Annotated in this window: 52 protein-coding genes, 1 tRNA gene and 1 riboswitch (2 of these 54 only partly in view); of the genes, 36 read left to right on the forward strand and 17 right to left on the reverse strand. The window is 64.0% G+C overall.

Features of this window, described 5'->3' with window-relative positions; translation table 11 throughout:
- Positions 1-683, forward strand: the 3' portion of a protein-coding gene (locus LB566_RS23705) for a lipoprotein-releasing ABC transporter permease subunit (RefSeq protein ID WP_224627756.1). Its footprint begins 604 nt before the window's first position; 683 of the gene's 1,287 nt are visible here — the last part of the coding sequence; its start codon lies beyond the left edge, outside the window; the stop codon is at positions 681-683.
- Positions 683-1,363: an ABC transporter ATP-binding protein gene (locus tag LB566_RS23710; RefSeq protein ID WP_140553648.1), complete on the forward strand. Its 681-nt coding sequence runs from the start codon at positions 683-685 to the stop codon at positions 1,361-1,363. Before LB566_RS23705 ends, LB566_RS23710 begins: the two co-directional genes overlap by 1 nt.
- A 113-nt stretch (positions 1,364-1,476) precedes the next feature.
- Here the strand turns inward: LB566_RS23710 and LB566_RS23715 are convergent, their stop codons facing one another.
- Positions 1,477-1,674 (reverse strand): hypothetical protein, encoded by a 198-nt coding sequence (locus tag LB566_RS23715; RefSeq protein ID WP_224627757.1) that lies wholly within the window; start codon positions 1,672-1,674, stop codon positions 1,477-1,479.
- A gap of 421 nt (positions 1,675-2,095) precedes the next feature.
- On the opposite strand from LB566_RS23715, the gene LB566_RS23720 reads away from it, so the two are divergent.
- Complete coding sequence (locus LB566_RS23720; RefSeq protein ID WP_224627759.1) at positions 2,096-3,343, forward strand: site-2 protease family protein; 1,248 nt, start codon at positions 2,096-2,098, stop codon at positions 3,341-3,343.
- A 16-nt stretch (positions 3,344-3,359) separates the two neighbouring features.
- On the opposite strand, the gene lipB is transcribed toward LB566_RS23720, so the two are convergent.
- Positions 3,360-4,103, reverse strand: a complete 744-nt coding sequence (lipB, locus tag LB566_RS23725) for a lipoyl(octanoyl) transferase LipB (RefSeq protein ID WP_140896111.1) — start codon at positions 4,101-4,103, stop codon at positions 3,360-3,362.
- A 180-nt stretch (positions 4,104-4,283) separates the two neighbouring features.
- On the opposite strand from lipB, the gene LB566_RS23730 reads away from it, so the two are divergent.
- The 3 genes from LB566_RS23730 (at position 4,284) to LB566_RS23740 (ending at position 6,495) form a co-directional block, all read left to right on the forward strand.
- Positions 4,284-4,368: transfer RNA gene (locus LB566_RS23730), tRNA-Leu, on the forward strand.
- A gap of 196 nt (positions 4,369-4,564) precedes the next feature.
- A complete protein-coding gene (gene mgtE, locus LB566_RS23735) occupies positions 4,565-5,983 on the forward strand; it encodes a magnesium transporter (RefSeq protein ID WP_224627761.1) in 1,419 nt (472 codons plus the stop codon).
- A gap of 125 nt (positions 5,984-6,108) precedes the next feature.
- Complete coding sequence (locus LB566_RS23740; RefSeq protein ID WP_006203215.1) at positions 6,109-6,495, forward strand: MerR family transcriptional regulator; 387 nt, start codon at positions 6,109-6,111, stop codon at positions 6,493-6,495.
- A 174-nt stretch (positions 6,496-6,669) separates the two neighbouring features.
- Here the strand turns inward: LB566_RS23740 and LB566_RS23745 are convergent, their stop codons facing one another.
- Both LB566_RS23745 and LB566_RS23750 read right to left on the reverse strand, forming a co-directional pair.
- Positions 6,670-7,146, reverse strand: a complete 477-nt coding sequence (locus tag LB566_RS23745; protein ID WP_224627763.1) for a methyltransferase family protein — start codon at positions 7,144-7,146, stop codon at positions 6,670-6,672.
- A complete protein-coding gene (locus tag LB566_RS23750) occupies positions 7,143-8,147 on the reverse strand; it encodes a DUF1624 domain-containing protein (protein ID WP_224627765.1) in 1,005 nt (334 codons plus the stop codon). Before LB566_RS23750 ends, LB566_RS23745 begins: the two co-directional genes overlap by 4 nt.
- A 231-nt stretch (positions 8,148-8,378) precedes the next feature.
- Between LB566_RS23750 and LB566_RS23755 the strand changes: the two genes are divergently transcribed.
- Positions 8,379-9,578: an MFS transporter gene (locus tag LB566_RS23755; protein ID WP_140639084.1), complete on the forward strand. Its 1,200-nt coding sequence runs from the start codon at positions 8,379-8,381 to the stop codon at positions 9,576-9,578.
- A gap of 3 nt (positions 9,579-9,581) precedes the next feature.
- On the opposite strand, the gene LB566_RS23760 is transcribed toward LB566_RS23755, so the two are convergent.
- On the reverse strand, positions 9,582-10,751 hold the full coding sequence (locus LB566_RS23760) for an aromatic ring-hydroxylating oxygenase subunit alpha (protein WP_224627767.1): 1,170 nt from the start codon (positions 10,749-10,751) through the stop codon (positions 9,582-9,584).
- 133 nt (positions 10,752-10,884) lie between these two features.
- Positions 10,885-11,081: riboswitch (cobalamin riboswitch) on the forward strand.
- Between the two features lie 35 nt (positions 11,082-11,116).
- Between LB566_RS23760 and LB566_RS23765 the strand changes: the two genes are divergently transcribed.
- Genes LB566_RS23765 through cobO form a run of 4 tightly spaced genes read left to right on the forward strand, consistent with a single transcriptional unit; the run spans position 11,117 to position 13,203 of the window.
- A complete protein-coding gene (locus LB566_RS23765) occupies positions 11,117-11,296 on the forward strand; it encodes a CbtB domain-containing protein (protein ID WP_140495602.1) in 180 nt (59 codons plus the stop codon).
- A gap of 15 nt (positions 11,297-11,311) precedes the next feature.
- Positions 11,312-12,079 (forward strand): CbtA family protein, encoded by a 768-nt coding sequence (locus LB566_RS23770; protein WP_224627769.1) that lies wholly within the window; start codon positions 11,312-11,314, stop codon positions 12,077-12,079.
- The gene (gene cobU / locus LB566_RS23775) at positions 12,072-12,587 is read left to right on the forward strand and encodes a bifunctional adenosylcobinamide kinase/adenosylcobinamide-phosphate guanylyltransferase (RefSeq protein ID WP_224627771.1); all 516 of its coding nucleotides are present in this window, start codon (positions 12,072-12,074) and stop codon (positions 12,585-12,587) included. The genes LB566_RS23770 and cobU overlap by 8 nt, the downstream gene beginning before the upstream one ends.
- Position 12,588: 1 nt before the next feature.
- Positions 12,589-13,203, forward strand: a complete 615-nt coding sequence (gene cobO / locus LB566_RS23780) for a cob(I)yrinic acid a,c-diamide adenosyltransferase (RefSeq protein WP_224627774.1) — start codon at positions 12,589-12,591, stop codon at positions 13,201-13,203.
- Here cobO and cbiB read toward each other — a convergent pair.
- A complete protein-coding gene (gene cbiB / locus LB566_RS23785) occupies positions 13,200-14,171 on the reverse strand; it encodes an adenosylcobinamide-phosphate synthase CbiB (RefSeq protein WP_224627776.1) in 972 nt (323 codons plus the stop codon). The two genes, cobO and cbiB, sit on opposite strands and share 4 nt — an antisense overlap.
- On the opposite strand from cbiB, the gene cobD reads away from it, so the two are divergent.
- Positions 14,170-15,216: a threonine-phosphate decarboxylase CobD gene (cobD, locus tag LB566_RS23790; protein WP_224627778.1), complete on the forward strand. Its 1,047-nt coding sequence runs from the start codon at positions 14,170-14,172 to the stop codon at positions 15,214-15,216. The two genes, cbiB and cobD, sit on opposite strands and share 2 nt — an antisense overlap.
- Positions 15,213-15,722: a tyrosine phosphatase family protein gene (locus LB566_RS23795; protein ID WP_224627787.1), complete on the forward strand. Its 510-nt coding sequence runs from the start codon at positions 15,213-15,215 to the stop codon at positions 15,720-15,722. The genes cobD and LB566_RS23795 overlap by 4 nt, the downstream gene beginning before the upstream one ends.
- Before the next feature lie 4 nt (positions 15,723-15,726).
- On the opposite strand, the gene LB566_RS23800 is transcribed toward LB566_RS23795, so the two are convergent.
- Both LB566_RS23800 and LB566_RS23805 read right to left on the reverse strand, forming a co-directional pair.
- The gene (locus LB566_RS23800; protein WP_224627789.1) at positions 15,727-16,527 is read right to left on the reverse strand and encodes a creatininase family protein; all 801 of its coding nucleotides are present in this window, start codon (positions 16,525-16,527) and stop codon (positions 15,727-15,729) included.
- A gap of 55 nt (positions 16,528-16,582) precedes the next feature.
- Positions 16,583-16,966: a RidA family protein gene (locus LB566_RS23805; RefSeq protein WP_140639074.1), complete on the reverse strand. Its 384-nt coding sequence runs from the start codon at positions 16,964-16,966 to the stop codon at positions 16,583-16,585.
- A 269-nt stretch (positions 16,967-17,235) separates the two neighbouring features.
- Between LB566_RS23805 and LB566_RS23810 the strand changes: the two genes are divergently transcribed.
- From LB566_RS23810 to LB566_RS23840, 7 genes are all read left to right on the forward strand, one after another.
- Positions 17,236-18,240 (forward strand): ABC transporter substrate-binding protein, encoded by a 1,005-nt coding sequence (locus LB566_RS23810; protein WP_224627791.1) that lies wholly within the window; start codon positions 17,236-17,238, stop codon positions 18,238-18,240.
- Between the two features lie 11 nt (positions 18,241-18,251).
- Positions 18,252-19,073 carry an ABC transporter ATP-binding protein gene (locus tag LB566_RS23815; protein ID WP_224627801.1) on the forward strand — a complete coding sequence of 274 codons (822 nt, stop codon included), beginning with the start codon at positions 18,252-18,254 and terminating at the stop codon, positions 19,071-19,073.
- Complete coding sequence (locus tag LB566_RS23820; protein ID WP_140495613.1) at positions 19,060-19,908, forward strand: ABC transporter permease; 849 nt, start codon at positions 19,060-19,062, stop codon at positions 19,906-19,908. Before LB566_RS23815 ends, LB566_RS23820 begins: the two co-directional genes overlap by 14 nt.
- Before the next feature lie 91 nt (positions 19,909-19,999).
- On the forward strand, positions 20,000-21,301 hold the full coding sequence (locus LB566_RS23825) for a cytosine deaminase (protein ID WP_224627803.1): 1,302 nt from the start codon (positions 20,000-20,002) through the stop codon (positions 21,299-21,301).
- Entirely contained in the window at positions 21,301-22,704 is a 1,404-nt protein-coding gene (locus LB566_RS23830; protein WP_224628031.1) for an FAD-binding oxidoreductase, read from the forward strand. Before LB566_RS23825 ends, LB566_RS23830 begins: the two co-directional genes overlap by 1 nt.
- 205 nt (positions 22,705-22,909) lie before the next feature.
- A complete protein-coding gene (locus LB566_RS23835) occupies positions 22,910-23,491 on the forward strand; it encodes an NAD(P)H-dependent oxidoreductase (protein WP_140639068.1) in 582 nt (193 codons plus the stop codon).
- Positions 23,491-24,078 carry an NAD(P)H-dependent oxidoreductase gene (locus tag LB566_RS23840; protein WP_140639067.1) on the forward strand — a complete coding sequence of 196 codons (588 nt, stop codon included), beginning with the start codon at positions 23,491-23,493 and terminating at the stop codon, positions 24,076-24,078. The genes LB566_RS23835 and LB566_RS23840 overlap by 1 nt, the downstream gene beginning before the upstream one ends.
- 170 nt (positions 24,079-24,248) lie before the next feature.
- Here LB566_RS23840 and LB566_RS23845 read toward each other — a convergent pair whose 3' ends face one another.
- Genes LB566_RS23845 through LB566_RS23860 form a run of 4 tightly spaced genes read right to left on the reverse strand, consistent with a single transcriptional unit; the run spans position 24,249 to position 30,913 of the window.
- Positions 24,249-26,708: an FAD-dependent oxidoreductase gene (locus tag LB566_RS23845; RefSeq protein WP_224627806.1), complete on the reverse strand. Its 2,460-nt coding sequence runs from the start codon at positions 26,706-26,708 to the stop codon at positions 24,249-24,251.
- Positions 26,705-27,886 (reverse strand): pyridoxal phosphate-dependent aminotransferase, encoded by a 1,182-nt coding sequence (locus LB566_RS23850; RefSeq protein WP_224627808.1) that lies wholly within the window; start codon positions 27,884-27,886, stop codon positions 26,705-26,707. The genes LB566_RS23845 and LB566_RS23850 overlap by 4 nt, the downstream gene beginning before the upstream one ends.
- Positions 27,886-30,339, reverse strand: coding sequence for an FAD-dependent oxidoreductase (locus LB566_RS23855; RefSeq protein WP_224627811.1), 2,454 nt, complete (start codon positions 30,337-30,339; stop codon positions 27,886-27,888). Before LB566_RS23855 ends, LB566_RS23850 begins: the two co-directional genes overlap by 1 nt.
- A 31-nt stretch (positions 30,340-30,370) precedes the next feature.
- Complete coding sequence (locus tag LB566_RS23860) at positions 30,371-30,913, reverse strand: helix-turn-helix domain-containing protein (protein ID WP_181172510.1); 543 nt, start codon at positions 30,911-30,913, stop codon at positions 30,371-30,373.
- 224 nt (positions 30,914-31,137) lie between these two features.
- Here LB566_RS23860 and LB566_RS23865 point away from each other — a divergent pair, with 224 nt between their 5' ends.
- On the forward strand, positions 31,138-31,842 hold the full coding sequence (locus tag LB566_RS23865) for a nitroreductase (protein WP_181172497.1): 705 nt from the start codon (positions 31,138-31,140) through the stop codon (positions 31,840-31,842).
- Between the two features lie 28 nt (positions 31,843-31,870).
- Here LB566_RS23865 and LB566_RS23870 read toward each other — a convergent pair whose 3' ends face one another.
- The 5 genes from LB566_RS23870 to LB566_RS23890 all read right to left on the reverse strand — a co-directional run bounded on the left by LB566_RS23870 (position 31,871) and on the right by LB566_RS23890 (position 38,649).
- Positions 31,871-33,313 (reverse strand): MFS transporter, encoded by a 1,443-nt coding sequence (locus tag LB566_RS23870; protein ID WP_224627813.1) that lies wholly within the window; start codon positions 33,311-33,313, stop codon positions 31,871-31,873.
- A 159-nt stretch (positions 33,314-33,472) separates the two neighbouring features.
- Positions 33,473-34,060, reverse strand: coding sequence for a sarcosine oxidase subunit gamma family protein (gene soxG / locus LB566_RS23875; RefSeq protein ID WP_224627816.1), 588 nt, complete (start codon positions 34,058-34,060; stop codon positions 33,473-33,475).
- Entirely contained in the window at positions 34,053-37,046 is a 2,994-nt protein-coding gene (locus LB566_RS23880; RefSeq protein ID WP_224627825.1) for a sarcosine oxidase subunit alpha, read from the reverse strand. The genes soxG and LB566_RS23880 overlap by 8 nt, the downstream gene beginning before the upstream one ends.
- Positions 37,043-37,339, reverse strand: coding sequence for a sarcosine oxidase subunit delta (locus tag LB566_RS23885; RefSeq protein WP_140551334.1), 297 nt, complete (start codon positions 37,337-37,339; stop codon positions 37,043-37,045). Before LB566_RS23885 ends, LB566_RS23880 begins: the two co-directional genes overlap by 4 nt.
- A gap of 50 nt (positions 37,340-37,389) precedes the next feature.
- Positions 37,390-38,649 (reverse strand): sarcosine oxidase subunit beta, encoded by a 1,260-nt coding sequence (locus tag LB566_RS23890; protein WP_224627827.1) that lies wholly within the window; start codon positions 38,647-38,649, stop codon positions 37,390-37,392.
- 440 nt (positions 38,650-39,089) lie between these two features.
- On the opposite strand from LB566_RS23890, the gene LB566_RS23895 reads away from it, so the two are divergent.
- The 15 genes from LB566_RS23895 to LB566_RS23965 form a co-directional block, all read left to right on the forward strand.
- Positions 39,090-41,579, forward strand: coding sequence for a mechanosensitive ion channel family protein (locus tag LB566_RS23895; protein WP_224627829.1), 2,490 nt, complete (start codon positions 39,090-39,092; stop codon positions 41,577-41,579).
- Between the two features lie 153 nt (positions 41,580-41,732).
- Positions 41,733-41,996, forward strand: coding sequence for a hypothetical protein (locus LB566_RS23900; protein WP_140551337.1), 264 nt, complete (start codon positions 41,733-41,735; stop codon positions 41,994-41,996).
- 205 nt (positions 41,997-42,201) lie between these two features.
- On the forward strand, positions 42,202-43,635 hold the full coding sequence (locus LB566_RS23905) for a UbiA family prenyltransferase (protein ID WP_224627833.1): 1,434 nt from the start codon (positions 42,202-42,204) through the stop codon (positions 43,633-43,635).
- A gap of 2 nt (positions 43,636-43,637) precedes the next feature.
- Complete coding sequence (locus LB566_RS23910; protein ID WP_224627835.1) at positions 43,638-44,990, forward strand: FAD-dependent oxidoreductase; 1,353 nt, start codon at positions 43,638-43,640, stop codon at positions 44,988-44,990.
- A 123-nt stretch (positions 44,991-45,113) separates the two neighbouring features.
- Positions 45,114-45,563 carry an EamA family transporter gene (locus LB566_RS23915; RefSeq protein ID WP_224627837.1) on the forward strand — a complete coding sequence of 150 codons (450 nt, stop codon included), beginning with the start codon at positions 45,114-45,116 and terminating at the stop codon, positions 45,561-45,563.
- Positions 45,560-46,567 carry an NAD-dependent epimerase/dehydratase family protein gene (locus LB566_RS23920; protein WP_224627840.1) on the forward strand — a complete coding sequence of 336 codons (1,008 nt, stop codon included), beginning with the start codon at positions 45,560-45,562 and terminating at the stop codon, positions 46,565-46,567. The genes LB566_RS23915 and LB566_RS23920 overlap by 4 nt, the downstream gene beginning before the upstream one ends.
- Positions 46,568-46,672: 105 nt before the next feature.
- A complete protein-coding gene (locus LB566_RS23925; protein ID WP_224628033.1) occupies positions 46,673-48,103 on the forward strand; it encodes an aspartate aminotransferase family protein in 1,431 nt (476 codons plus the stop codon).
- 11 nt (positions 48,104-48,114) lie between these two features.
- A complete protein-coding gene (locus LB566_RS23930; RefSeq protein ID WP_224628035.1) occupies positions 48,115-49,347 on the forward strand; it encodes a hypothetical protein in 1,233 nt (410 codons plus the stop codon).
- Positions 49,344-50,102 carry an FkbM family methyltransferase gene (locus tag LB566_RS23935; RefSeq protein ID WP_224627842.1) on the forward strand — a complete coding sequence of 253 codons (759 nt, stop codon included), beginning with the start codon at positions 49,344-49,346 and terminating at the stop codon, positions 50,100-50,102. Before LB566_RS23930 ends, LB566_RS23935 begins: the two co-directional genes overlap by 4 nt.
- A 148-nt stretch (positions 50,103-50,250) precedes the next feature.
- Complete coding sequence (locus tag LB566_RS23940; protein ID WP_224627844.1) at positions 50,251-52,812, forward strand: FAD-dependent oxidoreductase; 2,562 nt, start codon at positions 50,251-50,253, stop codon at positions 52,810-52,812.
- A gap of 101 nt (positions 52,813-52,913) precedes the next feature.
- A complete protein-coding gene (locus LB566_RS23945; protein ID WP_224627845.1) occupies positions 52,914-53,759 on the forward strand; it encodes a DUF1194 domain-containing protein in 846 nt (281 codons plus the stop codon).
- Between the two features lie 210 nt (positions 53,760-53,969).
- Positions 53,970-54,314: a peptidase inhibitor family I36 protein gene (locus LB566_RS23950; protein ID WP_140551346.1), complete on the forward strand. Its 345-nt coding sequence runs from the start codon at positions 53,970-53,972 to the stop codon at positions 54,312-54,314.
- A gap of 144 nt (positions 54,315-54,458) precedes the next feature.
- Positions 54,459-55,403, forward strand: a complete 945-nt coding sequence (locus LB566_RS23955; RefSeq protein WP_140516347.1) for an ABC transporter substrate-binding protein — start codon at positions 54,459-54,461, stop codon at positions 55,401-55,403.
- A gap of 62 nt (positions 55,404-55,465) precedes the next feature.
- Positions 55,466-56,242, forward strand: coding sequence for an ABC transporter permease (locus tag LB566_RS23960; RefSeq protein ID WP_140495640.1), 777 nt, complete (start codon positions 55,466-55,468; stop codon positions 56,240-56,242).
- A protein-coding gene (locus tag LB566_RS23965) for an ABC transporter ATP-binding protein (RefSeq protein ID WP_140551347.1) crosses the window boundary here: on the forward strand, positions 56,239-56,347 show its start. It continues 677 nt past the right edge of the window; the window shows 109 of its 786 coding nt (coding positions 1-109); its start codon is at positions 56,239-56,241; the stop codon falls past the right edge of the window. Before LB566_RS23960 ends, LB566_RS23965 begins: the two co-directional genes overlap by 4 nt.

Genomic DNA, 56,347 nt, shown 5'->3' on the forward strand with positions numbered 1-56,347 from the left:
TCGCGGCAATCTTCGAAGTCGGCATGTCGGAATATGACGCCTCCATCGTCTACATGCCTTTTTCGGAGGCGCAGCTCTATTTCAACATGGATGGGCGAGCCCAGACGATCGAGATCTATGTCGACAATCCCGATGACGTCGACGCGCTGAAACCGAAGGTGGAAGAGGCGGCGCAGCGACCCATCGACCTCGTCGACTGGCGGCAGCGCAACGAGACCTTCTTTTCCGCCCTGCAGGTGGAGCGCAACGTCATGTTCATGATCCTGACCCTGATCGTTCTGGTGGCGGCGCTCAACATCATCTCCGGGCTGGTCATGCTGGTGAAGGACAAGGGGCACGACATCGCCATCCTGCGCACCATGGGCGCCTCGCGCGGCGCCATCCTGCGCATCTTCCTCATGACGGGCGCGGCGATCGGCGTCACCGGCACCATCGCCGGCGTGCTGCTCGGCGTGGTCATCTGCCTCAACATCGAATCGATCCGCGAGTTCTTCTCCTGGATGACCGGCAAGGTGCTGTTCAATCCGGAGCTCTATTTCCTCAGCCAGTTGCCGGCGAAAATGGATCCGCGCGAGACGACCTATGTCGTCATCATGGCGCTCGGCCTGTCCTTCCTGGCGACGTTGTTTCCAGCATGGCGGGCGGCCCGCCTCGATCCGGTCGAAGCGCTGAGGTACGAGTGATGGCGCAGGCCATTATCGAGTTGAAGAGCGTCGAGCGGCACTATGTCCAGGGGCCGCGCAAGCTCACCATCCTGAACGGCGCGGACTTCTCGCTGAAGCGCGGCGAGATGGTGGCGCTGGTGGCGCCGTCCGGCACCGGCAAATCGACGCTGCTGCATACGGCAGGGCTCCTGGAACGGCCCGATGCCGGCGACGTGATTCTCTCCGGCCGGGCCTGCGGCCGGCTATCGGACGACGAGCGCACCTCGATCCGCCGCAACGATGTCGGCTTCGTCTACCAGTTCCACCATCTGCTGCCGGAGTTTTCGGCGCTGGAAAACATCATGATGCCGCAGCTCATCAAAGGGCTGCCGCGCAAGGAGGCGGCCGAGCGCGCGGCGCAGCTGCTCGACTACATGCAGATCGGCAAGCGCGCATCGCATCGGCCGTCCGAACTGTCGGGCGGCGAGCAGCAGCGCGTGGCAATCGCACGCGCGGTCGCCAATGCGCCGCTGGTGCTGCTGGCGGACGAGCCCACCGGCAATCTCGACCCGGTGACCGCTTCCTATGTGTTCGAGGCGCTGGAGGCATTGGTGCGGCAATCGGGCCTCGCGGCGCTGATCGCCACCCATAATCACCAGCTGGCAGAGCGCATGGACCGGCGCGTCACCCTGGCAGAGGGCAAAGTGGTGCCGCTCTAAGGGCACCTCGATGTCCGCTGCGAGATTGCGTCCAACCTTAACAACGTCCAGCGAGATTTCCGCGAGTTTGGTTTACCGTCAGGGATACTGATCTCTCCGGGAGTCCCTCAGGATCAGAACCGCCAATGAGCCTTCAGTGCGATCAGGGTGGATGAGATCGCGATCATCACCAGGATGAGCAGCCAGGTTACAAAGTTGCGCGAGAGGCGCCACCGGCGGCCTTGTCTCATGCGCTTTCGCCAGCGATCAGCTTGATTGGCGCCTTCGTGTTGCCCCACGTCCATCACTCGGTAGCCGGACAGCTTACCCACTATTGTCTCGACTAGGATTGAGTGCAAGCAGGCGCTCATCCCATACGCCAAGGGACGATAGCGTCGCCGACATCTTCCTGACCTGTTGATGGTCCCGCGCCGTCAACCTTTTCTTAACCGTGCCGGTTTGATCGCTCGAAAATTCCGGCTGCGGGCGGATTCTGCTCGTTGACTTTGAAACAAAATTAGAACAAATTGCGAACATATCAACAACAGGAGAGAGTTATGACCGATCTGGTTCAGGATGTCGTCTCGCTGGTTTGCATGAGCACCTTCCTCATTTCCATGGCGATCTGGATCGGAGCCATGTGAGGTGACGGTGTCTGCCGTCGCTGTTACGGCGGGCGAAAGTCCGCTTTGCCGTTAAGCCTTTCTTGCCGCCATGGCGCTAGGGTATCGCTCCTGAAAGCAGGAGCGCCGCGTGTCGCCCATCGTCACCGCCTTCCTCGTGGCCAGCAATCTCGGGCTGATTTTTCTTCTGATGAGCGTGCCGCTTGGTTTGCGCACCATCAGGCTCAGCCGCACGGTCGCGGCCGACCGGCAGCGCCTGTGGCAGGCGCTGTGGCCGCTCGGGAGCAATGCCGGCTGGTCCGGCGAAATCCTCTCGGCAGAGATGCTGGGTGAGGGACTGGTCCGCACCAGGATGTCCTGGGAGGGCCGGGACGGCCAGCCGATCGAACGCAAGGCCCTGCTCGAGAATGTCGTGCACGGCAGGTGCTTTTCGATGCGCGTCATCGAGGACACGGCGCTCGATCCGTCTTTCTGGGCGCATTATCGGGAAACCGCGCAGTTGGTCTCGATTGGCGATGCCACCCGGGTGACGCTCACCCAGACCGACCGTTACCGCGGCGTGGCATTCCTGGTGTTCCGCTATTTCGCCATGCGCCGCGAACTCGCCAAGCTGGATGGCTGGGCCAGGACAGGGCGGTATCGCAAGGGCGGCTGGTTCGAACATCCGCTGAGCCAGCTCGGCTTCGCCGCTCTCTCGGCATTCATCCTGTGGCCGTTCTTCGGGCTTCACCGCGGCGGGCTCGCGCTGGCCGCGATCCTGACTTCCGTTGTCGCCCTGCACGAACTCGGCCACATGGCGGCATTCCGCCTGATGGGCCATCGCAGGGCGCGCATGATCTTCATCCCGCTCCTCGGCGGCGTCGCCATTGGCGGCCGGCCCTATGACAGCCGTTTCGAAGTCGCGTTCGTGGCGCTGATGGGCGCCGGGTTCTCTGCTTTCCTGGTGCCGTTGGCGATGATGGGCAGTACGTTTGCAAGCGCGGAAGGGCACTGGCTAACCGCGACATTGCTGGCGACACTGGCGGGCTGTGCTGCCTTGTTCAACATCGCCAATCTGGTGCCGGTGTGGAAATTCGATGGCGGCCAGGTGCTGCGCCAGATCTGCCCGGGGCCGGTCGCGCTGGCGCTGGCCTCCTTCTTCCTGTTCTCGGCTTTTTTGGCGCTTGGCTGGCAGGCCGGCTTTTCCATTGGCTTTCTGCTCGCGGCCGGCGCGGTCTTTGCAATCCTCAGCCTTCTGACAGCGGGCAGCGGGGTGAAGCCGCGCCACGAACTGAAGCCGATCCGGACAGCCGACCGTTTCGTCATCGCCGGCGCGCTGCTGGCGGTGTTCGTCATCCACGGCTATGGAGTGCTCTGGGCGTCGGCACGGCTGATCTGAGCTGTCCGGGAAGCGTTCAGCCGGCCTCGCGGACTGTTTCCAACGGTAAGGCCGTAGCCGGGCCGAAGACGTCCTCGAACGCTGATTTCAGCGCCAGATCGAGATCGGCCATCGTCACCGGCAGCCCGAGATCGACGAGGCTGGTGACGCCGTGGTCCTGCACGCCGCACGGCACGATACCGCTGAAATGGCCGAGGTCCGGCTCGACATTGATGGCGATGCCGTGAAAACTTACCCAGCGCCTGAGCCGAATACCGATGGCGGCGATCTTGTCTTCGGCGGCAGAGCCGTCCGGCAGGGCAGGGCGATCGGGCCGCACCACCCAGACGCCGACGCGATCCTCACGGCGCTCGCCATTGACGTTGAAGGCGGCGAGCGTGCCGATGATCCATTGTTCGAGGGCGGCGACGAAGGCGCGCACATCCTCGCGGCGGCGTTTCAGGTCGAGCATGACGTAGGCGACGCGCTGGCCCGGCCCATGATAGGTGTATTCGCCGCCGCGGCCGGCCGAAAACACCGGGAACCGGTTGGCGTCGATCAGGTCCTCGCTGCGCGCACTGGTACCGGCGGTATAGAGGGGCGGATGCTCGACCAGCCAGACCATTTCGCCGGCGGCCCCGCTGCGGATCGCTTCGGCGCGCGCCTCCATGAAGGCGAGCGCCTCGGGGTAGGCGGTGAGGCCGGGCTCGATCGCCCATTCGACGGGCGCCGAACCGGGCAAAGGCAGGAACGACGTGGCGATCTGGCTGCGTTCTGGCATGGGGTGTCTCTTGTTGTACTCCATATGGCGATATCGGGCCGAAACGTCCAGTTCGCGGTGCATTTTGGCGCTTTGATCCGTTATGGCAATTCCCAGCGATTAAATGCTCGGGGCGCACTTGTTTCGCCGGAAACGATTTGCTACACGCCGCGAGCCGGTCGGTTCCGGCTCCTACCACGTGCGGTCGTGGCGGAATTGGTAGACGCGCAGCGTTGAGGTCGCTGTGGGGCAACCCGTGGAAGTTCGAGTCTTCTCGACCGCACCATTCTCTCTTCCCAGAATCTCATTTTGTAGCGGCACCTCCAGCCCTAGGGGCACCGCGCATTTCGTTTGATATTCCCGCGCGTTACGCCAGTTTCTTTTTGAGCGTCGGATTTTCCCGAAACCGGTTTCCACTTTCGGGTCCGATGTTCTAGACCTGAGACGCACCTTTTCCAGGATTGCAATGGCGGGAGGCGCTGGTGGAAGGCCAGGACGAACGGACGACCGGCGCTGGGGTCGCTGACGAACACCACGCCGACATCTACGGTGAGGACGGCGCTGTCCTTTCGTCCTTTCTCGCCCAGATCGGCGCGGCGATCGCCGACCGCGATACGCTCACGCTCAAGCGTGAGGTCGACGACCTGCACCAATCGGAAATGGGCGACCTGATCGAGGCGCTGCATCCCGACCAGCGGCGCGCCCTTGTCGAGCTTTTGGGGGCCGACTTCGATTTTTCCGCGCTGACCGAGGTCGACGAGGCGATCCGCATGGACATCGTCGACAATCTGCCCAACGCGCAGATTGCCCAGGCGGTGCAGGAACTCGATTCCGACGACGCGGTCTACATCCTCGAGGACCTCGAACCGGAGGACCAGGACGAGATCCTGTCGCAGCTGCCGTTTACCGAGCGCATCAGGCTCCGTCGCTCGCTCGACTACCCCGAGGAGACCGCCGGGCGGCGCATGCAGACGGAGTTCGTCGCGGTGCCGCCGTTCTGGACGGTCGGCCAGACTATCGACTACATGCGCGAGGACAAGAACCTTCCCGACCGCTTCAGCCAGATCTTCGTCATCGACCCGAGCTTCAAGCTGCTTGGCGCCATAGACCTCGACCAGATCCTGCGCACCAAGCGCTCGGTCAAGGTCGAGGAGGTCATGCATGAGACGCGGCATGCCATTCCGGCCACGATGGACCAGGAAGAGGCCGCGCGGGAGTTCGAGCAATATGACCTTCTGTCGGCCGCCGTCGTCGACGAGAACGAGCGGCTGGTCGGCGTGCTGACCATCGACGACGTCGTCGACGTCATCCAGCAGGAAGCCGAGGAAGATCTCCTGCGCATGGGCGGCGTCGGCGACGAAGAGCTTTCCGACAGCATCTTTTCGACCTCGCGTTCGCGTGTTCCATGGCTGCTTGTCAATCTCCTGACCGCCTTCCTCGCGGCATCGGTGATCGGCCTGTTCGACCACACGATCGAGCGCATCGTGGCGCTTGCCGTGCTGATGCCGATCGTGGCCGGCATGGGCGGCAATGCCGGCTCGCAGACCATGACCGTTACCGTGCGGGCGCTGGCGACAAGGGATCTCGACATCTACAATGCCGGTCGCATTATCCGTCGCGAGATGGGCGTCGGTTTCATCAACGGCATCGTTTTCGCCATACTGATCGGCATCGTCGCCGCCGTCTGGTTCCGCGATGCCAATCTCGGAGGCATCATCGCCGCGGCCATGATCATCAACATGTTCGTTGCGGCTCTTGCCGGCATCCTGATCCCGCTGCTGCTCGACCGCTTCAAGGTCGATCCTGCGGTCGCTTCGGCGGTCTTCGTCACCACGGTCACCGACGTCGTTGGCTTCTTCGCTTTTCTCGGCCTTGCCACGTGGTGGTTCGGCGTCCGTTGATCCGGCTCAATTGACTTTTACGTAAATGCCGTGCGAGGCTCGGCGACAGGCAGACTGCGGCCGATTCCGGCAGGTCTGCGGCGGACGGAGAGCAGCAATCGCCAATCTCCGGCTATGGGGTGAGAATGCGGGAATATTATTCGATCACCGAGCTGACGCGCGAATTCGACGTGTCGACGCGGACCTTGCGCTTCTACGAGGACGAGGGGCTGGTGCAGCCGGTGCGGCGGGGCCGCACGCGGCTGTTTCGTCCATCCGACCGACACCTGATCCGGCAGATCATGCGCGGAAAACGGCTCGGCTTCTCGATCAACGAGATCCGCGAAATCATCCAGATGTACAAGGAGCCGCCCGGCGAGGTCGGCCAGCTGAAGCTGATGATCAAGCGCATCGAGGAAAAGCGCGAGGATCTGAGGCAAAAGCGTCGCGACCTCGAGGAGACATTGGCCGAACTCGATCAGGCCGAGGAATCCTGCGTCGAGCGGCTGGTCGAGCTGGGCGTGAACACGTAGCGGACCGCGTTTGAGCGGCCATGGCAAACATTCGAGATTAGCCGAGCCTTCCGAACTTCGTCATCCTAGGGCGAAGCAGGAGCGAAGCTCCGTCGTGGAGACCCTAGGAGACGACGGAATGGACGTTTCGGCTAATGGCCGAAGTGCGATTCACGGCGGAAACCATGGCGTGCCTCAAATCCAGCGCCGCACTCGTTTGGCGTAGTCGCGGTATTTCTTGCCGAACTTTGCCGCCAGCATCTTTTCTTCCTTTTCCACCGCGACCTTCTGCGTGACGAAGGCGGCGATGAAGGCGAGCGGCAGGAACCAGACGATCCCGGAGATGAAGGCAACGCCGATCAACAGCAGCGTGTTGGCGAGATACATCGGGTTGCGGCTGACGCCGAATGGGCCCGAGGTGACGAGATGATCCGGCACAGCGTTGGGGTTGAGCGTGGTCTTGGCCCGCGTCATGGTACGGATGGCGGTGAACCAGAGTGCGGCGACGCCGAACAGCGCCACCCAGCCGGCCGCATAGAGGAGGTCGCCCAGGAGGTCGCCGATCCAGGGCAGGGGAAAGAGCAGGCCGAGCGCGATGCTGATGGCGATGGCGGCGATGTAGATCAGCGGCGGCCATGGTATCAGCCCAGGTTTGGGCGGGGTCTCGGTCATTCGACACCTTCCTCCGTCATCTTGCTATCGGTCTGGGCCGTGCAGGTGCCGGCGAGATCCGCCAGATGCGCTCTCCATTCGGCGGTCTGGTCGTTCTTGTAGAGCCGATCAAGCGTGGCCTCGCCCTCCAGCGTGTCCAGCATGCACCCACAATAGCTCGAACAGAACTTGCTGTCGCGCTGCTGTTCGCACGAGATCTGGCAGGTCTTGAGAAAGTTCACCTGCGGGGTTTCGACCTTGGCCGGCATTACTTGCGAGAACAACCAGACACTGCCGATCAGCAGCGGCTGATGGATCAGGTAGAAGGCCAGGCTGTGCCGGCCGATGAAGACCAAAGGATTGGACCAGCGCCCGGGCGCCACGTCCGCCAGGCGCGCCAAGGCGCCGAAGCCGGAGGCGAGCTTGGTCGCTCCGAGACCCACAAGCACCGCACCGAACCACGGGAACAACGGGACATAGTCGTTGGAGTGTGGGTTGACCGCGGAAAGGCCGACCCACCACAGCCAGGGGTGATCGAACGATTCCAGCCGAAAATAGAAGGGAATGGCGATGACCGCCGCGGCGATCAGCAGTGTGAGCAGCGCCGGCAGACGCAGGAATGCCAGCCCAAGCAGGCTCGCCAGCGCGATCTGGTGCAGGATGCCAAAGAAGATCCACCCGTCCGGCGTGGCGATACGGGTGGCGACCGAAATGGCGATCGCCGCCCCGGCGACCATGGCAAAGCGTCTCCAGAAGCCGTTCCAGCGGATCTCTTTGCCATGGGCGAGATACAGGCTGACGCCGACCAGGAACAGGAAGGTCGAGGCGATGCAGCGAGCATAGAACTTCCACCAGCCGAAGGCGGTCAGGCCGGGATCGGTGTAGCCGAAGAATTCCAGGTCCCAGGTGAAATGGTAGCTCGCCATGGCGATCAGCGCGATGCCGCGCAGCATGTCGATGGCGACGATGCGCTTGGTCTTCGGCAACTCCGCGGCGGGCATGGTCGGCGTCTGGATGCTCATGGTCTCGCGATCTGATTCAGCCCCGCACGAGGACTATCACGGTTACGCCGGACAAAAGAAGGCCGTGAGCTTCGATACGGACGGTCAGCCGGCGCTGTGTCAGGCACGCCTTTAGGCCAGCACGGGAAAGCCTTTGACCGGCTTCGTTTTAACCGGGGCACGTCGGTTTCCTGTTACCGGTCGCGAACTGATGGCCGCAGATTTGGCTGGTGATTCTGCTTTGGGGAAGCAATGTCCACGCATGTGCGCCATCCGATCTGGCTACCGGCCCTCAAGGCCGCGGATGCCCGCACCTTCGCCTCGCTCTACGCGGTCGAATCCTTCGCTCGCGCCACGGTGTCGAGCGTCATCCCGATCCAGGCCTACGAGATCCTCCACAACGAGCAGATCGTCTCGATCCTCTACACCATCGTGGCGATGCTCGGCCTGTCGGTAACCTTGTTCATGCCGATGCTGATCCAGCGCTTCGCGCGGCGCTGGGTCTACACGGCAGGCGCCTGCCTGCTGGCGATCGGCTCGTTGTTCTTCGTCACGCATACGCTCGCCGGGCAACTGGCCGGCATGCTGTGCCGTGTCATGGGCGCCAGCGCGCTGTCGATCACGCTCAACCTCTATATCATGGACCACATCCGCAAGACCGATTTCATGCAGGCCGAATCGCTGCGCATGGCGTGGTCGATGTTTGCCTGGACGGGTGGGCCGACGCTCGGCATCTTTCTCTACACGCGCTTCGGCATCTATGCCGCGCATGGCGCGGTCGCCGTATTCGCCTTGGCCCTGCTGGCGTTGTTCTGGACCTACCGGCTCGGCGACAATCCTTCCATCCGGCCGGGCAAGACGCGCCCGGTCAATCCGCTCGCCAATATCGGTCGCTTCGTCGCGCAGCCGAGGCTGAGGCTGGCCTGGCTGATCGCCTTCGGCCGCTCCTGCTTCTGGACGACCTTCTTCGTCTACGGACCGCTGTTCATGGTCATCACCGGTGAGGGCGAACTGGCCGGCGGCATTCTGGTTTCGGCGGGCAACGCGCTTTTGTTCATGGCGATTTTCTGGGGCAAGGCGGGCAAGCGTTTCGGCGGCCGCAGGACCATGACATTTGCCTATTTCGCCATGTCGGCGATGCTGCTGGCAGCGGGTGCCGTCGGCGAAAGCGCGCCGCTCATCACCGGCGCCTTCCTGCTCTGCGGCGCCTTCTTCACCATCGCGCTCGACGCGCTGGGCTCGACCGCCTTCATGCGCTCGGTGCGCTCTTACGAGCGGGCGCAGATGGCTGCGGTCTACCGCACCTATCTCGATTTTTCCGAACTGACGCCGCCGCTGGTCTATTCGGTGGTGCTGGCCTTTTTCGGACTCGGCTCGGTTTTCGTCACGCTCGGCCTGCTTGCGGCGGTCTGCGGCTATGTCACCTGGCGTTATCTGCCGAAGTCGCTGTGAAGCTTACGGCACAAGCGCAGCGTGCCGTTCGCGTACCCAGTCGTGGAAGCGGTGGAGGTCGTACTCCTCCGGCATCAGCACGCCGGCCTTGTGGCGCATGGAGCGCAGCCCTTTCTGGTTGACCTCGCAGATCGCGGCATCCTCCTCCAGAACCTGGGTGCCGAAACCGACGATATTGTCGATGTCGGTGGCGGCGAGCGCGTCGGGCGCGAACAGCCATTCGGCGGTCAACTCGGTCTGTTCGGGGCCAAGCGGCACCAGCCGAACGGACCTGACATAGTCGACGTGGCCGACGATGAACATCGAGGGCAGGCTGGTGGCATAGGTCTGGCCGGCGGCGCGCTCGGCCGGTGTCAGGCCCGAAAAGACCGGCCCATGAGCCTGACCGTCACGCGACCATGTTTCGGCACCCGCCCGCAGCCCGCCGGAAAACTCCGGCGCGTCATTATCGGCGTGGCGCGTCCATTCAGGATCGTCGTGCCGGCCCATCAGGCCTCGGCCATAGATCGGCACCAGTCGCGACAGGTCCTTGTGGACGCCCGGGCAGTGCAGGCATTCGTTGAAGTTTTCCCAGAAGATCTTCCAGTTGCAATCCATCACCTTGCGCAGCACATGGCCTGATGCCAGCGATTCCAGCGGCCAGTTGCCGAGATCGCCGGAGGCCGGGTCGAAGGATGAGTGCGCCGAGCCGGCGGCATCTTCCGCGAGATTGACGAAGACGAAGCCGCGCCAGACCGACAGCGCGACGCGATAGAGCGGATGGTCCGCCTTGTCGAAACCGTCGGGCAGCGTTTTCGACGGCACGCGTACGAGATCGCCGCGCAGCGAATAGGACCATGCGTGATAGGGGCAGGTGATCAGCCGCGCCTTCAACCGGCCAGCACTTTCCTGGCAAAGCTGCGAGCCGCGATGCCGGCAGGTGTTGTGGAAGGCGCGCAGTTCGCCGGTGTCGTCGCGCAGCACGACGATCTCCTGAGTGCCGACACGGAAGGTGCGGAAAGCCAGCGGTTGGGCGAGATCAGCTTCACGGCAGACGAGCAGCCAGTTCCTGTACCAGATGGCGTCGAGGTCGCGCTGGTAGCTCTCCACGTCCCAATAGGCCGACGACGGCAATGTCGGCTCGGCCCGGGTGAGGCCGTTATAGGGGGCGTGCTGGCTCTGGACGGGCTGCATGGCTGGCCTCCTGTGAGGATGGCAGCCGACACCCGCCCACGGAAATTGTCAATTGCAGCGGAGCAGGCGGCCGACGGCGCTAAAGCGCTTGTCGTCGTCGGAATTTGGTTTGCCGGATGCGGCGATTTTCCCTATAGTCACCTTCGTCGTCGGTTCCGATTGGAGCCAAGAGGGAATGCGGTGCGGGCAGATTTGCTGCCCAATGCCGTGGCTGCCCCCGCAACTGTGTGCGGTAGTCCTCTCCATATGCCACTGAAGATTTTCTTCGGGAAGGTGGGGAAGGGCGCTGATCCGCGAGCCAGGAGACCTGCCGGCGACAGGAAACTGACTTCGATGCCCTCGGGTGGAGGGCGAAAGGACAAGACATGAATACCGCTTCCGTCTCCCTCGGCGCCTCCATCTCCTCGCAGTCGCGCCTCCTGCAGCTCGCGCTCGCGGCGCTGCTCGGCGTTTTCGTCGTCGGCTTTGTCGGTTTCTCGCATATAGACGCGGTCCACAATGCCGCGCACGACTATCGCCACTCGATGGCGTTTCCCTGCCACTGATAGGGATTTGACATCATGAACCTGTTTCGCAACGTCGTGTTCGTCGCGGCGATCGCAGGGCTCGTGGCCGGCGTCGTTCTCGCCTGCATGCAGGCCTATGCCACCGTGCCGCTGATCCTGAAGGCGGAAGTCTACGAACAGGCGGGCGGCGGCCATCACCACGACCATGCCGCACCGGCCGCGACCGACAACAACGCCATGAGCTCCGCGGCGCCGGCAGCCGCTGAAGCTGCTCCGGCGGAAGAGGAAGGCTGGGCGCCGGCCGACGGCTTCGAGCGCTTCGCCTTCAGCGTGCTTGCCAACATCGTCACCGGCATCGGCTTCGCGCTGGTCCTGGTCGCGGTTTCGGAATTCGCCGGCGGCATTGGCAACTGGCGCCAGGGCGTGTTCTGGGGACTGGCCGGCTTTGCCGTGTTCACGCTGGCGCCGGGTCTCGGGCTGCCGCCGGAACTGCCTGCCATGCCCGCCGCCGAGCTTCTGCCGCGCCAGATCTGGTGGACGGCAACGGTGGCGGCAACGGCGATCGGCCTTGCCCTGATCGCCTTCCGCAAATCACTGCCGCTGGCGATTCTGGGCGTGGTGTTGATCGTCGCGCCGCATATTGTCGGCGCGCCGCAGCCGGACAGTTTCGAGACGCCGATTCCGGAAGGCCTGCACCATCAGTTCGTGGTGGCGGTGACAGTGACCAACCTGGTGTTCTGGCTCGTGCTCGGCGCTGCCGTCGGCGTGGTGCGTGGACGCTTCACCGGCCGCGCGACGAGCCTGTGCGACAGCTTTGCCTGATCGCGGAAGACTGACCTTCATCATCGGGGGTGCGCGCTCCGGCAAGAGCGCCCACGCCGAAACGCTGATGACGGCCTTGCCTTCGCCATGGGCCTACATCGCCACGGCGCAAGCCTATGACGACGAGATGCGGCAGCGTATCGCGCTGCATCGGTCGCGACGCGGTGAAGGCTGGATGACGATCGATGCACCGCTCGACCTTGTCGGTGCGCTTGAGGCCTTGCCCGACAACCAGCCGGTGCTTGTTGATTGCCTGACGCTCTGGCTGACCAATCACATGCTGGCCGATCATGATGTAGAGGCCGAATGCCGGCGGCTGGCTGACATGCTGTCGCGGCCGCGCGGGCCCTGGTTCGTGGTATCCAACGAGGTCGGGCAAGGCATCGTGCCCGACAATGCGCTGGGACGCCGGTTCCGCGACGCCGCCGGCCGGCTCAACCAGCAGGTCGCCGCGATTGCCGATACCGTGCTTTTGATGGTGGCGGGGCTGCCGCTCAAGGTGAAGTGACATGACCGACATCGACGAAAAGGACGAAGAGCGCCACCGCGCCAAGATGGCCAAGCGCAAGGCGGTGCAGGATGCCGAGGTGGCGAGCAAGACGGTTGAAAAGGGTCTGCTGATCGTCAACACCGGGCCTGGCAAAGGCAAGACGACGGCTGCCTTCGGTCTGGCGTTGCGGATGCTCGGCTACGGCAAGCGCGTCGGCGTCGTCCAGTTCATCAAGGGCAAATGGCATACGGGTGAGAAGGAGGCCTTCGCCGCGTTTGGCGACCGCGTCGTCTGGCACGCGATGGGCGAGGGCTTCACCTGGGAGACGCAGGATCTGAAGCGCGACATCGCGGCGGCCGAGGCCGCGTGGGCCAAGGCGCTGGAGCTGATGGCCGATCCGTCGATCAGTCTTGTCGTGCTCGACGAGCTCAACATCGCGCTGCGCTACGAGTATCTCGATCTCGACAAGGTGGTCGCCGCGCTGAAAGCGCGCCGCGAGGGCCTGCACGTCGTCGTCACCGGCCGCAACGCCAAGCCGGCGCTGGTCGAGGCGGCCGATCTGGTCACCGAGATGGGGCTGACCAAGCACCATTTTGCGGCCGGCGTGAGGGCGCAGCAAGGGATAGAGTTCTAGAACGCCAGAATCGCGAGCAGCGAAACCAACCCGAACAGCGCGATCAGCAGGTAGTCGGCGACCCGGTAGAGTTTCAGCGCCCGCCTTATGTCGATGCTCTCGGCTTCGCGCCGGCCGCCTTCGCCCATGAACGCGTCGTCGACCGTTACGCCGCCATAGCTGCGCGGCCCGGCGAGCGCCAGGCCAAGTGCGCCGGCCATCGCCGCCTCCGGCCAGCCGGCATTGGGTGAGCGGTGCTTTTTCGCGTCGCGCCGCACCGCAGCCCACGCGTTGCGGGGATCGGCTCCCTTGACCAGGAAAGCCGCCAACGCGATCAGCAGCGCCGTCAGCCGCGAGGCAGGCAGGTTGATCCAGTCGTCGAAGCGCGCCGCCGCCCAGCCGAAGGCTTCGTGGCGGGGCGTGCGGTGGCCGATCATCGAATCGGCGGTGTTGGCGGCCTTGTAGGCGGCGCCGCCGGCAAGGCCGCCGACGCCCGTCCAGAAGGCGGGGGCAACGATGCCGTCGGAAAAATTCTCGGCCAGGCTCTCGATCGCGGCGCGGCAGACGCCGGCCCTGTCGAGGGTTTCGGGATCGCGGCCGACGATGCGCGAAACGGCGGCGCGGCCCATGTCGAGGCCGCCCGAGTCGAGCGCATCGGCGACGGCCTCGACATGCTCATAAAGGCTCCGCTGTGACAGGAACGATGTCGCCAGAAGGGCGGTGATGAACAGTCCCAGGGGAATGAACCAGAGCAAGATCTGCACGCACAGGCCAATTAGCGCCGGCACCAGCACGATGACCAGAAGCGCCTGGACACCACGTTGGCGACGCAGTGCGTCGGGATCAGTGGCGCGGTTGAGCCTGCGATCGAGAAAGGATATCAGCCTGCCGAACCACGTCACGGGATGGCCGATGGCGCGAAACAGCCAGTCGGGGTAGCCCAGCGCGGATTCGACGGCCAATGACAGGAAAGCGATCAGGACTGACATGAAGCTTCTTGAAGGAGCGGTGGACCATGGTGGAAGTCTCGGCCGGGCAAGGGCGCTTTTCCCCAATGCCCCCCAGCCTTTCGTCGACCTCTCGACCGGAATCAATCCGCACTCCTACCCGCTTTTCGAGCTGCCCGCCACCTCGCTGTCGCGATTGCCGGAAGCAGGGCGGGCGCGTGAGCTGACGGCGATCGCGGCCGGCACCTACGGCGCGCCGGCGCCAGCCAACGTCGTGGCTGCGCCCGGCACGCAGATCCTGCTGCCGCGCGTGGCTTCGCTGGTCGCGCCGGGCAAGGCGCTGGTGTTGGGGCCGACCTATGCCGAACATGCCCGCGCGGCGGCGATCGCGGGGCACGAGGTGACCGAAGTCGGCCATTTCGCTGAGCTGGCGGACGCCGACCTTGCCATCGTGGTCAATCCGAACAACCCGGATGGGCGCATCGTCGAGCGCGACCGGCTGCTGGCGCTGGCCGCCGGTTTGCGCGCCAAGGGCGGGCTGCTGGTCGTCGACGAGGCGTTCATGGATGTCGGCCCGCGCGAACACAGCCTTGCCGGCGATGTCGGCCAGGGCGGCATCGTCGTGCTGCGCTCTTTCGGCAAGTTTTTCGGGCTGGCCGGCCTGCGGCTTGGGTTTGCGCTTGCCGATGCGCCGACGGCCCAACGGCTTGAAATGCAATTCGGACCTTGGGCTGTCGCCGGCCCGGCGCTGGAATATGGCATTCGCGCACTTGGCGATATCGGCTGGCAGGACGAAATGCGCGCGTCGCTGGCGGAGGCATCGGCTCGACTCGACGCACTGTTCGGTCGTTTCGGCGTGCCTGTCGCGGGCGGCACCACATTGTTCCGCTATTTCAGCCTGCCGGAGGCCGCCGGCTTGTTTGCAGCGCTTGGCGAACGCGGCATCCTGCTTCGCCATTTCACCGACCGCCCACACGTCCTGCGGGCCGGCCTGCCGGGAAACGACGAGGAGTGGGCGCGACTGGAATCCGCCCTTGCCGAATGGGCGATGCGGCGCGAGGATCGAGCAAAAGGCATCAAACCATGATCCATGTCTGCTCGCTGGCAAAGGTAGAGGAAACGGTGGCGAGGACCGGCGCCGAGCGGCTGCTGTCGCTGTTGGCCGCGGGTACCGATGTGCTCCGCCCAGCCTCGATCATGAGGGAAAATCATCTGCACCTGGTCATGCACGACATCGCGGTGGCGCAGGATGGCATGACGATGCCGGGCGAGGAGCATGTGCGAAATTTGCTTGATTTCGCGCGCCGCTGGGACCGGGCGAGACCGATGGTGGTGCATTGCTATGCCGGCATCAGCCGCTCGACAGCCTCCGCCTATATCATCGCCGCCGCGCTGGCACCGAAACGCGACGAGGCCGAACTGGCCCGGACGTTGCGGATGCTGTCGCCATCGGCGACGCCCAATCCGCGGCTGATCGCGGTGGCCGATGCCTTGCTCGCACGCGACGGCCGCATGATCGCGGCGATCGAAGCGATCGGGCGCGGCGCCGACGCTTTCGAGGGCACGCCCTTCGAACTGAAGATCGATATTTAGGCGGCTACTTCAGCCAGTCTGCCAGCTTCGCCTTGTGAACATCCCGCAGCAGGCCGATGAAGCCGTCGGCCTGATATTCCGCGGTCAGCCGGCCTTTTTCAGGGGTCGCGATGCTGGCATCGCCGACCACGCCGTTCGGATTCAAGTCGCTGGCGATCCACGCGAAGGCATGGGTGCCGGTGTGGCGCAGCAGCGAGAATTCCTTCTCGGCCTTCGCGACATTGGACACGAAATTGTCGGCCTTGCTCACGTCGACCAGATCCGGCCGGAAATGCAGCATCAGCGACGTCTCGACGTCGCCGCCATGGATGCCGTGGCGGTCTTCAAGTTCGGTGTACATGCCGGCCGGGCGGCCAAAGCGCTGCCAGCTGGTCTTGACCGCCAGCATCCTTTCGCGCACCCGCAATTCGCGCGTGACGATGCCCATGATCTCCTCATTGCCGCCATGCGAATTGACGACGACCAGCTTGCGCACGCCGGCCCGCGCGATCGAAACGCCAAGCTCGGTCCAGGCCTCCACCAGCGTCGTCGCTGGCAGAGTGAGGGTGCCCGGCGCATGCAGATGCTCGTTCGATTTGCCCACCGCCTGGATCGGAAGGATGCGGATGTCGAGATCGTCGGGCAGGCGAGCGATGACCGTGTCGAGCATGCCGTTCATGATCGAAGTATCGGTCGAGACAGGCAGATGCGGTCCATGCTGCTCGATCGCCGCCACCGGCAGCACGGCGATCGTCGCCTCAGGATTGATCGAGGCATATTCGGTTGTCCGGTAGTCGCCCCACCACACGCGTTTCTTCGCAGTCATGTCGTGCCTCTTCAATTGTCCGGGCAGACCTAGCGCGGGACGGGCTGCCTGTCGATCACCCTGCCGCCAGCACTTCCACCTCGACCTTGAATTCCGGCCGGGCAAACCCCGATACGATCATCAGCGTCGAGGCCGGTGCGGGATCGGAGAACAGGCTGTTGCGGACATCCATGTAGGATTGGAGATGAGCGCGATCGGTCACGAAGGCGTTGATGCGCACAATATCCTTCAGCCCCAATCCGGCCTCGGCCAAAATGGCGATTATGTTGGCGAAGCAAAGCTCGGCCTGGGCGCCGGCGTCTTCCGGAACGAAATCGTCGAAACGGATGCCGAGTTGGCCCGAGCACAGAATCAGACGCTTTCCAGCCGGCACCTCGACGCCGTGGCTGTAGCGCGCAAAGGGCGGCTTGATCGACTTTGGCTTCAGAAATTTGAACATGGCAATCTCCTGTCTCCTGGCAGCCTAGGACCGGATGCCTCGTACCATCAAGATGGCGGTGCATGCCGCCGGTGCGATTGTGGACAGGCGTTTAAAAAATAGGCACGATGCCTCCGGTGCAGCACGACCTTTCCGGCGTTCGCAGATGGCTGTGGTGCAGGCGGGCGGGTCCCGGTGCGAGACGCCGGTGGCATGTGTCTTGCTTCTTGAATCTCTGGTGTCGAGCCTGGCGCGTGGCGCGCCGGAGCAAACAAAGGGTGGTGGTGTCGATGTACGGAAAACTGAAGATGTCGGTAGCGGCGGTGGCCGTGCTTGCGGCGAGCACGCTTGGTGCCGCGGCAAATGAAAAAGTCACCTTCGGCACCAACTGGCTGGCCGAGCCGGAACATGGCGGCTACTACCAGGCCGTGGCCGACGGCACCTATGCCGCCTGCGGCCTCGACGTCACCATCATGCAGGGCGGCCCGCAGGTCAGCGGCCGGCCGATGCTCCTGGCCGGCAAGATCGATTTCTACATGGGCGGCAACCTGCTGTCGGCCTTCGACGCCGTCCAGCAAGGCATTCCGATGCGCGTGGTGGCGGCCGATTTCCAGAAGGATCCGCAGGTCATCATGTCCCATCCCGGCGAGGGGCTGGACAAATGGGAGGACCTGAAGAACGCCGAGCAATACATTCTGGGCGACGAGGGCGCGCAGACCTTCTTCCAGTGGATGATCATCGAACTCGGCTTCGACGCGGCCAAGCGCGTGCCCTACACCTACAACACTGCTCCCTTCCTCGCCAACAAGAAGTCGATCCAGCAAGGCTATGTCACCTCCGAGCCGTTCGCGGTCAAAAAGGAAGGCGGCTTCGTACCCAACCAGTTCCTGCTCGCCGACTATGGCTGGGACACCTATTCGACGACGATCGAGGTGATGCAGGACACGATCGACAAGAAGCCGGAGGTGGTCCAGTGCTTCGTCGATGGCTCGGCCAAGGGCTGGTACAAATATCTCTACGGCGACAACAAGGCCGCCAACGACCTGATCAAGAAAGACAATCCTGACATGACGGATGAGCAGATCGCTTTCTCGATCGAGCAGATGAAGAAGTTCGGCCTGGCCGATTCCGGCGACACCGAGAAGCTCGGCATCGGCGCTATGAACGAGGCGCGGATCAAGAGTTTTTACGACAAGATGGTCAAGGCCAAGGTCACGCCCGCCGGCATCGACATCACGAAAGCCTACACGCTGGCCTTCGTCAACAAGGGCGTCGGACTCGAGCTGAAGAAATAGGCCGTTCCGGCATGATGCAAGAAAAGGTGGCGCAAGCGCCGGTGAAGGCTTCGGCCTCCTTGCTGGCGCTGCGCGGCGTCGGCAAGGTCTTTTCCAATGGCGTGACGGCGCTCGCCGACGTCGACCTGACGATCCGGGAAGGGGATTTCCTCAGCCTGCTCGGGCCGTCCGGCTGCGGCAAGTCGACGGCGCTGCGGCTGATCGCCGGCCTGTCAACGCCGACCTCCGGCATGCTCGACTGGCGTGCGGGCGGTTCGCTCGACCGCTCTAACATCGGCTTCGTGTTCCAGGAGCCGACATTGCTGCCCTGGGCCAGCGTCTTCGACAATGTCTGGCTGCCGCTTAGACTGAAAGGCGTCAGCCGTGCCAAGGCGGCACCAGTGGTGACCGAGATGCTGGCAAGGGTTCATCTCACCGGCTTCGAGAACGCCGTGCCGCGCGAACTGTCGGGTGGCATGAAAATGCGCGTCTCGATCGCGCGGGCCCTGGTGACCAAGCCGCGCGTGCTTTTGATGGATGAGCCGTTCGCGGCGCTCGACGAAATCACCCGCTTCAAGCTCAACAACGATCTCCTGGAGCTATGGCAGGACGAGCGCTTCACCGTCGTCTTCGTCACGCATAGCGTCTTCGAAAGCGTGTTTTTGTCCAACAGGGTTGTCGTGATGGCGGCGCGGCCAGGCAGGGTGTTCGACGAGCTTGCCATCGATGCGGCCTATCCTCGCGACGAGGCCTTTCGCACCTCCCCCGATTATGCGGCGCTGTGCCGGCAGACGTCCGACGTACTGGTCAAGGCCATCAATTCAATTGCAGGTTCGCATCATGACGGCCATTGACGGTGCGTTGAAACTCGACCCCGAGGAAGCACGCCGCGCGCGCCAGGAGCGGCTCGAGCGGATCGGCCGCTGGGTCCTGCCGCTGGCGATAATGATCCTGGCGATCTGGCTGTGGGACCGTATCTGCGTGTGGAACGAAATTCCGCAATACATACTGCCGCGACCCGGCGTGGTGCTGGCAACGCTCTACAACGACGCCGGCCTGCTGTTCTCCGCACTGCTGGTCACCTTGCGCATCACCTTCCTCAGCCTGCTCCTTGCCGTCATCGGCGGCGTCGGGCTGGCGGTGCTGTTCGCACAATCGAAATGGGTGGAGATGTCGTTCTTTCCATTCGCCATCGTGCTGCAAGTGACGCCGATCGTGGCCATCTTCCCGCTGATCAACATCTATGTCGACAACCAGACGACCAAGCTTCTGCTCTGCGCCTGGATCGTCGCCTTCTTTCCGATCCTCTCCAACACCACCCTCGGCCTCAACTCCGTCGACCGCAATCTGCGCGACCTGTTCAAGCTCAACGGCGCGACGCGCTGGCAGCAATTGCGCTATCTCAGGCTGCCGGCGGCGATGCCGTATTTCCTCGGCGGGCTGAAGATCGCCGGCGGCCTGTCGCTGATCGGCGCCGTGGTGGCCGAGTTCGTGGCCGGCGCTACCGGCCAGTCGTCTGGGCTCGCCTCGCGCATCATCGAGGCCGGCTACCGGCTCAACGCGCCAAGGCTGTTCGCGGCGCTGTTCCTGATCTCCCTGACCGGCATCCTGATCTTCCTCGTGCTGTCGCTGATTTCGCATCTCATTTTGCGGCGCTGGCACGAGAGCGCACTGAAGCAGGAGCGGTAGGGGTGTGTGACGTGATTGAGATGCTGGCGCGAGGCGCCGCCCTCTGTCCTGCCGGACATATCCCCCTCAAGTGGGGAGAGGGGGGCAACGCTTGATACCAACCTTCGGCTCTTACCATCTCGCCAATGTTCGCCTGCATCGCTCACTGACGCCAGGATTTGTCGCGCCCTTCGACGGTGACGGCTTTGCGCTCGCCGATATCTCGGTCGCCGACGGCAAGATCACAGGCATCGCCGCGCATGCCGGATCGAAGGCGCCGCCCGGTGCCGTCGACCTTGCCGGCCGTATCGTGATGCCCTGCTTCGTCGACTGCCACACGCATATCGACAAGGGCCATATCTGGCCGCGAAAACCCAATCCCGACGGCACTTTCATGGGCGCGCTGAATGCCGCAGGTGCGGACCGCGCTGCCCGCTGGAGCGCCGAGGACGTGGCGCGGCGCATGGATTTCTCGCTGCGCTGCGCCTACGCGCACGGCACCAATGCACTGCGCACGCATCTGGACAGTGTCCCGCCGCAGGAGGAAATCTCCTGGCCGGTGTTCGAGACGATGCGCGAGAGGTGGCGCGGCCGCATCGAGTTGCAGGGCGCCTGTCTGATCGGCATCGAGGGCGTGCGCGACAAGAATTGGTTCGACAGGCTGGCCAAAAGGGTGGCCGACGCCAAGGGCGTGCTTGGCGTCGTCACCTACATGGTGCCGGACCTGGAAGACCTGCTCGACCATGTCTTCGCCCAAGCCATCAAGCATGGCCTCGATCTCGATTTCCATGCCGATGAGACCGACGACGTCGCGGCGATCTCGCTGAAGAAAATCGCCGAGGCGTCGCTGTGGAACGGGTTCGAAGGCAAGATCCTCGTCGGTCACTGCTGTTCGCTGGCGCGCCAGCCGGACCTCGAGGTGCTGGACACGCTGGACAAGGTGGCGAAGGCCGGGCTGGCAGTGGTGTCGCTGCCAATGTGCAATCTCTATCTGCAGGACCGGCGGAGCGGTCAAACCACGCCGCGCTGGCGCGGGGTGACGCTGCTGCACGAGATGAAGGCGAGAGGCATTCCGGTCGCGGTGGCTTCCGACAACACGCGCGATCCCTTCTATGCCTATGGCGACCTCGACATGCTGGAGGTCTACCGCATGGCGACGCGCATCCTGCATTTCGATCACCCGGTCGCCGATTGGCCGCAGGCCGTCACGGCGACGCCGGCTGATGTGATGCGGCTCGATGGTTTCGGCACGCTTGCCTCCGGCGGCGATGCCGATTTCATTGTGTTCAAGGGCCGCAGCTGGACCGAATTGCTGTCGCGGCCCGAATCGGATCGCATCGTGGTGCGCGCCGGGCGGGCGATCGACCGACAATTGCCCGACTATGCCGAACTCGACGAGCTGATGGTGGAATGATGGATATCGCCGCGCTGAAACGCGATCTCGACGGGATAAAACTCGACGACAATCCGGCCATCGTCCAGCAGAAGAGCCGCGACTTCTATTGGTACAGCCCGGTGCTGAAGCAGCAGCTCGATCACGTCACCGGCGACATGGTCGTGACACCGAAGACCGAGGCCGAGCTGATCCGCGTGCTCGCCGCCTGTCACCGGCGCGGCGTCCCGGTGACGCCGCGCGGCAGCGGCACAGGCAATTACGGCCAGGCGATGCCGCTCTCGGGCGGCGTCGTGCTCAACCTTGCCGAGATGAACGAGGTCAAGTCGATCGCGCCGGGGCGCGTGGTGACGGGGCCGGGCGCGGTGCTGGCCGACATCGACAAGGCAACGCGGGCGCATTCCGGGCAGGAATTGCGGCTCTCACCCTCCACCTACAACACCGCCTCGATCGGCGGCTTCATCGCCGGCGGTTCGGGCGGCGTCGGTTCGATCAATTTCGGCGGCTTGCGCGATTTCGGCAATGTGCTGCGCCTGCGCGTGGTGACCATGGAGGCCGAGCCGAGAGCGCTGGAACTCACCGGCGAGGACCTGCACAAGGTGACGCACGCCTACGGCACAAACGGCATCATCACGGAAGTCGAAATGCCGCTGACCGCGGCCTATGAGTGGGTCGACATCATCGTCGGCTTCCACGCCTTCATGGACGCGGCGCGCTACGGCAATGCGCTGGCCTGCCAGGACGGCATCCTGACCAAGCTGATAACGCCGATCGCGGCACCCGTGCCGCAGCTCTATTTCAAACGGCACCAGAAATTCCTGAAGGATGGGCAGAGCATCTGCGTCGTCATGGTGGCGCGGCACGGGCTGGACGCCTTCCTCGCTTTCACGCGGCGCACCGGCGGCGAGGTTATTTTCAACGCGGCCACGGCGACGGCGGAGGAGCAGAAGGGCCTGCCGCCAGCCTATGAGCTGGCCTGGAACCACACAACGCTCAGGGCGCTGCGGGTCGACTCCTCGATCACCTATCTGCAATCGCTCTATCCCTTTCCCAACCAACTCGCGCTGGTCGAGAAGATGGACGCGATGTTTCCGGGCGAAGTGTTCTCGCATCTGGAGTTCGTGCGGCTGGACGGCAACATCACCTGCTTCGGCCTGCCGCTGGTGAAGTTCACCACCGAGGCACGGCTCGACGAGATCATCCGCCTGCATGAGGAGAATGGTTGTCCGATCTTCAACCCGCATCGTTACACGCTGGAAGAGGGCGGCATGAAGCAGACCGATGCGGTGCAACTCGCCTTCAAGCGCGAGATCGATCCGCAAGGCCTGCTCAATCCCGGCAAGATGATCGCCTGGGAAAACCCGGATTATGACTACCGTTCGGGACGGACTTTTCTGTTCAAGGGGCTGCAGAGGGTGGGATGAGGAGAGGTTCGCGCCTGAACGCCCCCCTCTGGCCTGCCGGCCATCTCCCCCTCAAGGGGGGAGATTATTCGCGCCACCGCTTTCGCCTATCTCCAACGTTGGAAGCACAGGCGCGGCGTAAGGGCTGCCAATCTCCCCCCTTGAGGGGGAGATGCCCGGCAGGGCAGACGGGGGCGCCTCGCGCTGACCTTCGAGATATCTTCCCGTGAACATCCTCGTCCTCCACGCCCATCCGGTCGAGACCAGCTTCAATGCCGGCCTGCACCGGACGATCGTCGAGCGACTGACGGCTGCCGGCCATGCGATTGACGACTGCGATCTCTATGCCGAGGATTTCGACCCGCGGCTCTCTCGCCAAGAACGGCTGGACTATCACAATCCGCGCGGTTCCGCCGACCCTGCGGCGCCGTATGTCGACCGCCTGCTGCGCGCCGATGCGCTGGTGCTTTCCTATCCGGTCTGGAATTACGGCTTTCCGGCAATCCTGAAAGGGTTCTTCGACCGCGTCTTCCTGCCCGGCGTGTCTTTCAAGCTGATCGACGGCAAGGCGCAGCCGTCGCTGCACAACATCAGGAAGATCGCGGCGGTCACCACCTATGGCGGCAGCCGGTTCCGCGCCCTGCTGATGGGCGACCCGCCGCGCAAACTGGTCAAGCGCGTGCTGCGTGCCACGGTCAAGCCGGGTGCTCCCGTTTACTATCTGGCGCATTATTCGATGAACCTTTCGACCGACGAGACGCGCAAGGCGTTCTTGGCCAAGGTCATTGCCAGCATGGACAGATTCTGATGCGCGCGCTGGTGGTTTATTGCCATCCGGTGCCGGAGAGTTTTTGCGCCGCTATCCGCGACACCGCTGTGGAGGTGCTGACGCGAAGGGGCTGGGAGGTGCGGCTGCTCGATCTCTACGCCGAGAAGTTCGATCCAGTGATGAGCTGCGAGGAACGGCGTTTCTACAACGACCAGGCGCCGCAGGACCTTGCGCTGAAGCCGCATTTCGAGCTGCTCAACTGGGCCGAGGCGATCCTGTTCGTCTATCCGACCTGGTGGTACGGGCTGCCGGCGATGCTGAAGGGCTGGCTCGACCGGGTGTGGGCGACGGACGTCGCCTTCAAGCTGCCGGCAGGCAAGGGGCGGATCAAATCGCTGATGCGGCATGTGACCAAAGTTGGCGTCATCACCACCTGCGGCGCGCCGACCTGGTGGAGCGTCGTCGTCGGCCAGCCCGGGCGCAAGACCTTGCTGCGCGGCATGCGGGCGCTCTGCGCCACGCGCTGCCGGACCTTCTTCCTGGCGCATTATCTGATGGACGCCTCGACGCCGAAGACGAGGGCGGCGTTTCTGGCGAAAGTGCGGACAAAGCTGGAGCGGTTTTGAGGGGCGAACTTCCCTTCTCCCCTTGTGGGAGAAGGTGGCCTCGCGCAGCGAGGTCGGATGAGGGGTGTTCCAGGGAACGCCAGCGTCTCACTCCGCTGGAACACCCCTCAACCGTCTCGGCGCTGCGCGCCGATCCACCTTCTCCCACAAGGGGAGAAGGGAAAACCGCGCTACATCTTCACCCTTTCCGCCTTCGGATCATACATAGGCTTCAGCGATGCCTCGGCTGCGAAACGCTCGCCGGCGATCTCGATCTCATAGGACGAGGCCAGCACATCCGCCTCGCTCTCCCCCTTGCAGGGCACATAGCCCAGCCCGATCGCGCCGCCGAGATGGTGGCCGTAATTGCCTGAGGTGATCGGACCGACGATCTTGCCGTCGCGCAGGATCGCCTCATTGTGGAAGAGCAGCGGCTGCGGGTCCTTCAGCCGGAACTGGACCAGCCGGCGGTTCAATCCGCTTTCTTTCTTCTTCAACACCGCATCGCGGCCGATGAAATCGGCTTTGGCGGTCTTCACCGCAAAGCCGAGACCGGCTTCCAGCACGTTGTCCTCGTCGGTGATGTCGTGGCCGAAATGGCGGAAGGCTTTTTCGATGCGGCAGGAATCGAGCGTATGCAGGCCGCACAGCTTCAGCCCGACATCGGCGCCGGCCGCATCGATGGCCTCGAAGACATGGGCCGCCTGGTCGGTCGAAACATAGAGCTCCCAGCCAAGTTCGCCGACATAGGTGACACGGTGGGCGCGGGCGAGCCCCATGCCGATCTCGATCTCCTGGAACGTGCCGAACGGATTGTTCTCGTTGGAGAAGTCGTTCGGGCTGACCTTCTGGATCAGCTTTCGCGCGTCCGGGCCCATCAGGCAGAGCACGCTTTCGGCTGCGGTTACATCGGTGATGACGACGAATTCATCCGTCAGGTGCTTGCGCAGCCAGGCGAGGTCGCGCTGCAGCGTGGCGCCGGGCACGACGAGGAAATAGGCCGTCTCCGACAGGCGCGACACCGTGAGATCGCTCTCGATGCCGCCGCGCCGGTTGAGCATCTGCGTGTAGACGATCTTGCCTGGCGCCACGTCCATGTCGTTGGCGCACAGTTTTTGCAGGAACGCGCAGGCGTCACGGCCTTCGACGCGGATCTTGCCGAACGAGGTCATGTCGAACAGGCCGACCTTGTTGCGGACGGCGAGGTGCTCCTCGCGCTGGTTGTCGAACCAGTTCTGCCGCTTCCAGGAATAGCGGTATTCGCGCTCCTGGCCTTCGCGCGCGAACCAGTTGGCGCGCTCCCAGCCGGCGACTTCCCCGAACACGGCGCCGCGCGCCTTCAGATGCTCGTGCAGGGGCGAACGGCGCACGCCGCGCGACGTTACCACCTGGCGATAGGGGAAATGATCGGCATAGAGCAGGCCGAGCGTTTCGGAGACGCGCTCCTTGAGGTAGCGGCGGTTCTTCTGGAAAGGCTGGGCGCGGCGGATGTCGACTTCCCACAGGTCGAACGGTGCCTCACCGTCGTTGATCCACTGCGCCAGCGCCATGCCGGCGCCGCCTGACGAGACGATGCCGATCGAATTATAGCCGGTCGCCATCCAGTAGCCCCGCAGTTCCGGCGCCTCGCCGAGATAGTAGCGGTCGTCGGGCGTAAAACTTTCGGGGCCGTTGAAGAAGGTATGGATGCCGGCGGTGGCCAGCATCGGCATGCGGTTTACGCCCATTTCCAGGATCGGCTCGAAATGGTCCATGTCCTCGGGCAACTGGTCGAAGCAGAAATCCTCGCTTATGCCGTCCATGCCCCACGGCTTGGCCACCGGCTCGAAGGCGCCGAGCATCATCTTGCCGGCATCTTCCTTGTAGTAGGCGCACTCGTCGGGCACGCGCAGCACCGGCAGGCGGCTCAGCCCCGGGATCGGCTCGGTGACGAGGTAAAAATGCTCGCAGGCGTGCAGCGGGATGGTGACGCCGTTCTGGGCGCCCAGTTCGCGCGCCCACATGCCGGCGCAGTTGACGACGATGTCGGCCTCGATCGTGCCTTGCTCCTCGCCCTGGGCCCAGGACACGCCGGTGACTCGGCCGTCCCTGGTGTGGACCTTGGTGACCTTCACATTCTCCACGATGGTGGCGCCGCGCTGGCGCGCGCCCTTGGCCAATGCCATGGCGATGTTGGCCGGGTCGCACTGGCCATCGAGCGGCAGATGCACGGCGCCGACGACGTCGGACACGTTGAGATGCGGGTACATCTCCTTCACTTCCCTGGGCGAAATCTCGCGCACGTCGACATCGAAGGCGCGGGCGAGTGAAGCCTGACGGTAGATTTCGTGCTTGCGCTCCTCGGTCAGCGCGACGGTGATCGAGCCGACCTGGCGCATGCCGGTGCCGACCTCGGTCTCGGCTTCCAGCTTGACGTAGAGGTCGGCCGAATATTTCGCCAGACGCGTCATATTCTGCGAGCCGCGCAACTGGCCGATCAGGCCGGCGGCGTGCCATGTCGTGCCCGAGGTCAGTTGCTTGCGCTCCAGAAGCACGATGTCGGTCCAGCCGAGCTTGGCCAGGTGATAGGCGACCGAGCAGCCGGAAACGCCGCCGCCGATGATAACCGCACGGGCTTTGGCGGGAATGGTCCGGGGGGAAGCGATGTTCATGCGGCCTCGCGGCGATAGCTGGAGACAAAGCGGCGCAGCCGGAGTGCTGCTTCCCGCAGGACGGGTTCCGGCTGGCACAGGCTGATGCGGATATGGCCGGCTGCGGCCTCGCCGAAGCTGGAGCCGGGCATGACGCCGACCTTCTCCTTGTCGAGGAAGGCGAAGGCGAACTTCTCGTCGTCGGATTCGACGGCCGATATGTCGAGCATGACATACATGCCGCCTTCGGAGCCGCGCACGCCCACATCGTTCATGCCGCGCACGGCGTCGAGCAGGACGGCGCGTCGCGCCGCATAGCGTTCGGCGATTTCCTTCACGCCATAACCCTTCTCCAGCGCCTCGGTGCAGGCTATCGAGATGAAGGCCGGCAGGCCGTAGGTCGTCACCAGATTGAGGTTGGTCAGCAGCGAGATCATCTCGCTCGGGCCGGTCAGCCAGCCCATGCGCCAGCCGGTCATGCCGTGGCTTTTGGACATGGAATTGACGACCAGCGTGCGCTCGGCCATGCCGGGCAGGGAACGCGGCGAGATGTGCTCGCCGCCGCCGAGCGTCCAATAGACTTCGTCTGACAGCAGCCACAAATCGTGCTCGCGGCAGACCTCGGCCAGTTGTTCCAGCCGTTCGCGCGAATAGACGGCTCCGGTCGGATTGTTCGGCGTGTTGATCAGGATGGCACGCGTATTCGGCCGCAATGCCGCGCGGATCATGTCGGCGCGGGGCTGAAAACCGTCCTCGGCCGGCGTCTCGACAACCGTGAAGGTCGCGCCCGCGGCGCTGAAGGTGTTGGGGTAGGTCGCGTAGTATGGCGCAACCACGATGGCGTGGTCGCCCGGGTCGAGCACGGCCTGCACGGCGGCGTAGAGCGCCGCCTGGCCGCCCGGCGTGGCGATGACCTGGTCCGGCGTCGTCTCGACCCCCGTGCAGGCGCCCGAGGCGGCCGCCATGGCCTTGCGCAAGCGCGGCAGGCCGGGCAGGGGGGTGTAGTGGTGATTGCTGCCGCGAACCGCGGTCACGCAGGCCTCGATCGTTTCGGAAGGCGTATCGAAATCGTGATCGCCGACCGACAGCATGATGATGTCCTCGCCGGCCTCCTTGCGGGCCCATGCGGCGAAGTGGACTTCCCAGCCATCCTTGCCCGACGGCACGATGCCTGAAATGCGCGATGATGGTTTTGGCATCAGGCTCTCAACCTTTCGTTCTTCGGATCCCACAAGGGCTCGTCCTTCTGCACGACCGCCTTGAAGCGGTCGCCGAAGATCTCGACTTCGACCGATGTGCCGGGCTCCGCCAGGTCGGCGCGCAGCATGCCGAGCGCGATCGACTTGCCGACGCGGTGGCCCCAGCCGCCTGACGTCGTCTCGCCGACGATCTGGTCGTCATGCCACAGCGTCGACATGTAGGGTGCGTCGCAATCGCCGGGGTTTTCGACCACCAGCGTGACGAAGCGCTTCCTGACGCCCTGCTGCTTCTCGTTCTGCAGTGCCACCTTGCCGCGGAAACCGGGCTTGTCCCATTTGACGAAGCGCTCGAGCCCGCCTTGCAGGATCGAGTAGTCGGTCGAGAGGTCGCCTTTCCAGGTGCGGTAGCCCTTTTCAAGCCGCAACGAATCCAGCGCGTACATGCCGAACGGTTTCAGGCCGTGCGGCTGTCCCGCCGCGCAGATGGTGTCGAAAACGGCGGCGGTGTCGTCGACCCTGGTGTGGATTTCCCAGCCGAGTTCGCCGGCGAAGGAGACGCGTACCAGCTTCGCCCAGCGCCCGGCGATATCAGTTTCCTGATGCGTCAGCCACGGCAAGGTCAGGTCGGCCTCACAGACGGCTGCGAGGATTTCCCGCGACTTGGGTCCGGCCAGGATTTGGGTGGAGAATTCCTCGGTCCGGTCGATCAGCTTGAAAGTCGCATCCTTGGGCATGTGCGATTCCAGCCATTCGAAGTCATGCCATTGCGCAACCGCCGCAGTGATCAGCGTCATGGACTCCTCGCCATGGCGCACGACCGACATTTCAGTGACGATGCGGCCCTTGTCGTCGGAGAAATAGACGAGACCGATGCGGCCGGGCTTCGGCACGAGGCCGGTCACTTGCCGGCTCAGCCATTCGGCGGCGCCCGGACCTTCGAGGTTGAAGCGCGAAAAACCCGGCAGGTCGAGTATGCCGGCGGCGTCGCGAACGGCCAGGCATTCCTCGCGCACGCGGTGCTGCCACGACCCGTCGCGACGGAAGGTGAGCGTTGCTTCCTCGGAGACGTCGTCGCCATCCTGCGCATACCAGGTGGCGCGCTCCCAGCCATTATAGGCGTCGAAGCGGGCGCCGAACGCCTTGATGCGATCATGGATCGGCGACAATTTCCTGTCGCGTCCCGCCGGCCAGGCATGGCGCGGAAACTGGATGGCGTATTCGTTGCCGTAGATCTCCATGCCTTTGGCAACGCAATAATCCGGCGCCGAAGCGAAGAATGTGAAGCGGCGCGGGTCGCAGGACCACATGTCCCATTCGGTCTGGCCCTCAGTGATCCATTCGGCCAGCACCTTGCCTGCACCGCCGCCTTGCGCGATGCCGAAGGTGAAGACGCAGGCCTCGAACGCGTTGGGGACTCCCGGCATCGGCCCGATCAGCGGATTGCCGTCCGGCGCATAGGGGATCGGGCCGTTGATGACCTTGGACAGGCCGGCGGTACCCAGGATCGGCACGCGAGCGACGGCATCTGCCAGATAATGCTCCAGCCGGTCGAGATCGTCGGGGAAAAGCTGGAAGGAAAAATCCTCCGGCATCGGGTCGTTGTGACCAGTCCAATGCGCGCGGCAATTGCGCTCATAGGGGCCCAGATTCATCCCGTTCTTTTCCTGGCGCAGATAGTAGGAAGTGTCGACGTCGCGCAGCAGCGGCAGCTTTCTGCCCTGTTCCTTCGACCATGCGGCGAGTTCGGGGATCTCCTCGAACAATATGTACTGATGGCTCATTACCATCATCGGCACTTCGCGGCCGAACATTTTTCCGACTTCGGCGGCACGGTAGCCGGCGGCGTTGACGACGATCTCGCAGCGGATCTCGCCTTGCGCTGTTACAACCACCCACTCGTCCTTGTCGCGGCGCACGCCTGTCACCGGGCAGAAGCGTATGATCCGGGCACCCATGTCGCGCGCGCCCTTGGCCAGTGCCTGGGTCAGCTGCGCCGGGTCTATGTCGCCGTCGCTCGGGTCGTAGAGGGCGCCTTTCAGCTCATGCGTCTCGATGAAGGGATACCGGCGCTTGATCTCGTCCGGGCCGACAATCTCGATGTCCATGCCCTGGTAGCGGCCCATGCCCTTGGCGCGCTGGAACTCCTGCATGCGCTCTTGCGTGTGGGCAAGACGCAGCGAGCCGGTGACATGGTAGTTCATGGGATAGTCGACGGCCTCGGCCAGCCCGCGATAGAGCTCGGTCGAATAGCGCTGCATGTTCATCAGCGACCAGGACGAGGAGAAGGTCGGCACATTGCCGGCGGCATGCCAGGTCGAGCCGGAGGTGAGTTCGTTCTTTTCCAGGAGAACGCAGTCGGTCCAGCCCGCCTTGGCGAGATGGTAAAGCGAGGAGGCGCCGACGACACCGCCTCCGATGATCACCACGCGTGCCGTGCTCGGCAAACCGGCCATGTTCTTCTCCAACCCTTGGTCCAATTTTCATTCAATAAACCGGCGGCGAAACCACCCAGATGACGACCGCCGGCTCCATTCCCGGATTGCGCCAGCGGAAAGGCTTGCCCTCGAAGCGAAAGGAATCGCCTTCGCCGAGGCGATGCCATGTCCCCGATATTTCGATGTCGAACGTCCCCGACACGACATATCCAGCCTCTTCGGTCGGCCGACGCGCCTCCGTCCTGAGTTCGGCGCCCGGGGCGAAGACCGAACGCAGCATCTCGAAGCTACCGCCGAGATCGGGCGACAGAAGCTCCTCCATGAGGCCGGATTCGCTTGTGCCAAGGGTGCGGCGGCTGCCGGCGCGCACGACCGCGCCGCGCTCGCTTTCGACGGGGACGTCGTGGCCGAAGAACAGGCTGACCGGCACGCCGAACAGTTCGCCGAAGGCCCTGAGGTCACTGAGCGACGGTGTCGACAGGCCGCGTTCGACCTGGCTGACCCAGCCGACCGACCGACCGAGTTTCAGGGCGATCTCGGCAAGCGTCAGGCCACGCGCCTTGCGCAGCGCCCTGATATCGCCGGCCAGCAATCGCTCGTAATTTCCCTGCAATGCTTTCGCTGTAGCTGGAGGCAAATCGTGCCCTCGTGAAAAAATCCAATCAAATTTCATGAGATGCCGGAGCGGTGAAAAAATCAAGCGGATTTTCACGGGTGCACAAGATTTGCTTGCGCGATTTTGGCGGTTCATGCAAAGGCTCGGCCGCGAACGGCGAGTGGGGACGTCCGATCGGGACACAGGGTAAGGGACGGCCCATGCTGGAAAAGAAGGCTCGAATCGCTGACGATGCCGATATCGTCGACGACGCGATCGTATCGCGCCGGTCGGTGCGCGCTTTTCTGCCCGACATGGTCGACGACGATACGATCCGCGACATACTGGCGGTTGCGGCGCGCGCGCCCTCCGGCACCAACATGCAGCCATGGCGGGTCTATGTCACCAAGGGCGACACCAAGCAGCGCATATCGGATGCCATCCTGAATTCCGGCATCCGCGCCGAAAAGGCCGACTGGGACGAATATCGCTATTATCCCACGCAGTTCTTCGAACCCTACCTGACCCGCCGCCGCGCCAACGGTTTCGGGCTCTACGGCGCACTCGGCATCGGCCGCCGCGAGGTCGACAAGATGCGCGCCCAGCACGACCGCAACTTCGTCTTCTTCGACGCACCGGTCGGCATGATCTTCACCATCGACCGCCGCCTCAACCAGGGTTCCTGGATCGACTACGGCATGTTCCTGCAGAACATCATGGTTGCCGCGCGGGGCAGGGGCCTGCACACCTGTCCGCAGGCGGCGTTCGCGCCCTATCACCGGCAGATCAGGCCGGTGCTCGGCATCCCCGACGAGGAGATCGTCGTCTGCGGCATGGCGCTCGGTTATGAAGATACGTCGAAGCCCGAAAACGCCTTCCGCACCGACCGCGTGCCGCTGGAGGAATGGGTGACGTTCAGCGAGTAGGCCGATTGTGCCTGCGCTGCGACATCCGCTATTCCGTGTTCATCGGGGCGCCATGGCCGCTGACATGGGCGCCATCCTGCGGCGTCAGCTTGAGATAGGCTGATAGCGCGCACAGTGTGATGACACCCTCGATCACGAACAGTATCCGGAAGTCATTGGCGACGGCCGGACCGCCGCCGGCCAGAAACGATAGTGCCGCGGCGGCGAGGCCGACGCTGATCGCCACCGCCAGTTGCCACAATATGTAATAGAGCGCGCTGAAGCGGGCGAGCTGCTCGGGCGCGATATCGGAATAGGCAAGGTTGCCGGTCGACGCCCATTGCGCGGAACGGAAGACGCCGAAGATGAAGATATAGGCAAGCACGATCCACACCGGTGTGGTCGCCTGCATCAGGGCAAAGCCCGCAACCATCGCGGCAACGACTGGGGTATTGAAGACCAGCACGCGGCGGAAGCCGAAGCGGTTGAGGAGGCGTGGCATGAAGACACGCATCACCACCGACCCGACCGCGGCGACGAATGTCAGCGAGCCCGCCTGCACCGCGCTCATGCCGAAGCCGAGCTGGAACATCAGCGGCAGCAGGAAGACGACGGAGCTGAGGCCGATCGTGTCCAGACCGCCGCCGGTGAGGAAGGAGATGCGGAAGGTGCGGATGCGCAGGAGCTTGAGGTCGAGCAGGGGGTTGCGCACGCGCAGGCAATAGAACGAGGCGACCGTCAGGATGACCAGCGCCAGGGCAAGCTCGGCCGCGATCACGCCGGCGGCCGCATCTTTCGCCGCCAGCGAATCCATGCCGAAGACCAGCAGGACCATGCCGCTGCCGACCAGCAGGAAGCCCGGGAAATCGAACGGCGTGCGCACGGGTTTGGTCACCGTCGGAAACAGCGAGGCGGCAAGGACAGCCGCCGCCAGCGCGAAGGGCACGTTGATGAAGAAGATCCAGCGCCAGGAGATGTAGGTGGTCAGCGCGCCGCCCACGAGCGGACCGACCAGCGGGCCGGACTGGCCGGCCAGCGAGATATACATATTGATCTTCAGCGTCCGGCTTCGAGGGAAGGTCGACAGGATGACGACCTGGCCGAGCGTGCCCATCAGCGCGCCGCCGAACCCCTGCAGCGCGCGGGCGCCGACCAGCGTCCAGATATTGTTCGACAGGCCGCACAGCGCCGACGAGGCGGCGAAGACCAGCAGCGCAAAGCAGTAGACGTTGCGCAGGCCGAAGCGGTCGGCGGCCCAGCCGCCAAGCGGCATCGAGATGATCAGGCTGGCGACATAGACGGTGATCAGCAGGCCAAGCTGGCTTGGTGGACGGCCAAGGCTTTCGCTGATGCCGGGCAGCGCGGTCACCACGACGTTCTGGTCGAGGCTGGTCATGAACACGCCGCACGCAACCGTCAGCGGCAGCAGGAGCGTGGCCCTGGCCGACACATCGGCGCGATCGGTGGCGCCGGCGGATATTTCTGCGGTCATGGAGATATTCGAACCAAACGGATGCGCGGATTCTGGAGATGGGTTTTGTTACCCTTCGGACCGGCTTGACGGTCGTATCCTGCCAGTATGAGGGCCCCCGGCGCATTGCTGTAGCGTCAGAGCCGGCCGGCCTTGATGCCAGAATCCGTCGAGGCGCGCTTACTGCACCTCGTAGCCGACTTCCTCGCTGGCGTGACACAGCGCCTTCCAGAATGAGCGCGCGAAGGAGCGGAAGACGTAGATGTCGAACTGGTCGCCGCCGGTGCGCTGGATCTGGGCGAAGATATCGTGATGGGTGGTCGAGCGGCCGGCGCCGAGCGGGAAGGCCGGCAGCGCGAAATCGATGGCGAAGAATTTCGCCAGCACCCACTCGGCCTTCGGTCCGGCGATGCGGATCACGGCGCGGCCATGCGAAAGATCGGTCACCGTGCCGATGGCGGGGGTCACCACGCCCGCGAAAGCCGCGGCCAGCCCCTCGGCTTCGTCGGCTACGGTAAACTTTCCCGGTGCGAAACCGAATGCCGATTTGGCGCCATTGGTGGCGCCGCCGCCGGCACCGTCGGGCAACGTAAGCCCGGTGACGGCGCGGATGCCCGATATCAGTTTCTTCTCTTCGCCCGGCCAGGCGGCGAGCTGCACGATCGAGCCCGGCCTCGTCTCGGTCAGGATGACTTCGACACCATGTTCGAAATCGCCGTGCGAGCCGACATGGAATTCCGGTTCCAGCGGTGAAAGGCGCTCAACCATGCATGCGGCTCCCGTCCGGATCGTAGAAATGGTTGGAAACGATCTCGACCGGCCCGAACCGGTTGCGCAGCGGATCGGAGACATGGGCGCGCGAGCCGTGCCTGGCCTTGCCGCCTTTGACCAGCGCCAATGCGATGTGCTTGCCGAGCGCCGGCGAATAGCAGCAGGCCGTGATGTGGCCGATGGAGCCGTGCGGGTTGGACTCGTCAAGCTCCTCGACGATATGCGCGCCTCCGTTGAGCGGCCTGTTGTCGAGCGCGACCAGGCCGACAAGTTCCAGCCGGTCGGGGGAGATGAGGCCCTCGCGGTCCATCATCGCCGAGCCGATAAACGGCTTCTTCTTCGACAGCATCCAGTCGAGATGCAGGTCGCGCGCCGTGGTGCGGCCGTCGATCTCGGCGCCCGTCACGTGGCCTTTCTCGATGCGCATCGTGCCCAGGGCTTCCAGTCCGTAGGTTACCAGGCCGAACGGCTTGCCGGCCTCGACAAGCGCTTCCCAGACATGGGTGCCATGGTCGGCGCCGCAATAAACCTCGAACGCCATTTCGCCGGAGAAGGACAGCCGGCAGATCATCACCGGCACGCCAGCGATCTGGCCATGCACGATGCCCATGAACGGCAGCGCCGCGTTGTCGACAGCGGTGCCGGCGACGCAGCCGGCCAGGATCTGCCTGGCTTTAGGCCCGCCGATCGCTGCACCCGCCCACTGGTCGGTCACGGAGGTGACATGAACCTTGAGCTCCGGCCAGATCACATCGAGGAAATATTCCAGATGCTGCATCACCTTGCCGGCATTGGCCGTGGTGGTGGTCATCAGGAAATCCTGTTCGCCAAGCCGCCATGTGGTGCCGTCGTCGAAGGCCAGCCCGTCCTCGCGCAACATCAACCCGTAGCGGGCCTTGCCGATGGCCAGCGTGGAAAACATATTAGTGTAGACACGGTCGAGGAATTCGGCGGCGTCCGGACCTTGCACGGCGATCTTGCCCAGCGTCGAAACATCGACGATGCCGGCGCTTTCGCGCGTCGCCCTGGCCTCGCGCACATAGGCCTGCTCGACCGTCTCGCCGGCAAGGCCATAGATCATCGGCCGGTACCACAGGCCGGCGGAATACATGGTCGCGCCATTGGCGACATGCCAGTCATGCATCGGCGTCAGCCGTTCAGGCTTCAGGTCGCCGAAGCGCTCCGCCGCCAGCGATCCGATCGAAACCGGCGCAAAAGGCGGCCGGAAGCGCGTGGTGCCGACTTCCGGGATCGGCGTGCCCAGCGCCTCGGCCATGATGGCAAGGCCGGCAACGTTGGAATTCTTGCCCTGGTCGGTCGCCATGCCGAGCGTGGTGTAGCGTTTCAGATGCTCGACCGAGACGAAGCCTTCGCGGTGCGCCAGCCGCACGTCCTCCGACGTCACGTCGTGCTGGAAGTCGACGAAGCTCTTGCCGCTGGCCTTGATCTCGAACACCGGCGCCGGGTCGGGATCGCAAGGTACGGCTTCGACCGAAGGCAGCGCGGCCGGCGTGGCTTGCGCGCCTGACGCGGCAAGGCCCGCGGCGCGGCCCTCGCTCACCGCTTCGGCGGTGGAAAAGCTGCCGGTGAAGGCGCCTGCGCCAATCCAGTTCTGTGTCGGCTTCGGCGGCAGGAAGGCTTGCCGGGCGGCATTCCACTCCGCCTTGGCGCCGGCCTGGCTGGCCAGATGGATGGTTGGCGACCAGCCGCCCGACATCAAGAGGCAGTCGGCATGGATGCTGCGGGCGTCGCCGGTGAGCGCGCCGTTGGCCATGTCGAAGCGCTGCAGCTTGACGCCGGAGAGCGCCTTGCCCCCCTCGGTGGCGATCACGGCATGGCCGGGAAAGATCTCGGCTTCGGTTTCCTCGGCCAGCTTGCGCATTTCGCCCGAAAGCTCGGGGCGGACATCGACAATCGCGGCAATCCGCGCGCCGGCCTTCTTCAGCGCCAGGGCGCAGCGATAGGCGCTGTCATTGTTGGTGAACAGAGCGATCGTCTGCCCCGCCAGCACGCCGAATTCGTTGGCGTAGCGCTCCGCGGCATGCGCCAGCATCACGCCCGGGCGGTCATTGCCCGGGAATACAAGCGGCCGTTCGAAAGCGCCGGTGGCCAGCACCACCGATCGGGCGCGGATCGCCCAATAGCGATGGCGCGGTTCGCCCTTGCCGGGTGTCTCCTTGTGATCGGTGACCCGCTCAAGGGCGGCGAGCGTATTGCTGTCGTAGTAGCCCCAGACCGTGGTGCGCGGCAGAAGCCGGACATTATCGTAACCCTCGAGCTGGGCCACGGTTCGCCTGGCCCAGTCGGCCGCCGGCAGGTCATCGATCGTCTCGTTCGACCAGTTGGCCGAGCCGCCGAAACGCGGATCGAGTTCGGCAAGTATGACACGCGCTCCCTGGTCAGCGGCGGCCTTGGCTGCCATCAGGCCGGCGGGGCCGGAGCCGACCACCAGCACGTCGCAAAAGGCGTTCATGCGCTCATAGCGCGCCGGGTCGGCTGCGGAGCCGGCACGGCCGAGCCCGGCGGCGCGGCGGATGAAATGCTCGCAGAACATCCAGAAGCGCGTGCCCTTCAGCGGCCCGATCACCGGACCCATGAAGGTCTTGTAGTAGAAGCCGGCCGACAGGAGCTTGCCGCCGAGCTGGTTCACGGCGCTGACGTCCCAGGCCAGCGAGGGAAAACGGTTCTGGCTGACGGCGACCAACCCGTCATGAAGCTCGACCATGGTCGCCGCGACGTTAGGCTCGCGAACCTCGCCCTTCAGCACCGTCACCAGCGCGTTCGGCTCTTCCACGCCCGATGTCAGGAGACCGCGCGGGCGGTGGTATTTGAACGAGCGCCCGTAAAGCGTGACGCCGTTGGCCAGCAGCGCCGAAGCCAGCGTATCGCCGGCATGGCCGGTGTAGGGCTCGCCATCAAAGGTGAAGCGGATGACCTTCAGCCGGTCGATGCGGCCGCCGGTCTCGGTGCGGCGCGGGCTCACGATTTGCCCTCCGCCTTGCGCCGCGCGACCGAGCCGTGATCGCCGCGCGCGAAGGCGACGCTGGAAATCTCGTGCGTCAGCGTGTTGCGCACGACCCTGAGATGCACGCGGCAGCCGCCGGAATGCTGCCAGATCTCGTTGTGGTCTCCGGCCGGGTTCAGCCGGTCATAGACATAGGCATTCCAGGCTTCGAAGTTCTGCGAGGCGGGGTCGGGACGCTCGCGGTTGCCGTCACCCTGGTAGGTGAACTCGATGACGTCGCGCGGGCCGCAATAGGGACAAGTGATCAACATCGGATATTCCTGGTGCAGCCTTGCTCAACGGAGCCTTAGTGAGATCTTGTTCAGTGCAGTCTGGGGTTGGCGCCCTGGCCCTTGTCGTCGATCACCAGGCCGCGATGGAAGCGGTCGAGCGTGAAGGGGGCGTTGAGGTCGTGCGGCTCGTCCTTGGCGATGGTCCAGGCAAAGCACCAGCCGGAGGCGGGCGTCGCCTTGAAGCCGCCATAGCACCAGCCGCAGTTGAGATACATGCCCGGCAGCGGGCCGGTGGTGATGATGGGCGAGCCGTCCATCGACATGTCGCAGACGCCGCCCCAGGAGCGCAGCATGCGCACGCGGGCAAGCCCCGGGAACAGCGCCAGCATCTCGCTCATCACCTCGTCGACGATGGGCAGGTTGCCGCGCTGGGCGTAACTGTTGTAGCCGTCGATGTCGCCGCCGTAGACGAGGCCGCCCTTGTCCGACTGCGACATGTAGAAATGGCCCATGCCGAACGTGACGACCGTATCGATGAAGGGCTTCAGCGATTCGGTGACGAAGGCCTGCAGCACATGGCTCTCGATCGGCATCGTCTCGATGCCGGCAAGCTGCATCACCCGGCCGGTGCTGCCGGCCACCGCGACCGCCACCTTCTTGGCGCGGATGTCGCCGCGTGATGTGGTCACGCCGGTGATGCGGTCGCCGTCGCGCAGGAAGCCGGTGACCTCGCAATTCTCGATGATGTCGACGCCGCGCCGGTCGGCGCCGCGCGCATAGCCCCAGGCCACGGCGTCGTGGCGGGCGGTGCCGGCGCGCCGCTGCATCAGGCCGCCGACCACGGGGAAGCGTGCATCATTGGAAATGTCGAGCGCGGGGATCAGGCGCTTGATTTGCGCCGGCGTCATCAGTTCGGCGTCCACGCCGAGATGGCGCATGGCGTTGCCGCGTCGTGCATAGTCGTCGAACTGGGCCGGCGTGTGCGCCAGGTTCAGGCAGCCGCGCTGCGAGAACATGACGTTGTAGTTGAGATCGTGCGACAGGTTCTCCCACAGCTTCATCGAATGCTCGTAGAAGCGGGTGTTGGCGGGCAGCAGATAGTTGGAGCGCACGGCGGTGGTGTTGCGGCCGACATTGCCGGAGCCGAGCCAGCCTTTTTCCAGCACCGCGACGTTGGTGATGCCGTGTTCCTTGGCGAGATAATAGGCGGTCGACAGCCCGTGTCCGCCGCCGCCGATGATGATGACGTCGTAGGATGCCTTCGGGTCCGGCTTGCGCCAGGCCGGCTTCCAGTCCTTGTTTCCCTTGAGCGCGTTCGCGAGCAGCGAAAGGGCCGAGTACTCTGCCATGGATATGATGTCCGTTTCGGGCGATGCGGCAGACTATAGAGCAGGCCGCACGCGCAAAGCCAATATTGCGCCATCGCCTTTCGACTGGCCGACGCTCCGGCCACCGCCAGATCAGCCCAGGTGGCGGTCGGATCAGGCGACGAATCCGGGTGACGGAGTCCTCGTCGGCGCGCTGTTGAACGAAAAAACCCGCCTGTGCGGCGGTCCCTGGCGCGAGTCAGCACCATGGCTGAATATCTACCATAGCTGCCTTCACCCAGTCAAGAAAAAATTCCTATCGCAAAAGCTGCCGGCGCAGAGGGACTGGCCGTCGTCAGGTCTTGGTTGCCCCGGGTTCGGAGCCCTGGCGGTCGGATGCGACGGCTTGCCCCATGATATGGCCGTCTTTATCAAGGACAGGCAAATTCATTGCCATTGCCGCCTTGAGTCGCCAACAAATCATGTTTTTCAAATTGCTTCGCCTCGTTCTGATCCTGACGCTTGTCGTTTCGGCGCCGCTCTCCTTCGACGCGTCGGCGCAGGGGCTTGGCCAGGCGCCTGCCGGATTGGTCGCCGACCAGCAGAAAATCCTCCAGGACCTGACGACCAAGACCGACAATCTCGACAAGAAGATCCAGCAGGACGGCGATGACGACGCCACCCTCGTCGATATCCGCCTTCAGCTCGAGGAACTGTCGCGGCAATCGCTGAATAGCGCGCTGGCCTTCCGCACCCGCCTTAGCGAGATCAACAGCCGGCTCGAGCAGCTTGGCCCGGCACCCGCCGCCGGCCAGCCGCCGGAACCCGATATCGTCAGCTCCGAGCGCCAGGCGCTGGTCTCCGAAAAGGCCGAGATCAACGCCGTCATCGCGCAGGCGCAGACGCTGTCGATCCGCATCAGCGGGCTGATCGACAAGATCGGCAACATGCGCAGCGCGCTCTTCCGCAATCTCCTGACCAAGCGCTATGTGCTGTCGGATGCGCTGAGCCCACAGGTCTTTTCCGACGCCCGCGACGAATTCGGCAATTTCTACAAGGCGGTCTCGTCCTGGCTGAGCTTCGCCTTCAGGTTCAAGTTCCAGGCCATTCTGGCGGCAACGTTTGTTGCACTCGGGCTGGCCCTGGTGCTTCTGGTCGGCGGCAGGCGGTTGTTTGGACGGGTGTTCGAAGCCGATCCGTCCAACGAGGACCCGTCCTACCTCAGTCGCCTTTCGGTGGCCTTCTGGTCGACCTTGCTGCCGACGCTGGCGGTCGGCGCATTTCTTGGATCGACGATTTTCTTTTTCAACTATTACAACGTTTTGCGCGGCGACATTGGCCTCTTCCTCAATGCGCTGGCGACCGTCATCGGGGTGGTGTTCTGCGTCAACCGGCTGGCCAATGCGGCGCTCGAGCCGCGGCTGCCGAACTGGCGCCTGATCCCGGTCGAAACCGGGCCGGCGCGCTGGCTGGTGCGGCTCACCACCGCCATGGCCGTGGTCATCAGCGTCAACACCTTCCTGTCCGTCATCAACGACAAGATGGGATCGCCGCTGTCGCTGACGATCGCGCGCAGTTTCGTGGCCACCATCGTCGTCGGCATCATCCTGATCCTGATGGCGATGCTGCGGCCGTTCAAGGCCCGTGACGGCAGCTGGCGGCCTTGGCCCGCATGGCTGCGCTACCTGGCGCTGGCTTTGGGGTTCTTCACCATCATCGCGGCGCTGCTCGGCTATATCGGCCTTGCGCTCTTCGTGTCGCTGCAGGTCGTGGTCACGGGCACCGCCCTGGTCACTGCCTATATCGGCTTCCTGTCGGCACAAGCGATCGGCGACGAGGGCGCCTTCGCCAACACATCGGTCGGACGCTGGCTGTCGGCCAATTCCAGCTACGAGGACACCGCGCTCGACCAGCTCGGCCTTGTCGTCAGCGTGGCCATCAATGTGATGATCGTCCTGGTCTTCCTGCCGCTGATCCTGTTGATGTGGGGCTTCCAACTGGGCGACATCCAGGCCTGGGCCTACAAGCTGGCGACCGGGATCAATATCGGTTCGGTGACAATTTCGGTCACCGGCATCCTGTCGGGCATCGTCGTCTTCATCATCGGCTATTTCCTGACGCGCTGGTTCCAGGGCTGGCTCGACGGTTCGGTGATGGCGCGCGGCAAGGTCGACACGGGGGTGCGCAACTCGATTCGGCTGGCCGTCGGCTATGCCGGCGTGGCACTTGCCGCACTGATCGGCATCTCGGCGGCGGGCATCGACCTGTCCAGCCTCGCGCTGGTCGCCGGCGCGCTTTCCCTCGGCATCGGCTTTGGCCTGCAGAACGTGGTGTCGAACTTCGTCTCGGGCCTGATCCTGCTGGCCGAGCGGCCGTTCAAGGTCGGCGACTGGATCGTCGCCGGCGACATCAGCGGCACCGTCAAGAAGATCAGCGTGCGCGCCACCGAGATCGAGACCTTCCAGCGGCAGTCGGTGATCCTGCCCAATTCGAACCTGATCAACAACGCCGTCGGCAACTGGACGCACCGCAACAAGCTCGGCCGCATCGACATCAAGGTCGGCGTCGCCTATGGCAGCGACGTCAAGCAGGTGCACGCCGTGCTGCTCGAGATCGCCCGCGGTCATCCGCTGGTGCTGAAGAACCCCGAACCGTTCGTGCTGTTTTCCAATTTCGGGCCTGCCGCGCTGGAATTCGAGATCCGCGTGTTCCTGGCGGATGTGATGAACGGCAACATCGTGCAGAACGATATCCGCTTCACCGTACTGGCAACATTCAGCGACCAGCATATCGAGATACCCTCGACGCCACGCGCGGTCGTCGAGCCCAAGAATGCGAAGGCCTGGCCGACCGACGACGACAAGATCGAGGCCGATTTCGCCGAGCAGGAACAAGCGAAGCTGGAGGCCGCGGCCGAGGCCAAACGTCTCGCCAGATCGGGACGCAAGGCGAAGAAGCCTGACCCGGATTAGATTGGCGATCGGAAGGTTTCAGGCGGTCAAACCAATTGCGGCATGAATGCGGCATTCAGTTGCGGTTCAGCTTCCATCTCATATAAGCTCCCATGCAAAGGCGAGGATGCCTTGCGAAATGCAACAGAGGCGGTGGGAACACCGATACTGCACATGTGGAAGTCGCTCGTCGCCGCCGTCGCCTTGCTCGCCGTGAGCGGCCCGGCCCATTCCGCCAGCGCGGTCAACAAGGACGCCGAGACCCGCACGCTGATCGTGACGGAAGGCGGCAGCAAGACCGACCTGGCGCTGGCCGCCGGTGAAACCGTGGAATTCTGCCCGAATGGCTGCTTCGTCACCTTGCCCAATGGCGACCTCGAAGCCCTGACCGGATCGGAAACGGTCGAGATCTCGGGCGGCGTCGCCCGCATCAAGTAATTTCGACGGCATGCCTTGAAAGGCCGGGCGTTTGTCCGGCCTTTTATTGTTTCCCGTAGCGGTTGTTTAACAATGACGCGGGAAATACCGCGGCGACAGCCGCCCACAACCGGGCGTTTTAACGTTCGTTACGCCACCTCCCCGCTATACGTCCTGCGAAGACGCCGACAAACGGCGCGACGGGTTCGAGGCAGGACAGGACGACATGGACGCGCGGTCGGACGGAAACGCAATACCGCTTGCGGTCGATCTCGACGGCACGCTGATCGCGACCGACCTGCTATGGGAAGGGCTGTTCATCCTTCTCAAGAAGAACCCGCTCTACATTTTCCTCGTGCCTTTCTGGGCCGCCGCCGGGCCGGCCCGCCTGAAGCAGGCCATCGCCCAGCGCGTCGATATCGATCCCGCGTCGCTGCCTTACCGCGCGCCATTGCTCGACCGCATCCGGGCCGAGCATGCCGAAGGCCGCAAGATCGTGCTGGCGACAGGCACGCCACGCAAATTCGCCGACGCCATCGCTCGCCACCTCGGTGTCTTCGACAGGGTGCTGGCGACGGACGGGGTCGACAATCTGACTTCCGGCAAGAAACGTGCCTCGCTTATCGCGGCCTATGGCGATGGCGGCTTCGACTATGCCGGCAACAGCCGCCATGATCTCAAGGTTTTCGATGCGGCACGCAGCGCGATCGTGGTGGCGCCGGATCGCCACGCCGCGCGCTGGCAGGCGGCGCATGGCGCCGAAACCATGTCGGCGCCGAAACCGACATTGCGGACCATCGTCAAGATGCTGCGCGTGCATCAGTGGCTGAAGAATTCGCTGATCGCGGTGCCGATGGTGCTTTCGCACGAATATTTCAACGCCGGCATGATCTGGGAGTGCGTGCTGGCGTTCATCTCGTTCAGCGCGGTGGCCTCGGCCATCTATATCCTCAACGACTTCTTCGACCTGGCGCTCGACCGCAAGCATGCCACCAAGCGTAACAGGCCATTCGCCAGCGGCGCGCTCTCCATCCCGTTCGGGATCGGCGCGATCGCGGTGCTGCTGGCGATCGGCATCGGCACAGGATTGTTTCTGTCGCCCGAATTCCTCGCAGTGCTCGGCGGCTATTTGACTGTCACCACGGCTTATTCGCTGTCATTCAAGCGCATGCTGCTGGTCGACGTGCTGACGCTGGCCGGCCTCTACACGATCCGCGTTCTGGCGGGCGCGGCCGCGACCGGCGTCGAGGTCTCGTTCTGGCTGCTCGCCTTCTCGATCTTCTTCTTCCTGTCGCTGGCGCTGGTGAAGCGCTTCGTCGAATTGCGCACCACCGCCATTCCACCCGGCGAGCGCATTGCCGGGCGCGGATATCGGACCGAGGACCAGGAGATCGTCGCCCAGGCCGGCATGGCTTCGGCCTTTTCCTCGGCACTGGTGCTGGCGCTCTACATGGACAGTGTCGCGGTGCGTGAGCTCTACCCGCATCCCTGGCTGATCTGGCCGCTGCCGCCGATCGTGCTTTATCTCACCATGCGGGTCTGGATCCTGGCGCGTCGCGATGAGATGCATGACGATCCGGTCGTGTTCATCATCCGCGATTGGCGCAGCCAGATCGTGGTGCTGATCGGCGCCGTGCTGCTGGTGATCGGGGGCTGGTAGACATGGCCGGCGAGCGCTTCGACAGCTTCGGGCGCGCGACGCCGCCCGCGCCGCGCGCCATCGGCGTCGATGATGCTATCGTGCTGCTGAGGGGCGGCCAGGCCAGGCACGCCTCGCTGCTTGCCTATGGCAATGGCAGATCCTATGGCGATTCCTGCCAGAACGAGGCCGGCGCGGTCGTCGACATGCGGCCGTTGAACCGCATCCGCGCCTTCAATGCCGAGACCGGCCTTCTCGAAGCGGATACGGGCGTGCTTTTGTCCGACATCATTGCCCACGCCGCGCCCTACGGCTTCTTCCCGGCAGTCGTTCCGGGCACGCAGTTCGTCACGCTCGGCGGCGCCATCGCCAACGACGTCCACGGCAAGAACCATCACCGGCGCGGCACGTTCGGCTGCCATGTCGAAAGCCTCACACTGCTGCGGTCCGATGGACGGACCTACCGCTGCTCCGCGACGGACAATCCGCGGTTGTTCCGGGCGACGATCGGCGGCATGGGGCTGACAGGCCTGATCCTGTCGGCCTCGATCCGGTTGATGCGGGTGCATTCCCTCGACATCATCGAGAAAGTGACGCCGTTTCGCGACCTGGGCGAGTTCTTCGACCTGGCCGAGGCGGCGGACCAGGCCAATGAATATGCGGTCGCCTGGATCGATCAGCTCGCCGGCGGCCGGGGCAGCGGGCGCGGCCTGCTGTTCACGGGCAATCACGCCGAGCATGGCTCGCATAGCGCCGCGCGCGCCGGCGGCAATTTCGCGGTGCCGTTCCAGCCGCCGTTCAATGTGCTCAGCCGACCGTTCCTGAGCGCCTTCAATGCGGCCTACCGATGGAGGAAAGGCCGCTTCGCCGCACCGCGCCAGGTCGGTTACCAGGGCTTCTTCTTCCCGCTGGACGGTGTGCGCGACTGGAACCGGCTTTACGGCCCGAACGGGCTGTTCCAGCATCAAAGCGTCGTGCCGGAAGAAGCCGCGCGTGAAGCGGTGCCGACGCTGCTCGCGACTGCCAGGCGGGCCGGGCAGGGCTCGTTCCTCACTGTCCTGAAACGCTTCGGCGGCGTCCGATCCCCGGCGCTGCTCTCCTTTCCGCGGCCTGGCTACACGCTGACGCTGGATTTCCCCAACAGGGGAGCCGCGACCCTGGCGTTGCTGGACGAACTTGACCGCATCGCCATCGGAGCCGGCGGAGCGGTCAACCCCTACAAGGATGCGCGCATGAGCGCCGCAACCTTCGCCGCGTCCTTTCCGGAGTGGTCACGGCTGGAGGCGCAGCGCGATCCCGCCTTCATGTCCGATTTCTGGGCGCGCACCGCGAAAAACATCGACCTGCGAAGACGGGGTGCCGAGGCCGCCGAATAGATAAAATTGAAATGGATCTTGGTTAGCAAGTGGTTAACGAGGAGATTTACTCAAAATATCCTTGTGAGTTCACGAAATCTTTTCGGGTTTGTAATAGAAGGCCTCACGGGTGGGTGAGCTGACATGAAATATATCGCCTTCATTCTCTTTACGGTCATGACCAATGCGGCCGCGCAGTTGATGCTGAAGCAAGGCATGATGTCGCTTGGGCCGATCTCGTTCGAAGGCGCCAACCCGCTTATCAAGCTTTTGCAGATCGTCTTCAGCCCCTGGGTGTTCCTCGGCCTGTGCACCTTCGTCATTTCCATGGCCTCGCATCTCTATGTGCTGTCGAAGGTCGAGCTTTCCTTTGCCTATCCGTTCCTTAGCCTCGCCTATGTCGCCGTCGCGGTCTTCGCCTATTTCGTCTTCCGAGAGGACCTCAATGGCTGGCGCGTCGCGGGTATCGCCTGCATCTGCGTGGGCACAGTGCTGATCGCCCAAAGCGGCCGAGACTTGGGTGCCCGCGGGCATGACGAGCAGACCGTTTCCATCACTCCCGACAAGATCGGCACCAGCGAGATCGTTCGATGAGACATGTGATTTTCGGCGGCGACGGCTTTGTCGGTCGCCACCTTGCCCCGAAGCTCGTGGCGGATGGCGAAGAGGTTGTCGTTGCCGACATCGTCAAGAGCGACCTGGCGCATTACCGCAACGTCGGCTTCGTCCAATGCGATGTCACCGACGCTGCATCTGTCACGGCGGTTGGGCTGAAGGCCGACGACATGGTCTATAATCTGTCGGCAAAGATGCTGTCGCCGATCCAGGTGCGCGCCAAGCGCCACGATTTCTTCTTTCCGGTCAACTTCCATGGCACCGAGCACATCATGCAGGCGATGGACAAGGCCGGCGCGGCCAGGCTCGTGCATTACACGACCGACATGATCTACGGCCACACGGTCACCCAGCCGATGACCGAAGAGCATCCGGTCGCGCCGCTCGGCGAATATGGCTGGTCGAAGCAGAAGACGGAGGAACTGGCTGGCGAATGGCGCAAGCGCGGCATGTCGATCTCGCTGTTTCGTCCGCGCCTGATCATCGGTCCCGGCCGCCTCGGCATCCTTGAAAAGCTGTTCAAGCTGATCGACTGGAACCTTCCAGTGCCGATGATCGGCTCGGGCCGGAATCCATACCAGTTCATTTCTGTTTTCGATTGTGCGGAAGCTGCCCGCGCGGCCTGGAAGGCCGGCGTGCCTGATGAGGCCTATAATCTGGGTTCGCTCAACCCGCCGCCGGTCAGGAAATTGCTCGGCGACCTGATCAGGCATGCCGGTTCGAAATCGATCCTGATTCCGACGCCGGGCTGGGCGGTGAAGCGCACGCTCGACCTGCTCGACCTCATGAACCTGCCGATCATGGATCCGGAGCAATATCTGATCGCCGACGAGGACTGCGTGCTCGACGTCTCCAAAGCGGGACGCCAGCTCGGTTGGGTGCCGCAACATCGCGACGAGGACATGCTGATCGCCGCCTACAGCGAATACCGCGCCAGGAAGGCCGGCCATGCCGTCGCCACCAAACATGTGCCGGCCGAATAGCAGCCCGCCAACAGTTTCATCTGCGCACGATCCCCGATCCTGCGCGCGGACAGGAGATTGAAAATGACCGTCATGGCCAAGCCCGATCAGGCGAGCGCGCGCACCATGGTCAGCGCGCCGGCGCTGTCGCCAGCCACCATCGCCAAGCCTGACCTGATCAGCGTCGAGCAGGCCAAGGCGATGGACGTCGCTGCGATGACCGACCTGTTCAAGGCACATCTCAACCCGGGCCAGCTGCATTTCATGAAGCTGCTCGGCTTCCACAAGATCAAGATCGAGCGCGCCGAGGGCATGTTCTATATCGACCGGAACGGCCGCAAGATCCTGGATTTCTTCGGCGGCTTCGGTTCGCTGGCCTTCGGCCACAACCATCCGCGCATCCTCGAAGCGCGCAAGAAATTCCAGGAGGAGAAGCGCCAGGAGATCGCCATCGCCTTCATGTCGCAATATGCGGCCGCGTTGGCGCACAACATCGCCAAATGTTCGCCGGGCGATCTCGACATGGTGTTTCTGGGCTCGTCCGGCTCGGAAGCGATGGAAGCGGCGGTAAAACTCGCCGAGCGTGCCGCCGGCCCGAAGCGGCCCAAAATCGTCTATGCCGAGAATTCCTTCCACGGCAAGACCAAGGGTGTGCTGGCGATCACCGACGGCCAGCTCTACCGCGCCGATTTCAAGGTGGCCGACAATGCGGTCCGCATTCCCTTCGCCGACATCGAAGCGGTCGAGCGCGCATTCCGCGCCGATCCCGAGATCGGCGTCATCGTGCTGGAAACCATCCAGGGCGGCGGCGGCATCATCCAGGCGCCCGCGGAATATTGGCAGAAGCTGCGCGCATTGTGCGATCAGTACGGTGTGCTGTGGGTGGCCGATGAAGTGCAGTGCGGCTATGGCCGCTCCGGCCGCTTCTATGCTTTCGAACATTATGGCGTCGTTCCCGACGTGACGGCGCTCGCCAAGTCGCTCGGCGGCGGCAAGGCGGCGGTCGGCGCGATGGTCGCCCGGCGCGAGATCTATATGAAGGCCTACGGCACGCCGAAGACGGCGATGATCCATGCCATGGCGACTTTCGGCGGCATGGGCGAGGCCTGCGTCACCTCGATCGAAGCGCTCAACGTTCTCTATGACGAGGGCCTGATCGACAACGCCGCCGCCACCGGTGAGTACCTTTTGCAGCGCCTGCAGGCGCTGAAGGACAGATACCCGAAGATCATCAAGGACGTGCGCGGCAAGGGGCTCATGATCGGGCTCGAGTTCCATGATTTTTCGCAGACCTTGCCGACGGTGTTGCGGCCGGTGGTCAGCGTGCTTGACGAGAAGCTGAAGGGTTCGCTGTCGGGCTTCGCCGGAGCGCTGCTGCTGCGTGACTACGACGTGCTGGTCGCCTTCACCGAATACAACCGCAACGTCATTCGGCTCGAGCCACCGCTGATCTGCCGGCGCGAGCATGTCGACCGGTTCGTCGATGCTTTCGACAGCCTCTTGTCGCGCGGCATTGTGGGAATCGTGAAGGATTTCGTCAAAAGCCAGGTTCGTTGAGCACCACGACGATGCTGACCAAGTCGCCCACTCCGCAAAACCCGCTCGACCGGCTCACAGCGGCCGGCCTGGCGTGGGGTGAGGGGACCTATGCGCGGCTGGCGGCACCCATCGGCGCGGCGGCTTTCGCGCTCTACATCCTTTTGACGGCGCTGACGGCCTGGGTGATGCCCGATGCCAATTGGGACATGCTGCCCTATCTCGCCATATCAGAGGAAGGCACCTATCCCGATGCGCAGGCACTGCATGACTATGCCTACAACACCGTCAAGGCCGGAGTATCGGCAGGTGACTACAAGACGCTGACCGATGATGGCGGCGGCTTCCGCAGCCACATGGCGCAGAATGCCGCCGACTTCCATTCGCTGCTCGGCATGTACCGGATCAAGTTCCTCTACGCCGAGATCCTGTCGACGCTGAGCGCGGTCATGTCGCCGGTCGAAGCGATGCGCCTGGTGCAGGTGGCCTCGGTGCTGCTGTTCGGCGCGACCACGCTGCTGTGGCTGCGCTCGGAAAAGGCATTGGCCTTGGCGCCGGTGATCGGCGCGGTGCTGATCATGGCCGATTTCGGCGATGCGGCGCGCGCCTCGACGCCGGATCTGCTGACTTCGGCCCTGCTACTCGCAGGACTCTATGCCTATGTCCGCGGCCGCGAGGCGGCGACGGCGATCCTGCTCTTCCTGGCCTTCATGGTGCGGCCGGACAATATTGTCTTTCTTGCCGTTTTCGCCGTTCTGCTCACCGCCTTCCGGCAGCAGGCATGGGGCGCGCTGGCCGGTTTTGCGGCGTCCTTCGTCGCCTATTTCGCCATCTCGCACTGGGCGCATCATCCTGGCTGGTGGCCGCATCTGTGGTTCTCCAGCGTCGCGCAGCACTACAATATGGAGGGGTTCGAGCCGCCGTTCTCGGTCCTTGCCTATCTCAAGGCGTTTGCCGCATCGCTGCTGCGCGCCGTCAGCCTGAACAGCTGGATTGGCGTCTCGGTGCTGGCGCTGGCCGGCTGGTACGCGGCCGGTCGTGCCGGCTTCCGGCTCGACCGACGCGCCGGCATTCTGTTCGCGGCGCTCGTGCTCGGTGCGCTGGCTAAATTCACCGTCTTCCCGATCCACGACACGCGCATCTATTTCCCGCATCTGGTCCCGCCATTCCTGCTGCTGGCCACCCCTTTCATGGCGCTGTGGGCGACGATCGCCCCCGGCCAGCACCGCGTCGCCTTGCATGCCATTCCCGGAGACACGCCATGAGTTCGCTATCAAGCCTGACGCGCATCGCGCTGTCGCTTGGCCTTCCGGCCGGTTTGCTCGACCGCGGTCCGTCGCTGCGCGGCACGAAATTCCTGGCCGGGGCGGCACTGAAAGCGCGCTTCGGCGGGACAAGGCGGCCTTTCCAGATGGTCAATATCGGTGCCTGCGACGGCGCGCTGTTCGACGACGTCACGCCGTGGCTGCATCGCATATCCGGCGCCCGTGCCCTGCTGGTCGAGCCGATCCCCTATAACCAGAAGCGCCTGCGCGCCAATTATCCCGATATCAGCCGCTTCATCATCGAGCCGGTTGCCGTCACGAAAACAAGGGGGACGATCACCGTCCACACCTTCGATGCCGCAGCCCTCGAGGCGGGCACGCTGCCGATCGAGTTCATCGGCTGCTCCTCGGTCACCGACACGAACCTGATGTCGGGCAAGAATGCCTGGGGCGAGGATGACGTGAATTTCAATAAGTTCGCGCCCTATCTCAGGGACATCGAAGTGCCGTCCGAGACCTTGCAGACATTGCTCGACCGCAACGGCATCAACCATATCGACGCCTTCCTCGTCGATTGCGAGGGCGCAGACTGGATGGTCTTCGAGCAACTCGATCTCCAACGCTACCGTCCGGGCATGATCAAGGTCGAGGTCGGCGCACTGCCCGCCGCGGAAATCGGCCAAGTCGTGGTGAAGCTCAAGACCGCCGGCTACCAGGTCGGTTTCCAGGCGGAGGACATCTGGGCCTTCGCCTGACGGCAGTGATTTTCCTGATCCAAATCGGGTCGCGGCGCATCCGCGGCGTGTCGCAAACAGGCGGTAGCGCGCTCACCGTCCTCTGCATATTGTGCGCCGATCAAACGGGCGCCGACGCCGCCCGCAACAGCACCTGGAGTCGCGGGCAATGGCAGAGTTTCCGAAAAAGGCGAAGGTCGTCATCATCGGCCTGGGTGGCATTGTCGGCGCGTCGATCGCCCATCACCTGATCGAACGCGGCTGGGATGACATTGTCGGTATCGACAAATCAGGGATCCCGACCGACATCGGCTCGACGGCGCACGCTTCCGACTTCTGCTACACCACCAGCCACGATTTCCTGTCCTGCTGGACGACGCTGTACTCCATCGACTTCTACGAGAAGATGGGCCATTACGCACGCATCGGCGGTCTCGAAGTCGCGCGCGTCGGCGATGACGGCCGCATGGACGAAATCAAGCGCAAGATCGCCTCCGCCAAGGCTTTTGGCACGCGCGCCCGCCTGATCGAACCGGCCGAGATCAAGAAGAAATTCCCGCTCATCGAAGAGGGAATGGTGCAGGGCGGCCTGTGGGATCCCGACGCCGGTCTGGTCATTCCGCGCTCGCAGACGGTCGCGGGCAAGCTCGTCGACCAGGCGGAAGCCTCCGGGAAGCTCAAATCCTTCGCCAACACGCCGGCCCGGTCGCTCGTCGTCAAGGACGGCCGCATCAGCGCCGTGGTCACCGACCGCGGCACCATCGAGGCCGACTACGTCATCGTCTGCGCCGGCATCTGGGGGCGGCTGATCGCCGAGATGGTGGGCGAGGACCTGCCCGTGATGCCGATCGACCATCCGCTCACCTTCTTCGGCCCCTACAACGAGTTCGCCGGCACGGGCAAGGAGATCGGCTGGCCGTTGCTGCGCGACCAGGGCAACTCGGCCTATATGCGCGACACCGGCGACCCCAAGACCGCCGAGGGCGGGCAGATCGAGTGGGGTTATTACGAAGAGACCAATCCGCGCCTTTGCCATCCGCGCGACCTGCTCGAGAAGGACCAGGCCCGGCTTTCGCCCTCGCAGCGCGACCTCGACATGGAGCAGATCCTGGCGCCGCTGGAGCGCGCCATGGAACTGACGCCGATTCTGGGCGAACTCGGTTATAACGAAAGCCACTCCTTCAACGGCCTGCTGCAGGTGACGGCGGACGGCGGCCCGTCCATGGGCGAGAGCCAGAAGGTGAGGGGTCTCTGGTATGCCGTCGCCATCTGGGTCAAGGACGGCCCGGGCATGGGCAAGCTCATCGCCGACTGGATGACGGACGGCCGCACCTCGATCGACCATCACGCCATCGACTATGCGCGCTTCTATCCGCACCAGACCAAGGAGCAGTTTATCTGGGATCGCTGCACCGAGACGGCGATGAAGGTCTACAATCCCGCCGTGCATCCGCGCGAGCCCTTCTCCAAGGGCCGCAACATCAGGCGCTCGCCGTTCTGGGAGCGCGAGAGGGAACTCGGCGGCTACTTCATGGAGCTCGGCGGCTGGGAGCGCGCGCACGGCTATGCCGCCAACGAGCATCTTCTGGAGAAATACGCCAACCGGGTACCGGTGCGCGAGAACGAATGGGACAACCGCCATTTCTGGCGCGTCTCCAATGCCGAGCATCTGGCGATGAGCGAAGACTGCGGCATCGTCAACCTGTCGCACTTCTCGATGTATGACGTCGAGGGACCCGACCACGTCGCGCTGCTGGAGTGGCTGTGCGCGGCCAAGATCGGCGGCGACAACAATATCGGCAAGGGCATCTACACCCACTTCCTCGACGAGGAAGGCATGGTGCGCGCCGACTTCACCGTCATCCGCATGGCCGACCGCTGCCGTTTGATCGACGGCGCGGACGCCGGCCCGCGCGACTTCCAGTACATGCGCCGCACCGCGCAGGATAAAGGTTTCGATGTCACCATCACCGATGTGACGGAAAAATTCGTCACCATCGGCATCTGGGGTCCGAACGCGCGAGCAACCCTGCAGAAGGTGGTCGAGAATCCCGACGGCCTTGCGCTGGAGAATTTCCCGTTCGCAGCGATCAAGCCGATACGGATCGGCGGCAAGGATGTCACCGCGTTCCGCATTTCCTATGTCGGCGAACAGGGCTGGGAACTGCACATGCGCTACGAGGACGGGCTGGCCGTCTGGGATGCGCTGCGTTCGACCGGCGTGATGCCGTTCGGCGTCGAGACCTATGCCAACACGCGGCGCATGGAAAAGAGCCTGCGCCTACAAAACGCCGATCTCCTGACCGAATACAATCTGCTCGAGGCCGATCTTGCCCGCCCGAAAGTCAAGGAGAACGACTTCTGCGGCAAGGCCAAGCACCTGGAATACCGCGCCCGCGAGCATCAGCCGGCGATGCTGTGCACGCTGGTGATGACCGAAAACACCGATTCCAAGGGCGTGGCGCGTTACCCGGTGGGTACGATGCCGGTACTGGACCCCGAGACCGGCGAGACGCTGGTCGATGAACTCGGCCGCCGTTCCTTCACCACCTCGGTCGCCTACGGCCCGACCATCGGCAAGAACATCGCGCTCGCCTATCTGCCCTGGGCCTATGCCCAAGAGGGCCGTAAGCTGAAGGTGGAGTATTTCGGCGAGACCTATCCGGTCGAGGTCGCCGGGGTCGGCTACAAGCCGCTCTACGACCCGGAGAATCTGAAGCCGAGAAGCTAGGCAACCGCCCAGCAGGGCTCCTGAGCAAATTTTGGATAAGCCCGGCGGCGATGGTCGGGCTTTTCTCTTTTTCGGCTGGCGATTCTGGCTTACCTTGCGGCATGTCTGCTTTTGCTCGCGCAAGACATCTGCTTTCAGGCGCCGCCGCCCTGGCGCTGATGCTGTGGCTGGCGCCCGCGTCGCTCGCGGACGAGCCGGTCGACGTCGAGCTGGTGCTGGCGGTCGACGTCTCGCTGTCGATGTCGGCTGACGAGCTCGAGATCCAGCGTCGCGGCTACGCGGCTGCATTGACGCACGATCATGTGCTGCAAGCCATCGCCGCCGGCGCTTATGGCAGGATCGCCGTCACTTATGTCGAATGGGCCGGCACCAACTCGCAGCACGTCATCGTGCCGTGGACGGTGATTGCCACTCGCGCCGACGCCGAGCGGGTGGTGGCGCGGCTGTCCGCCCAGCCGCCCAACAGCGCGCGGCGCACGTCGATCTCCGGCGCGCTGGAATTCGGCGCGGACCTTTTCGCCGAAAGTGGCTTTCAAGGGACGAAGCGGGTCATCGATATTTCCGGCGATGGCCCCAACAACCAGGGCGCGCCGGTCGACATCATCCGTGACGAGGTGGTCAAGCAAGGCATCGTCATCAACGGCTTGCCGCTGATGACTCGCGGCGGTTTCACCAGCGCCTATGACGTCAACGATCTCGACCGCTATTACAGCGACTGCGTCATTGGCGGTCCCGGAGCCTTCATGGTTCCGGTCAACGACTGGACGCAGTTTCCCGAAGCCATCCGCCGCAAGCTTGTGCTGGAGCTCGCCGGCCCGGCCTCGCCGCGTTCGGGTGAAGAGGCCGATCGTCCGACGGTGGTGCTGGCGCAGGCCGAACGAGCCAGCGATTGCCTTGTCGGCGAAAAGATGTGGCGCAACCGCAACTGGATGCTCGATAGCCGCTGAGAAATTCCAGAAAAAGCGCATAGCGCTTTGCCGGTACGCGCGTAACGCTTTCCCTTTGGAATTGATTGAAAAAAATAGTTAAAGCGGTTCGGCGTTTCCGTGAAATGCCGAACTGCTCCAGGCTTGCCAGTCCGGCAGAAGCAGTGGCAAACTGAACTTGCCGCGCCATCCGGCGGACGGGGTGACGCGGTCAAACCGAGGAAACACCAGATGAGACGTCTAGCTATCCTGACTGCGGTCGCGTCCATGCTCTACGCCGACGGCGCCAGCGCCCAATACGATGATCAGGCCGCCTGCATCATGTTCGAAAATGCGAATTTTCGTGGGCGGTCGATCGCGCTCGGGGCCGACGATTCAGTCAATTTTCGCGGCCGCGAGTTCTGGAACGACCGCGTGTCGTCGGTGATCGTTCGCCGGGGCTGCACTCTCGTTGCCTATGAGGATTCGCGCAGGGGAGGCCGTTCGATCGAGATCAGGCGCAGGGTCCGCGATTTCGGCGGCAGCGACTGGAACGATCGCATCTCGTCCGCGGAGTGCTACTGCGACCAGTATTGACGACAAAGGTCCTCGGCCTTGCCGCTTTATCGCGGCAAGGCCGAGGACCTTTGTCGCAGACGATGTGGGCAAACACGGCCCTGTTCATTGACAGCCGGGCGGCGTCCGTGAACATTCCCCCAGAGAAAACAAAGGGGAACTGACATGAACAGGACCATTATCCTTACGCTGGCGCTTGCCGCCGGCCTGTCCGCGCCGGCGATGGCCGCCACATCGGTCACTATCGGCATCAGCGGCTGGACCGGCTTCGCGCCGCTGACGCTCGCCAAACAGGCCGGTCTCTTCGAGAAGCACGGCCTCGACGTGACCTTGAAGAAAGTGCCGCAGGCCAGCCGGCCGCTCGCCATCGCCAGCGGCGATCTGCAATGCGCCGCCACCACGGTCGAGACGTGGCAGGTGTGGAACGCCAGCGGCGTGACCACCAAGCAGATCTTCCAGCTCGACAAGTCCTACGGCGCCGACGGCATCGTCGTGCGCAACGACATCAAGACCGTCGCCGACCTCAAGGGCAAGACTGTCGCGTCCTCGGCGCCGGGGACCTCGCCCTATTTCCTGCTGGCCTGGGTGCTGAACAAGAACGGCATGTCGACCAAGGATGTCACGGTCGTCAACCTGGAGCCGGATGCGGCGGCGCAAGCCTTCCTTGCCGGCCAGAACGACGCCGCCGTCACCTATGAACCGTTCATCTCGGCGGTGCGCGACAAGGCCGACCAGGGCCACATTCTGGCGACCACGCTCGACTACCCGATGGTTCTCGACACGGTCGGCTGCACGCCCGAATTCCTCAAAGCCAATCCGGACGCCGCCAAGGCGCTTGCCGACAGCTATTTCGACGCGCTCGACCTGATCAAGAAAGACCCGCAGAAATCCTACGGCATCATGGGCGCGGACGTAAAACAGTCGGCCAAGGAGTTCGAGGATTCGGCGAAGTACCTGAAATGGGCCGACCGGGCGGAGAACAAGCAGTTCTTCACCAAGGAGTTCCAGGATTTCTCCAAGACCGCCGGCGAGCTTCTGCTGCAGATGGGGCTGATCAAGGAAGCGCCTGACGTCTCCACGCTGGCCGACACCAGCGCCGTGGCGAACTGACCGGCCGCTGTCTCGCGGCGGCGCCCCGCGCCGCCGTTTCGCTTCCACAAGGACCGTTGTGAATGCCGCGCCCCCTGCATCCGATCTCGCCGGGCACGCGAACCGTGCTCGGCATTTCCTTCTTCGTGCTGTTCGTCGTCTTCTGGGCGTGGATCACGCTTGGCGGTCACGTCAACCGCATCTTTCTCGCCGATCCGCTGTCGATGCTGCGGGATGGCTGGCGGTTGCTGGTCGAGGACCGATTCTGGCTCGACATACTGATCACCATCTGGCGGGTCTTCGGGGGCTTCGTGCTGGCATCGGCCGTCGCCGTGCCGCTGGGCATTGCGATGGGCGCGTGGAAACCAGTCGAGGCGTTCCTGGAGCCGTTCGTCTCGTTCGCCCGCTACCTGCCGGCCTCGGCCTTCATTCCGCTGCTCATCCTTTGGGCCGGCATAGGCGAATTGGAGAAGCTGCTGGTCATCTTCGTCGGCTCCGTGTTCCAGATCATCCTGATCATCGCCGTAAAGGTCGGCTCCACGCGCCGCGATCTCGTCGAGGCGGCCTACACGCTCGGCTCCACGGACAACGGCATCGTCAAGCGTGTGATCATGCCCGCCAATGCGCCCGAGATCGCCGAGACGCTGCGGCTGGTGCTCGGCTGGGCTTGGACCTATGTCATCGTCGCCGAACTGATCGGCTCGTCGTCGGGCATCGGCTACATGATCATCAACAGCCAATCGCGACTGGCAACCGGCCAGATCATCTTCGGCATCATCGTCATCGGGCTGATCGGCCTGTTGTCCGACCTTGCCTTCAAGGCGCTTAATCGCTGGCTCTTCCCATGGAGCCTGGCATGAGCAAGCTTCTCATCGAGGGCGTCTCGCGCACGTTCGCCGGTGTGCGCGGCGGCTCACCGGTCCAGGCGCTGATGCCTGTAGACCTGGCGGTCGCGGCCAATGATT

This window comes from Mesorhizobium sp. CA13 (assembly GCF_020165235.1).
Taxonomy (GTDB): Bacteria; Pseudomonadota; Alphaproteobacteria; order Rhizobiales; family Rhizobiaceae; genus Mesorhizobium.

What these genes read in the sequence shown, in the direction of transcription:
- LB566_RS23710 (WP_140553648.1), top strand. Translation starts at nt 683, where the DNA reads ATGGCGCAGGCCATTATCGAGTTGAAGAGCGTCGAGCGGCACTATGTC.
- lipB (WP_140896111.1), bottom strand. Translation starts at nt 4,103, where the DNA reads ATGCCAGAACGCAGCCAGATCGCCACGTCGTTCCTGCCTTTGCCCGGT.
- LB566_RS23740 (WP_006203215.1), top strand. Translation starts at nt 6,109, where the DNA reads ATGCGGGAATATTATTCGATCACCGAGCTGACGCGCGAATTCGACGTG.
- LB566_RS23745 (WP_224627763.1), bottom strand. Translation starts at nt 7,146, where the DNA reads ATGACCGAGACCCCGCCCAAACCTGGGCTGATACCATGGCCGCCGCTG.
- LB566_RS23750 (WP_224627765.1), bottom strand. Translation starts at nt 8,147, where the DNA reads ATGAGCATCCAGACGCCGACCATGCCCGCCGCGGAGTTGCCGAAGACC.
- LB566_RS23755 (WP_140639084.1), top strand. Translation starts at nt 8,379, where the DNA reads ATGTCCACGCATGTGCGCCATCCGATCTGGCTACCGGCCCTCAAGGCC.
- LB566_RS23760 (WP_224627767.1), bottom strand. Translation starts at nt 10,751, where the DNA reads ATGCAGCCCGTCCAGAGCCAGCACGCCCCCTATAACGGCCTCACCCGG.
- LB566_RS23765 (WP_140495602.1), top strand. Translation starts at nt 11,117, where the DNA reads ATGAATACCGCTTCCGTCTCCCTCGGCGCCTCCATCTCCTCGCAGTCG.
- LB566_RS23770 (WP_224627769.1), top strand. Translation starts at nt 11,312, where the DNA reads ATGAACCTGTTTCGCAACGTCGTGTTCGTCGCGGCGATCGCAGGGCTC.
- cobO (WP_224627774.1), top strand. Translation starts at nt 12,589, where the DNA reads ATGACCGACATCGACGAAAAGGACGAAGAGCGCCACCGCGCCAAGATG.
- cobD (WP_224627778.1), top strand. Translation starts at nt 14,170, where the DNA reads ATGAAGCTTCTTGAAGGAGCGGTGGACCATGGTGGAAGTCTCGGCCGG.
- cbiB (WP_224627776.1), bottom strand. Translation starts at nt 14,171, where the DNA reads ATGTCAGTCCTGATCGCTTTCCTGTCATTGGCCGTCGAATCCGCGCTG.
- LB566_RS23795 (WP_224627787.1), top strand. Translation starts at nt 15,213, where the DNA reads ATGATCCATGTCTGCTCGCTGGCAAAGGTAGAGGAAACGGTGGCGAGG.
- LB566_RS23800 (WP_224627789.1), bottom strand. Translation starts at nt 16,527, where the DNA reads ATGACTGCGAAGAAACGCGTGTGGTGGGGCGACTACCGGACAACCGAA.
- LB566_RS23805 (WP_140639074.1), bottom strand. Translation starts at nt 16,966, where the DNA reads ATGTTCAAATTTCTGAAGCCAAAGTCGATCAAGCCGCCCTTTGCGCGC.
- LB566_RS23810 (WP_224627791.1), top strand. Translation starts at nt 17,236, where the DNA reads ATGTACGGAAAACTGAAGATGTCGGTAGCGGCGGTGGCCGTGCTTGCG.
- LB566_RS23815 (WP_224627801.1), top strand. Translation starts at nt 18,252, where the DNA reads ATGATGCAAGAAAAGGTGGCGCAAGCGCCGGTGAAGGCTTCGGCCTCC.
- LB566_RS23820 (WP_140495613.1), top strand. Translation starts at nt 19,060, where the DNA reads ATGACGGCCATTGACGGTGCGTTGAAACTCGACCCCGAGGAAGCACGC.
- LB566_RS23830 (WP_224628031.1), top strand. Translation starts at nt 21,301, where the DNA reads ATGGATATCGCCGCGCTGAAACGCGATCTCGACGGGATAAAACTCGAC.
- LB566_RS23840 (WP_140639067.1), top strand. Translation starts at nt 23,491, where the DNA reads ATGCGCGCGCTGGTGGTTTATTGCCATCCGGTGCCGGAGAGTTTTTGC.
- LB566_RS23845 (WP_224627806.1), bottom strand. Translation starts at nt 26,708, where the DNA reads ATGAACATCGCTTCCCCCCGGACCATTCCCGCCAAAGCCCGTGCGGTT.
- LB566_RS23850 (WP_224627808.1), bottom strand. Translation starts at nt 27,886, where the DNA reads ATGCCAAAACCATCATCGCGCATTTCAGGCATCGTGCCGTCGGGCAAG.
- LB566_RS23855 (WP_224627811.1), bottom strand. Translation starts at nt 30,339, where the DNA reads ATGGCCGGTTTGCCGAGCACGGCACGCGTGGTGATCATCGGAGGCGGT.
- LB566_RS23865 (WP_181172497.1), top strand. Translation starts at nt 31,138, where the DNA reads ATGCTGGAAAAGAAGGCTCGAATCGCTGACGATGCCGATATCGTCGAC.
- LB566_RS23870 (WP_224627813.1), bottom strand. Translation starts at nt 33,313, where the DNA reads ATGACCGCAGAAATATCCGCCGGCGCCACCGATCGCGCCGATGTGTCG.
- soxG (WP_224627816.1), bottom strand. Translation starts at nt 34,060, where the DNA reads ATGGTTGAGCGCCTTTCACCGCTGGAACCGGAATTCCATGTCGGCTCG.
- LB566_RS23885 (WP_140551334.1), bottom strand. Translation starts at nt 37,339, where the DNA reads ATGTTGATCACTTGTCCCTATTGCGGCCCGCGCGACGTCATCGAGTTC.
- LB566_RS23890 (WP_224627827.1), bottom strand. Translation starts at nt 38,649, where the DNA reads ATGGCAGAGTACTCGGCCCTTTCGCTGCTCGCGAACGCGCTCAAGGGA.
- LB566_RS23895 (WP_224627829.1), top strand. Translation starts at nt 39,090, where the DNA reads ATGTTTTTCAAATTGCTTCGCCTCGTTCTGATCCTGACGCTTGTCGTT.
- LB566_RS23900 (WP_140551337.1), top strand. Translation starts at nt 41,733, where the DNA reads ATGTGGAAGTCGCTCGTCGCCGCCGTCGCCTTGCTCGCCGTGAGCGGC.
- LB566_RS23905 (WP_224627833.1), top strand. Translation starts at nt 42,202, where the DNA reads ATGGACGCGCGGTCGGACGGAAACGCAATACCGCTTGCGGTCGATCTC.
- LB566_RS23910 (WP_224627835.1), top strand. Translation starts at nt 43,638, where the DNA reads ATGGCCGGCGAGCGCTTCGACAGCTTCGGGCGCGCGACGCCGCCCGCG.
- LB566_RS23915 (WP_224627837.1), top strand. Translation starts at nt 45,114, where the DNA reads ATGAAATATATCGCCTTCATTCTCTTTACGGTCATGACCAATGCGGCC.
- LB566_RS23920 (WP_224627840.1), top strand. Translation starts at nt 45,560, where the DNA reads ATGAGACATGTGATTTTCGGCGGCGACGGCTTTGTCGGTCGCCACCTT.
- LB566_RS23925 (WP_224628033.1), top strand. Translation starts at nt 46,673, where the DNA reads ATGGTCAGCGCGCCGGCGCTGTCGCCAGCCACCATCGCCAAGCCTGAC.
- LB566_RS23930 (WP_224628035.1), top strand. Translation starts at nt 48,115, where the DNA reads ATGCTGACCAAGTCGCCCACTCCGCAAAACCCGCTCGACCGGCTCACA.
- LB566_RS23935 (WP_224627842.1), top strand. Translation starts at nt 49,344, where the DNA reads ATGAGTTCGCTATCAAGCCTGACGCGCATCGCGCTGTCGCTTGGCCTT.
- LB566_RS23940 (WP_224627844.1), top strand. Translation starts at nt 50,251, where the DNA reads ATGGCAGAGTTTCCGAAAAAGGCGAAGGTCGTCATCATCGGCCTGGGT.
- LB566_RS23945 (WP_224627845.1), top strand. Translation starts at nt 52,914, where the DNA reads ATGTCTGCTTTTGCTCGCGCAAGACATCTGCTTTCAGGCGCCGCCGCC.
- LB566_RS23950 (WP_140551346.1), top strand. Translation starts at nt 53,970, where the DNA reads ATGAGACGTCTAGCTATCCTGACTGCGGTCGCGTCCATGCTCTACGCC.
- LB566_RS23955 (WP_140516347.1), top strand. Translation starts at nt 54,459, where the DNA reads ATGAACAGGACCATTATCCTTACGCTGGCGCTTGCCGCCGGCCTGTCC.
- LB566_RS23960 (WP_140495640.1), top strand. Translation starts at nt 55,466, where the DNA reads ATGCCGCGCCCCCTGCATCCGATCTCGCCGGGCACGCGAACCGTGCTC.